Source organism: Streptomyces sp. NPDC017993 (assembly GCF_044328065.1).
GTDB lineage: Bacteria > Actinomycetota > Actinomycetes > Streptomycetales > Streptomycetaceae > Streptomyces.
Window position 1 is genome coordinate 1 of sequence record NZ_JBIRGO010000022.1, and the last position, 50,781, is coordinate 50,781.

54 protein-coding genes and 3 pseudogenes are annotated in these 50,781 nt (G+C 69.8%); 19 read left to right on the plus strand and 38 right to left on the minus strand.

Going from position 1 to position 50,781, the window contains the following annotated elements; all coding sequences use genetic code 11:
- Positions 1 to 102 (minus strand): annotated as a pseudogene (locus tag ACH4FH_RS31385) (IS5/IS1182 family transposase); the annotation flags it as partial.
- A 342-nt stretch (positions 103 to 444) separates the two neighbouring features.
- Here ACH4FH_RS31385 and ACH4FH_RS31390 point away from each other — a divergent pair.
- The gene (locus ACH4FH_RS31390; RefSeq protein WP_398559344.1) at positions 445 to 1,110 is read left to right on the plus strand and encodes a class I SAM-dependent methyltransferase; all 666 of its coding nucleotides are present in this window, start codon (positions 445 to 447) and stop codon (positions 1,108 to 1,110) included.
- A gap of 255 nt (positions 1,111 to 1,365) precedes the next feature.
- Here ACH4FH_RS31390 and ACH4FH_RS31395 read toward each other — a convergent pair whose 3' ends face one another.
- Together ACH4FH_RS31395 and ACH4FH_RS31400 are read right to left on the minus strand one after the other, a co-directional pair.
- Positions 1,366 to 1,776, minus strand: coding sequence for a DUF6463 family protein (locus ACH4FH_RS31395; protein WP_398559345.1), 411 nt, complete (start codon positions 1,774 to 1,776; stop codon positions 1,366 to 1,368).
- Positions 1,777 to 2,038: 262 nt separating this feature from the next.
- Positions 2,039 to 2,260: a hypothetical protein gene (locus ACH4FH_RS31400; RefSeq protein WP_398559346.1), complete on the minus strand. Its 222-nt coding sequence runs from the start codon at positions 2,258 to 2,260 to the stop codon at positions 2,039 to 2,041.
- A gap of 60 nt (positions 2,261 to 2,320) precedes the next feature.
- Here ACH4FH_RS31400 and ACH4FH_RS31405 point away from each other — a divergent pair, with 60 nt between their 5' ends.
- Both ACH4FH_RS31405 and ACH4FH_RS31410 read left to right on the plus strand, forming a co-directional pair.
- A complete protein-coding gene (locus ACH4FH_RS31405) occupies positions 2,321 to 2,917 on the plus strand; it encodes a TetR/AcrR family transcriptional regulator (protein ID WP_398559347.1) in 597 nt (198 codons plus the stop codon).
- 194 nt (positions 2,918 to 3,111) lie between these two features.
- Positions 3,112 to 3,324 carry a hypothetical protein gene (locus ACH4FH_RS31410; RefSeq protein WP_398559348.1) on the plus strand — a complete coding sequence of 71 codons (213 nt, stop codon included), beginning with the start codon at positions 3,112 to 3,114 and terminating at the stop codon, positions 3,322 to 3,324.
- A gap of 31 nt (positions 3,325 to 3,355) precedes the next feature.
- Here the strand turns inward: ACH4FH_RS31410 and ACH4FH_RS31415 are convergent, their stop codons facing one another.
- The 8 genes from ACH4FH_RS31415 to ACH4FH_RS31450 all read right to left on the minus strand — a co-directional run bounded on the left by ACH4FH_RS31415 (position 3,356) and on the right by ACH4FH_RS31450 (position 11,329).
- On the minus strand, positions 3,356 to 4,144 hold the full coding sequence (locus ACH4FH_RS31415) for a class I SAM-dependent methyltransferase (RefSeq protein WP_398559349.1): 789 nt from the start codon (positions 4,142 to 4,144) through the stop codon (positions 3,356 to 3,358).
- A gap of 1,407 nt (positions 4,145 to 5,551) precedes the next feature.
- Positions 5,552 to 6,697 carry a galactonate dehydratase gene (dgoD, locus tag ACH4FH_RS31420; RefSeq protein WP_398559350.1) on the minus strand — a complete coding sequence of 382 codons (1,146 nt, stop codon included), beginning with the start codon at positions 6,695 to 6,697 and terminating at the stop codon, positions 5,552 to 5,554.
- Positions 6,694 to 7,368, minus strand: a complete 675-nt coding sequence (locus tag ACH4FH_RS31425) for a bifunctional 4-hydroxy-2-oxoglutarate aldolase/2-dehydro-3-deoxy-phosphogluconate aldolase (RefSeq protein ID WP_398559351.1) — start codon at positions 7,366 to 7,368, stop codon at positions 6,694 to 6,696. The genes dgoD and ACH4FH_RS31425 overlap by 4 nt, the downstream gene beginning before the upstream one ends.
- Positions 7,365 to 8,108 carry an IclR family transcriptional regulator gene (locus tag ACH4FH_RS31430; RefSeq protein WP_398559352.1) on the minus strand — a complete coding sequence of 248 codons (744 nt, stop codon included), beginning with the start codon at positions 8,106 to 8,108 and terminating at the stop codon, positions 7,365 to 7,367. Before ACH4FH_RS31430 ends, ACH4FH_RS31425 begins: the two co-directional genes overlap by 4 nt.
- Positions 8,105 to 9,031: a sugar kinase gene (locus ACH4FH_RS31435; RefSeq protein WP_398559353.1), complete on the minus strand. Its 927-nt coding sequence runs from the start codon at positions 9,029 to 9,031 to the stop codon at positions 8,105 to 8,107. Before ACH4FH_RS31435 ends, ACH4FH_RS31430 begins: the two co-directional genes overlap by 4 nt.
- Before the next feature lie 6 nt (positions 9,032 to 9,037).
- Positions 9,038 to 10,420, minus strand: coding sequence for an MFS transporter (locus ACH4FH_RS31440; RefSeq protein ID WP_398559354.1), 1,383 nt, complete (start codon positions 10,418 to 10,420; stop codon positions 9,038 to 9,040).
- A 224-nt stretch (positions 10,421 to 10,644) separates the two neighbouring features.
- Positions 10,645 to 11,166, minus strand: coding sequence for a hypothetical protein (locus ACH4FH_RS31445; protein WP_398559355.1), 522 nt, complete (start codon positions 11,164 to 11,166; stop codon positions 10,645 to 10,647).
- A 1-nt stretch (position 11,167) separates the two neighbouring features.
- Positions 11,168 to 11,329 carry a hypothetical protein gene (locus tag ACH4FH_RS31450; protein ID WP_398559356.1) on the minus strand — a complete coding sequence of 54 codons (162 nt, stop codon included), beginning with the start codon at positions 11,327 to 11,329 and terminating at the stop codon, positions 11,168 to 11,170.
- A gap of 131 nt (positions 11,330 to 11,460) precedes the next feature.
- On the opposite strand from ACH4FH_RS31450, the gene ACH4FH_RS31455 reads away from it, so the two are divergent.
- The 3 genes from ACH4FH_RS31455 to ACH4FH_RS31465 are packed head-to-tail and all read left to right on the plus strand — an operon-like array spanning position 11,461 to position 14,482.
- Positions 11,461 to 12,663, plus strand: a complete 1,203-nt coding sequence (locus tag ACH4FH_RS31455) for an acyl-CoA dehydrogenase family protein (RefSeq protein ID WP_398559357.1) — start codon at positions 11,461 to 11,463, stop codon at positions 12,661 to 12,663.
- Positions 12,660 to 13,688, plus strand: coding sequence for a phosphotransferase family protein (locus ACH4FH_RS31460; protein ID WP_398559358.1), 1,029 nt, complete (start codon positions 12,660 to 12,662; stop codon positions 13,686 to 13,688). The genes ACH4FH_RS31455 and ACH4FH_RS31460 overlap by 4 nt, the downstream gene beginning before the upstream one ends.
- Positions 13,689 to 13,723: 35 nt before the next feature.
- Positions 13,724 to 14,482 carry an SDR family NAD(P)-dependent oxidoreductase gene (locus ACH4FH_RS31465; RefSeq protein WP_398559359.1) on the plus strand — a complete coding sequence of 253 codons (759 nt, stop codon included), beginning with the start codon at positions 13,724 to 13,726 and terminating at the stop codon, positions 14,480 to 14,482.
- 48 nt (positions 14,483 to 14,530) lie between these two features.
- Here ACH4FH_RS31465 and ACH4FH_RS31470 read toward each other — a convergent pair whose 3' ends face one another.
- The 16 genes from ACH4FH_RS31470 to ACH4FH_RS31545 all read right to left on the minus strand — a co-directional run bounded on the left by ACH4FH_RS31470 (position 14,531) and on the right by ACH4FH_RS31545 (position 28,647).
- Positions 14,531 to 15,571, minus strand: coding sequence for an MBL fold metallo-hydrolase (locus ACH4FH_RS31470; protein WP_398559360.1), 1,041 nt, complete (start codon positions 15,569 to 15,571; stop codon positions 14,531 to 14,533).
- 79 nt (positions 15,572 to 15,650) lie between these two features.
- Positions 15,651 to 17,159: a class I adenylate-forming enzyme family protein gene (locus ACH4FH_RS31475; RefSeq protein ID WP_398559361.1), complete on the minus strand. Its 1,509-nt coding sequence runs from the start codon at positions 17,157 to 17,159 to the stop codon at positions 15,651 to 15,653.
- Between the two features lie 92 nt (positions 17,160 to 17,251).
- A complete protein-coding gene (locus tag ACH4FH_RS31480; RefSeq protein WP_398559362.1) occupies positions 17,252 to 17,572 on the minus strand; it encodes an EthD family reductase in 321 nt (106 codons plus the stop codon).
- A 19-nt stretch (positions 17,573 to 17,591) separates the two neighbouring features.
- Entirely contained in the window at positions 17,592 to 17,975 is a 384-nt protein-coding gene (locus ACH4FH_RS31485) for a hypothetical protein (RefSeq protein ID WP_398559363.1), read from the minus strand.
- Complete coding sequence (locus ACH4FH_RS31490; protein ID WP_398559364.1) at positions 17,972 to 18,382, minus strand: nuclear transport factor 2 family protein; 411 nt, start codon at positions 18,380 to 18,382, stop codon at positions 17,972 to 17,974. The genes ACH4FH_RS31485 and ACH4FH_RS31490 overlap by 4 nt, the downstream gene beginning before the upstream one ends.
- 227 nt (positions 18,383 to 18,609) lie before the next feature.
- A complete protein-coding gene (locus tag ACH4FH_RS31495) occupies positions 18,610 to 19,230 on the minus strand; it encodes a TetR/AcrR family transcriptional regulator (RefSeq protein ID WP_398559365.1) in 621 nt (206 codons plus the stop codon).
- A gap of 82 nt (positions 19,231 to 19,312) precedes the next feature.
- Positions 19,313 to 20,461 carry an acetyl-CoA C-acetyltransferase gene (locus tag ACH4FH_RS31500; protein WP_398559366.1) on the minus strand — a complete coding sequence of 383 codons (1,149 nt, stop codon included), beginning with the start codon at positions 20,459 to 20,461 and terminating at the stop codon, positions 19,313 to 19,315.
- A gap of 42 nt (positions 20,462 to 20,503) precedes the next feature.
- Positions 20,504 to 21,298 carry an enoyl-CoA hydratase/isomerase family protein gene (locus ACH4FH_RS31505; protein ID WP_398559367.1) on the minus strand — a complete coding sequence of 265 codons (795 nt, stop codon included), beginning with the start codon at positions 21,296 to 21,298 and terminating at the stop codon, positions 20,504 to 20,506.
- A complete protein-coding gene (locus ACH4FH_RS31510; protein ID WP_398559368.1) occupies positions 21,295 to 22,062 on the minus strand; it encodes an SDR family NAD(P)-dependent oxidoreductase in 768 nt (255 codons plus the stop codon). The genes ACH4FH_RS31505 and ACH4FH_RS31510 overlap by 4 nt, the downstream gene beginning before the upstream one ends.
- Positions 22,059 to 22,835 carry an SDR family oxidoreductase gene (locus ACH4FH_RS31515; RefSeq protein WP_398559369.1) on the minus strand — a complete coding sequence of 259 codons (777 nt, stop codon included), beginning with the start codon at positions 22,833 to 22,835 and terminating at the stop codon, positions 22,059 to 22,061. The genes ACH4FH_RS31510 and ACH4FH_RS31515 overlap by 4 nt, the downstream gene beginning before the upstream one ends.
- Positions 22,832 to 24,061, minus strand: coding sequence for an acyl-CoA dehydrogenase family protein (locus ACH4FH_RS31520; protein WP_398559370.1), 1,230 nt, complete (start codon positions 24,059 to 24,061; stop codon positions 22,832 to 22,834). Before ACH4FH_RS31520 ends, ACH4FH_RS31515 begins: the two co-directional genes overlap by 4 nt.
- 70 nt (positions 24,062 to 24,131) lie before the next feature.
- The gene (locus ACH4FH_RS31525; protein ID WP_398559371.1) at positions 24,132 to 25,106 is read right to left on the minus strand and encodes a phosphotransferase family protein; all 975 of its coding nucleotides are present in this window, start codon (positions 25,104 to 25,106) and stop codon (positions 24,132 to 24,134) included.
- Entirely contained in the window at positions 25,103 to 26,305 is a 1,203-nt protein-coding gene (locus ACH4FH_RS31530; RefSeq protein WP_398559372.1) for an acyl-CoA dehydrogenase family protein, read from the minus strand. Before ACH4FH_RS31530 ends, ACH4FH_RS31525 begins: the two co-directional genes overlap by 4 nt.
- 28 nt (positions 26,306 to 26,333) lie before the next feature.
- A complete protein-coding gene (locus ACH4FH_RS31535; protein WP_398559373.1) occupies positions 26,334 to 27,479 on the minus strand; it encodes a thiolase family protein in 1,146 nt (381 codons plus the stop codon).
- Positions 27,476 to 27,853, minus strand: a complete 378-nt coding sequence (locus ACH4FH_RS31540) for a Zn-ribbon domain-containing OB-fold protein (RefSeq protein ID WP_398559374.1) — start codon at positions 27,851 to 27,853, stop codon at positions 27,476 to 27,478. Before ACH4FH_RS31540 ends, ACH4FH_RS31535 begins: the two co-directional genes overlap by 4 nt.
- Before the next feature lie 5 nt (positions 27,854 to 27,858).
- Complete coding sequence (locus ACH4FH_RS31545) at positions 27,859 to 28,647, minus strand: enoyl-CoA hydratase/isomerase family protein (protein WP_398559375.1); 789 nt, start codon at positions 28,645 to 28,647, stop codon at positions 27,859 to 27,861.
- Between the two features lie 355 nt (positions 28,648 to 29,002).
- On the opposite strand from ACH4FH_RS31545, the gene ACH4FH_RS31550 reads away from it, so the two are divergent.
- Positions 29,003 to 29,866, plus strand: coding sequence for a 3-hydroxybutyryl-CoA dehydrogenase (locus ACH4FH_RS31550; RefSeq protein ID WP_398559376.1), 864 nt, complete (start codon positions 29,003 to 29,005; stop codon positions 29,864 to 29,866).
- A gap of 38 nt (positions 29,867 to 29,904) precedes the next feature.
- Here ACH4FH_RS31550 and ACH4FH_RS31555 read toward each other — a convergent pair whose 3' ends face one another.
- The 3 genes from ACH4FH_RS31555 to ACH4FH_RS31565 all read right to left on the minus strand — a co-directional run bounded on the left by ACH4FH_RS31555 (position 29,905) and on the right by ACH4FH_RS31565 (position 33,952).
- Positions 29,905 to 31,857, minus strand: coding sequence for an FAD-dependent oxidoreductase (locus ACH4FH_RS31555; RefSeq protein WP_398559377.1), 1,953 nt, complete (start codon positions 31,855 to 31,857; stop codon positions 29,905 to 29,907).
- A 19-nt stretch (positions 31,858 to 31,876) separates the two neighbouring features.
- Positions 31,877 to 33,022: an acyl-CoA dehydrogenase family protein gene (locus ACH4FH_RS31560; protein ID WP_398559378.1), complete on the minus strand. Its 1,146-nt coding sequence runs from the start codon at positions 33,020 to 33,022 to the stop codon at positions 31,877 to 31,879.
- A gap of 126 nt (positions 33,023 to 33,148) precedes the next feature.
- Positions 33,149 to 33,952 (minus strand): SDR family NAD(P)-dependent oxidoreductase, encoded by an 804-nt coding sequence (locus ACH4FH_RS31565; protein ID WP_398559379.1) that lies wholly within the window; start codon positions 33,950 to 33,952, stop codon positions 33,149 to 33,151.
- Positions 33,953 to 33,998: 46 nt separating this feature from the next.
- On the opposite strand from ACH4FH_RS31565, the gene ACH4FH_RS31570 reads away from it, so the two are divergent.
- On the plus strand, positions 33,999 to 35,078 hold the full coding sequence (locus tag ACH4FH_RS31570; RefSeq protein ID WP_398559380.1) for an NAD(P)-dependent alcohol dehydrogenase: 1,080 nt from the start codon (positions 33,999 to 34,001) through the stop codon (positions 35,076 to 35,078).
- A 135-nt stretch (positions 35,079 to 35,213) separates the two neighbouring features.
- Positions 35,214 to 35,975 (plus strand): SDR family oxidoreductase, encoded by a 762-nt coding sequence (locus ACH4FH_RS31575; RefSeq protein WP_398559381.1) that lies wholly within the window; start codon positions 35,214 to 35,216, stop codon positions 35,973 to 35,975.
- Positions 35,976 to 36,039: 64 nt separating this feature from the next.
- Here the strand turns inward: ACH4FH_RS31575 and ACH4FH_RS31580 are convergent, their stop codons facing one another.
- Positions 36,040 to 37,341, minus strand: a complete 1,302-nt coding sequence (locus ACH4FH_RS31580) for an MFS transporter (RefSeq protein WP_398559382.1) — start codon at positions 37,339 to 37,341, stop codon at positions 36,040 to 36,042.
- 292 nt (positions 37,342 to 37,633) lie between these two features.
- Between ACH4FH_RS31580 and ACH4FH_RS31585 the strand changes: the two genes are divergently transcribed.
- Positions 37,634 to 38,971: an FAD-binding protein gene (locus tag ACH4FH_RS31585; RefSeq protein WP_398559383.1), complete on the plus strand. Its 1,338-nt coding sequence runs from the start codon at positions 37,634 to 37,636 to the stop codon at positions 38,969 to 38,971.
- A 30-nt stretch (positions 38,972 to 39,001) separates the two neighbouring features.
- Here ACH4FH_RS31585 and ACH4FH_RS31590 read toward each other — a convergent pair whose 3' ends face one another.
- The 4 genes and pseudogenes from ACH4FH_RS31590 to ACH4FH_RS31605 form a co-directional block, all read right to left on the minus strand.
- On the minus strand, positions 39,002 to 39,628 hold the full coding sequence (locus ACH4FH_RS31590; RefSeq protein ID WP_398559384.1) for a TetR/AcrR family transcriptional regulator: 627 nt from the start codon (positions 39,626 to 39,628) through the stop codon (positions 39,002 to 39,004).
- Positions 39,629 to 39,838: 210 nt separating this feature from the next.
- Positions 39,839 to 40,423, minus strand: a complete 585-nt coding sequence (locus ACH4FH_RS31595) for a DinB family protein (RefSeq protein ID WP_398559385.1) — start codon at positions 40,421 to 40,423, stop codon at positions 39,839 to 39,841.
- A 350-nt stretch (positions 40,424 to 40,773) separates the two neighbouring features.
- Positions 40,774 to 40,824: pseudogene (locus ACH4FH_RS31600) on the minus strand (hypothetical protein); the annotation flags it as partial.
- A gap of 64 nt (positions 40,825 to 40,888) precedes the next feature.
- Positions 40,889 to 41,050, minus strand: a complete 162-nt coding sequence (locus ACH4FH_RS31605; RefSeq protein ID WP_398559386.1) for a hypothetical protein — start codon at positions 41,048 to 41,050, stop codon at positions 40,889 to 40,891.
- Here ACH4FH_RS31605 and ACH4FH_RS31610 point away from each other — a divergent pair.
- Positions 41,049 to 41,270: a hypothetical protein gene (locus ACH4FH_RS31610; RefSeq protein WP_398559387.1), complete on the plus strand. Its 222-nt coding sequence runs from the start codon at positions 41,049 to 41,051 to the stop codon at positions 41,268 to 41,270. The genes ACH4FH_RS31605 and ACH4FH_RS31610 overlap by 2 nt on opposite strands.
- Positions 41,271 to 41,423: 153 nt before the next feature.
- On the opposite strand, the gene ACH4FH_RS31615 is transcribed toward ACH4FH_RS31610, so the two are convergent.
- On the minus strand, positions 41,424 to 41,981 hold the full coding sequence (locus ACH4FH_RS31615; protein WP_398559388.1) for a winged helix-turn-helix transcriptional regulator: 558 nt from the start codon (positions 41,979 to 41,981) through the stop codon (positions 41,424 to 41,426).
- Between the two features lie 93 nt (positions 41,982 to 42,074).
- On the opposite strand from ACH4FH_RS31615, the gene ACH4FH_RS31620 reads away from it, so the two are divergent.
- From ACH4FH_RS31620 to ACH4FH_RS31630, 3 genes are all read left to right on the plus strand, one after another.
- Entirely contained in the window at positions 42,075 to 42,842 is a 768-nt protein-coding gene (locus ACH4FH_RS31620) for a class I SAM-dependent methyltransferase (protein ID WP_398559389.1), read from the plus strand.
- 341 nt (positions 42,843 to 43,183) lie between these two features.
- Positions 43,184 to 43,639 carry a VOC family protein gene (locus ACH4FH_RS31625; RefSeq protein WP_398559390.1) on the plus strand — a complete coding sequence of 152 codons (456 nt, stop codon included), beginning with the start codon at positions 43,184 to 43,186 and terminating at the stop codon, positions 43,637 to 43,639.
- A gap of 115 nt (positions 43,640 to 43,754) precedes the next feature.
- Positions 43,755 to 44,030: a VOC family protein gene (locus ACH4FH_RS31630; RefSeq protein ID WP_398559391.1), complete on the plus strand. Its 276-nt coding sequence runs from the start codon at positions 43,755 to 43,757 to the stop codon at positions 44,028 to 44,030.
- Positions 44,031 to 44,491: 461 nt separating this feature from the next.
- On the opposite strand, the gene ACH4FH_RS31635 is transcribed toward ACH4FH_RS31630, so the two are convergent.
- Entirely contained in the window at positions 44,492 to 45,160 is a 669-nt protein-coding gene (locus ACH4FH_RS31635) for a GntR family transcriptional regulator (RefSeq protein ID WP_398559392.1), read from the minus strand.
- Positions 45,161 to 45,276: 116 nt separating this feature from the next.
- On the opposite strand from ACH4FH_RS31635, the gene ACH4FH_RS31640 reads away from it, so the two are divergent.
- The 5 genes from ACH4FH_RS31640 to ACH4FH_RS31660 all read left to right on the plus strand — a co-directional run bounded on the left by ACH4FH_RS31640 (position 45,277) and on the right by ACH4FH_RS31660 (position 49,021).
- Positions 45,277 to 45,708, plus strand: a complete 432-nt coding sequence (locus ACH4FH_RS31640) for a VOC family protein (protein WP_398559393.1) — start codon at positions 45,277 to 45,279, stop codon at positions 45,706 to 45,708.
- Positions 45,709 to 45,761: 53 nt separating this feature from the next.
- Positions 45,762 to 46,415, plus strand: coding sequence for an NAD(P)H-binding protein (locus ACH4FH_RS31645; protein WP_398559394.1), 654 nt, complete (start codon positions 45,762 to 45,764; stop codon positions 46,413 to 46,415).
- 46 nt (positions 46,416 to 46,461) lie between these two features.
- Positions 46,462 to 46,863: a RidA family protein gene (locus tag ACH4FH_RS31650; RefSeq protein WP_398559395.1), complete on the plus strand. Its 402-nt coding sequence runs from the start codon at positions 46,462 to 46,464 to the stop codon at positions 46,861 to 46,863.
- 227 nt (positions 46,864 to 47,090) lie between these two features.
- Positions 47,091 to 48,200 carry an NADH:flavin oxidoreductase/NADH oxidase gene (locus ACH4FH_RS31655; RefSeq protein WP_398559396.1) on the plus strand — a complete coding sequence of 370 codons (1,110 nt, stop codon included), beginning with the start codon at positions 47,091 to 47,093 and terminating at the stop codon, positions 48,198 to 48,200.
- A gap of 77 nt (positions 48,201 to 48,277) precedes the next feature.
- Positions 48,278 to 49,021, plus strand: a complete 744-nt coding sequence (locus tag ACH4FH_RS31660) for an SDR family oxidoreductase (protein ID WP_398559397.1) — start codon at positions 48,278 to 48,280, stop codon at positions 49,019 to 49,021.
- A gap of 529 nt (positions 49,022 to 49,550) precedes the next feature.
- On the opposite strand, the pseudogene ACH4FH_RS31665 reads toward ACH4FH_RS31660, so the two are convergent.
- Positions 49,551 to 50,118, minus strand: a pseudogene (locus tag ACH4FH_RS31665) (cytochrome P450).
- Positions 50,119 to 50,781 lie beyond the last annotated feature (663 nt).

A 50,781-nucleotide genomic window follows, 5' to 3' on the forward strand; every position in this document is an offset into this window, starting at 1 on the left:
GACCTGCCGCCGATCCCGCACCGGACGCCCCATCCGAGGCGGGGCCAGCAACGGCTTGATCACAGCCCATGCCTGATCAGACAGTTCATGACGACACACCACGAACGGAGCAACGACTAACCGACTTTGCGGACACGCCCTAGCCCCGGGCCCTGCAGCTGGATGGAGCTGTGAGCACCGCCCAGCCGCCCGCCGGCCTCGACGGGCCCCATCTTCTCGCTGCGTGAGCCACAGAACCGTGCCACCGACGGCAAGACCCCGGTGGCCATCCCGCTCTGGACCACCGCGACAGAAGACCTTCACGACATCTCCCCGACCGCTCACAGTTGTTTTAGCAGTTCAAGGGCACACTGCTCGGCACGATGCCGCCGAGCAGGCCATCCAAGCAGGTGTTATCACTGGCACCTCGACCATTTTGCAAGCACTCGACAGATGGATGGCGGCGTGACTGAAGTAACGCTGTTCCTCCGGGAATATGCGAAGACCCGTCGGGACGTGGGGGCCATCGCCCCGAGCAGCGCCCGGCTGTGCAGGGCCCTCACCCGGTACATGATCCCGAATCCCGGCCGCTCCCGCGCGGTACTCGAGGTAGGGCCCGGTACCGGAGCGGTGACCCGCTACATCACCGGCTCACTCGGCCGGCTGGACACCCTGGATCTGATCGAGGCCAACCCCCGCTTCGCCGCCCTGCTGCGACACACCTACGACGATGACCCGAGACTGCGCATCCACACGGACCTGATCCAGGAACACGAACTCGGCTCCTACGACACCATCGTGTGCGGCCTGCCGTTCGCCAACTTCGACGCCCGCACGACGGAGGAGATTTTCGACCGGCTCCTGCGGTCCCTGCGGCCAGGCGGCACGCTGTCCTTCTTCGGATACATAGGAGGCGACACCATACGCCGGACGCTCGTCGATGGAGCCGACCGCGAGCGCACCCTCGCAGGACTCGGCGTACTGCGTCGCATCCTGCATCGCCACACCTTCCGCACCGAAACGGTACTGGGAAACCTACCGCCGGCCCGCGTCCACCATCTCGCGCCGGTCAACCCACCAGCTCACCCCGAGTCAGCACACGCCTGCGACTGCCGCGAAACGTCTCCCTGAACACTCCCGCCAGCAGCACAGCCAGAGCGGCATAGCCCGACACAGCCCCGAGTACCGCGCCTTCTACCATGCCAGCGGTGCTCGGGGCATGCGTGAGAGCGCCCAGTCCGCCGGCCTCCGCCCAACACGCTCCCAGCTCTCCCGGGACCACACCCGGCAGCGGGGCGGCTCCCCCGGGCTACCGGGGGTGGCGCAACGCCGCGGATGAGCCGGCCATGGGCCCGCCGGGGGGCCAGGAGGCCGCAGTCCAGGTGATCATGAGCACTGCTCACGGTCGGTAATGGGCGCCAGGGGTGTCCGACGGCTCTCCCCCACGCTGTCCCGCCGGGCCGCGATCAGGGCCAGCACCCCGAGCACGATCAGTCCGGGTGCGCCGGAGACGGGATAGAGAATCTGCAACGGCACGCCAATGGCGAGCAGATACCAGCCCAACTGCGCCGGTAGCCTGCCGGTGTCGCGAACGATACGTTGGCTGAGAGTGCCCAGGGCGAGGAGACCGAACCCCGCCAGGAAGAACCACATCTCGTACTCGCGCTGCGGCTTTCCGGGGACGGCGTTCCAGAAGCCGTCGCGGGCCACGTCACCGTAGGTGCTGGAGGCGATGAGAGCGACCGAGAAGTGCACTGCGGTCAGTCCGATTACCAGCTTGGGAATCAACCGGGTCATTGTCAGCTTCCTTGATTCTTAAGGCCCTTGAGTCTTCTGATGTCGTAGCGACGGTCTTGGCGGCGAGGCGCGCGAGTTGCGGCAGCGACGCATGCCGTCAGCCCTCCGAGCGCCAGCCACGGCAGGGAGCGCAGCGCCAGGTCCCAGCGGGGGAAATCGGTCGGCCGGCGAATCAGAGCGGAGGAGACCAGACCGGCCGCGCCGCGCAGCAGCACGCCGACAATGCCCCATACGCGCTGGTGCCCCAACGATGTGGCCGCACCTACGGGGCGAAGTCGGCCTGGGCCGCGATCACATAGGCCGCCGCCCCAAGCGCTGCCGCGACGGCGGTAGTCAACTCCGTTGCGGGCAGGTCGGCTTCAGCGACCCCGCCGACCGTACGGGTGAAGTCGGCGCGGCTGGCCAGCGGCCAGGGAGGGAAGGTCCAGATCCAGTGCAGTGCCCCGACTGCGGCCGTCCCGCCAGCGAGTTTCGTCAGCGCCATGCGGGCCCCCATGAGTTCCGTACACCTCTGTATGGAGTCACCGTACAGTACTGTACGGACATGGCGAGAAGGCACCTCACACCCCAGGACTGGTCGACCGCCGCGCTACGCGCGATGGCGCGCGGCGGAGTCGCCGCAGTGTCGGTCAACGCGCTCGCGGGCGAGTTGGAGGCAACCCGGGGAAGCTTCTACTGGCACTTCAAGGATCGCGATGCGCTGCTGACTGCCGCGCTGGAAATGTGGGAGCGGGACAACACCACTGCCTTGATCTCAGAGTTGGGCGACACTACCGACCCCCGACAGCGGCTGACGGCCCTGTTCACCACTGCGCTGGGACAGGAAAACATCAGCGGCCTGGAGCCCGCGATCGTCGCCCACGCCGATCATCCCGCCGTCGCCCCGGTCCTCCACCGGGTCACCGAGCGGCGGATCACCTACCTGACCGACCTCTACACCGACCTGGGCCTGGCCCCCTCCCCAGCCCGGCGTCAGGCAGTCGCCGCGTACGCCGCCTATCTCGGATGGATCGAACTGCGCCGTTCCGCCCGCGACATCGTGCCCGAAGTCGCCGCCACCGGCACCACCGCCACCGCCGCGCTTGAGCACCTCATCACTGAGCTGGCCCGATCCGGCAAGCACCAGACGGCGTCGGGGTAGAGGCACCACCGCCCCGATCGCCCCGCCCCGGCATGTCGAGGGTGACCGGCAGCTCCGGGGCGGGGGCGTCCTCCGTGGTGACGGTGTGGTTGGGCAGGAGGTCGGCGACGGCAGTGCGGATGGCGCCGCGGCTGACCTCGTGGTCACGGGCGAGGGCGGCGATGGAGCGGCCCTCCAGGTACGCGGTGCGGACGGTGTCGGTCTTGTCGGCGGGGGACGACCGGGCGTCGCCCGCCCTTCTTGCCCATGGCCTCGGCGGCCCGGAGCCCGTCGTAGGTCAGCTCTCGTTGGAAGTCGCGTTGGACTTCCTCGGCCGCTACGCCCGCACCCGCCCGCCGGCGGCCGGGCTGCGCCCGATGCGTGACCCCAGCACCGACAAGGAAGCGGCCGACGACGAGGACAGCTGACCGCTCCCCAGCGGTCAGGTCGTTCTGGTTGCTACTCGGCCTGCAGGACGAAGAACAGGAAGCACAGGAAGCGCGGCTTGGCCGCGATGACTTCGGGAAACAGCTCGCGGGCGGCGGGATCAGGATCCGGCTCGCTGATGACCGTGATCCGGAAACCGGCCCCGATGAAAGCCTCGATCATCGCGTGCAGCGGCCTGTGCCATCTGCTCACCAGGGCGGTCTGGCCGCCCATGGTCCACTCTTGGGTCCAGTTGGTGGTGTCGAAATAGTTGTACTCGCCCTCGCGACCGGCCTCGCGGTGTATGAGGTTGATGGCAAAGGGATGGTCGACAGACGCGATCAGCCGACCGCCGGGCCTGAGTATGCGTCGCAGCTCGGCCAGCGCCGGCCCCCAGTCCTCCAGGTAGTGCAGCACCAGGGACGCCACTACATCGTCGAACGTGTCATCAGCGTAAGGAAGCTGGCCGCCCAGGTCCGCCACCAGCAGGTCCGCACCGTCGCCGAGTCGCCGGCGGGCCAGCTCCAGCATCCCGGCACTCGCGTCGAAGCCACTCACGATGGCGCCACGGTCGCGCAGCGCCGCGAACAGGGGACCGGAGCCGCAACCGGCGTCGAGGATCCGCCGGCCGGCCACGTCTCCGACGAGGGCCAGCATCGCGGGCCGCTCGTAGTAGGCATTGTTGAGGTTGGTCTCATTCTCGGCCGTGTACGCCTCGGCGAAGCTGTTGTAGTCGTTGACCTTTGGCGGATCCACAGTCACCGCGGACGGCGAGGCCAGCCCGGTGGTACCCGCGTGGTCGTGGTGCTCGTTCGAGATCATGGTGCGGGAGACGTGTGCTGCATAAGTTCGGTTCCTGGGCTGCGGCCAACTGCCGCGCAGCGTCGTCGTACGGGTCGATCTCGTCTACCCCGAGTCCTCTCCCTGCCCTGTCCGCCCGGCGAAGCGCACCCCGTTGGCGGAGGCGACTAGCCGCCGCAGGCCCGTGCATCAGCGGACTTCCGCACCCGCGACATAGCCCCGGCCCGCCCGCGGCGGTCAGCAGTAAGGGGGCTGGTTGGTCAGGGACGCTGCCACTCGCATCCACACGCCGAACAGCCGATAGAGGTCGGGCATTGTGCCCTGCGCCTGGACGGTCCGGCTGTCTGCCGACGTGACGCCTGGAATTCCCAGGTGCGTCGAGGCAATTGAAGCCGACTGCCAGCGGACCGTGAGGTGGAGGGGGCCGCTGCGACGGCTGGAGTCTTCGGCGGTACGGAAAGACGGCTGACCTATCGGGAGTGGGGCAACCTCGTAGGGGCCGTGGATGCTCGGTGGCCGTAGATCGCCTGGCCATCGGACGCCCGCTTCATGGCATGCCTCACCTCTTCGCTGGTCTGGGTCCGAACCTGCGGTTCCCATGAGCGAATGTGAGCGATGAGGTCTCGCTGATGCCCTGGCCGACGAGGGACCGCCGCCAGCACATCAGGCGGGACCTCGCCCTACTGTCTCGACAACGCCGCGGTCAGCGCCTTGATATGTCCACTGTCGAGCGAGCGGCCACGCAAGGGCTCGCCGGAAAGCCGGGACATCACCGCTGTGGGTTCCCGCGCCGCAAGGTGGCCGGTGAGCTTCGGTCTCCGAGGCGCTCGCTGACGGGCGGGCTTCCCTGCCGCAGGCGGCTCGGTGCCGGGGCGAGAGTCATCGCCGCCGGGTCCCCACTGCCAGCGTCGTTGATCACCGGCGACGCCGCGGTAGTGCCGGCTAGCAGCCCGAAGTGATGGCCGCCCGAGTGGTCGCCTGGTGGACATCTGCCGGCGCGGCCGATGGCGCCGACAGCGCGTAGCCGCTCCCTCAGGATCGTCCCACCGCGCTGACAGAGCAGGGCGACGGGGGTGAGGGCCTGAACGGGGCTGCCTCGGTGGACTCCGTGATCGTGCGTGTTCATCGGCACGCGGCCGGGGCCCCGGGAAGAGAGGCCCCGGCAGGCGAACCGAAGAGCTACGCCATCGGCAGCTTCCCCTGGCCGGCCGACAGGGTGTTTTCCTCACGCGCTATCCGTGAGCAGCTGGGCAAGTGCGGCGTCCAGGCGGTGCTTTCGTACCGGCGGACCAGTGCGACCGTCGGCTTCGGCGAGGCCGCCTGGGCGGCAGGCCTCCCTCCTTCGACGGCAGACGTACAGGCAACGCGACCCAGTCGGCCGTTGCAAGCAGGCCGTCAGGCGCTACGCATGCTTTCGTCGCGTTGCTCCTACCACTCGGCAAGGGAGCCGTCGGCCTGGCGCCATACCGGGTTGCGCCACCGCTGGCCTGCCTTGGCAGCCTCGCGTACGGCGGCTTCGTCGATCTCGATGCCCAGGCCGGGGCCGGTCGGTCGGGCGATGTGGCTGTTGGTGAAGTCGAAGACGCTGGTGTCGACGAGATAGTCCAGCAGGTCGTTGTCAGCGTTGTAGTGGATGCCGAGGCTCGTCTCCTGAATGAGGGCGTTGGGAGTGGCGAAGTCGATCTGAAGGGAGGCGGCGAAGGCGATCGGCCCGAGCGGGCAGTGCGGGGCGAGGCTGACGCCGTGCGCCTCGGCCATCGCTGCGATTCTGCGGACCTCCGAGATGCCGCCTGCGTGTGACAGGTCGGGCTGGGCGACAGCGATGCCGGAGCCGAGAACCTCGCGGAAGTCCCAGCGCGAGTAGAGTCGTTCGCCGGTGGCGATCGGGACGATGGTCGAGGTGCAGATGCGCTCGAAGTCGGCGGTCAGCTCGGGCACGATCGGCTCTTCGATGAACAGCGGGTGCAGCGGCTCCAGCAGACGACAGGCCTCACGGGCCAGGGCCGGGGAAAGGCGCCCGTGGAAGTCGACGGCGATGTCGGCCTCGTCTCCGATGGCCTCACGAACGGCGGCGACGCGGCCCACCAGCATGTCGAGTTCGGCCTTGGACTCCAAGGCGCGAACTCGGCCGGTGCCGTTCATCTTGACTGCGTCGAAGCCCTGTGCCATGCGCTCTCGGGCGTGCTCGGCGACCCGGCCCGGCTCGTCCCCTGCGATCCAGGAGTAAGTCCGCATGCGGTCGCGCACCGCGCCGCCGAGCAACTCGTGTACTGGCACGCCGAGGGCCTTGCCCTTGATGTCCCACAGTGCTTGGTCGATGCCGGCCACCGCGCTGGACAGGACAGGGCCGCCGCGGTAGAAGCCGCCCTTGGTGAGCACCTGCCAGTGGTCCTCGATTCGGTACGGGTCCTCGCCGATGAGGTAGTCGGAAAGCTCTTCGACGGCGGCCGCGACGGTGGCTGAGCGGCCTTCGACCACCGGTTCGCCCCAGCCGGTGATCCCCTCGTCGGTACGGATGGCCAGGAACAGCCAGCGTGGTGCGACGGAGAACGTCTCCAGTGCTGTGATCTTCATCGTTGTGCCTTTCGGTTGAGGTCCTCTACCAGCTCGGGGAGCCGCTCGAACTGGGCGGGGTCGGCCAGAGCCGAACCCAGCGAGACGGCGGCGGCTCCGGCGTCGAGGAATTCCAGGGTGTTCTGCAGGACCATGCCGCCGGTCGCCACGAAGCGCGCCGTGGGGAACGGGCCGGCCATCGAGGTGATCCACTCGGCCCCGAGGTCGCTGGCGGGGAAGGCTTTGAGCCAGGTCAGGCCGAGCGCCTGGGCCTGCTGGATCTCGGTGGCGGTCGCCACGCCCGGCAGATGCGGCAGGCCCGCGGCGAGCGAAGCCTCCGCGATCTCGCGGGAGAACCCGGGGGCGACGGTGAAGCGTGCCCCGGCCGCCACGGCTTGCTCCACTCGGGCGAGGGTGGTTACCGTGCCGGCGCCCACCACGGCGCCGCGCTCCTCGCCGGCTGCCACCGCCGCCGCCAGCGCCGCTACCGCGGCATCGCTCTGGACGGGCACTTCGACGAGTCTGATGCCGACATCCCAGGCCCGCCGGCTCACCTCCACGGTGGGTTGCGGGCCGAGGCCGCGCAGAATCGCCATGAGGGGAAGTGCGTCGAACGCCTCCTGGAACAGCCGGTCGTGTGCGGCCATGTGGTTCGTCACCACTGGGTCCGTCGTCATGGGGTCCGTCGTCATGGGGTCCAGCCAAGTGCTCGGGAGATGGTGTGGGCGGTGTTCCGGATCGTCGGCAGCAGCTCTTGCAGCCGGGCGAGGTCCACCTGCGCTTTGAGCGCCGTGACGGACAGGGCGGTGCGCACCGCCCCCGTGCCGTCCCGGACCGGGACGGCAACGCAGTTGATGAAGGGCTCGTACTCCCCGTCGTCCGCCGCCCAGCCGCGCTCGCGGATCTCGCGCAGTTGGGCGGCGAAGTCGTCGGCGGTCGTCACCGTCGCCTCGGTGAACCGCTCGTATGAGTAGCCGTCCAGGGCTTGGGCGCGCTCCGCCGCGGACATATAGGCCAGGATCACCTTGCCGACGCCGGAGGTGTGCAGCACGACTGCCTTGCCGATCTGCGAGTACAGCCGTACTCCACCCTGCGGGTCGACCTTGTCGACGTAGAAGACGCGGCCGTCCTCGACGGTGGCGATGTGCACGGTAAGGCGGAGCTTGCGGCCCAGCTCCAGCAGGTGCGAGTGGGCGATGGTCCGCAGGTCGAACTGTTCGAGTGCGGACTGCGCCAGGCCGGCCAGCCGGTAGCCGACGGCGAAAGAGCCGTCTTCCCGCTTTCGGGCGAGGCCGCCTTGGCACAGGTCCTGCAACAGGCGCAGCGCCGTGGTCCGGTGGACGCCCAGGCTCGCGGCGACCTCTGTCGGATGGTGGGGCCTTTCGCTGATCAACTCCAGGACGCAGATGGCGCGTTCCACGGTCTGGCTCATCGGGCGACCTCCGCCGTACGCAGGGCGCTGGCGTCCGCGTGGTCCCCGACCACGCCCAGCGCGAAGGCGGCCAGCCTGTGGCCGAGCCGCAGTCGGTCGGCGGGCCTGGCCCCGCGCAGCCAGGCCGAGAGATAACCGGCCGCGAAGGCGTCCCCCGCACCGACGGGTTCGACCACCTCGGCCGGGATTGCGGGGACGAAGACGGCCGGGCCGCCCCCGGGCGGGAAGTGCGTGGCGCCGACGTCCGCGTTTTTCACCACGAGACGTACCCCGGGCCCGACCAGCTCCCGAACCTGCTCCGCGGTCTCGGTTCCCCAGACGTGTTGTGCCTCGTCGAGGCCGACGAAGACGACGTCTGCCTGGCGTGCCAGGGCGAGTAGCGGCCCGGCGGCTTGCTGCGTACTCCACAAGGCGGCGCGGTAGTTGACGTCGAACGAGCAGCGGGTCCCGGCCGCACGTGCGCGTGCGAACAAGGCTGTCGACGTCGCGGCACAGCCCTCCGACAGGGCGGGTGTCACCCCCGACAGGTGCACCAAGCGCGCCGTGGACAGTGGGAGGTTGTCGAGATGGGCAGGGGTCATCTTGGAGGCGGCCGAGCCGGTCCGGTAGTAGTGCACCCATGTGCCCTCGGGACTGGGGTCCTTGAAGTACACACCGGTCGGCGCCGAGCGGTCCCGCTCGACGTGGCCGACATCGACGCCTGAGCGCGCGATCGCGGCCAGCACCTGCTCCCCCAACGGATCGGCGCCCACTCGGCTCGCCCACGCGGTGCGGTGGCCGAGGTCGGTGAGGTACTGCGCGACCGTCGACTCGGCTCCGGCGACCCGGATGGCCGCACCGCGTGCGGTGGCGAGACGCTCCCCCGGCGCGGGGGCCACCAGGACCATCGCCTCACCGAGGCACAGCACTTCGAGTTCAGACACTCTTTCTCACACCTCTGTGTACTTGATGTTGGCCGGTGCGCGGCCGTCTCCTGTGCCGCCCCTGAGCTCCTTGCGGCGCAGGGCGCGGGGCGCGGTCTCCGGCAGCAGCAACACCGACACGGCGGTGACGATCCCCGACAGGGCCATGTATCCGGCGAGCAGCCATGGACTTCCGCCGCCGGCATGTACCAGCAGGGTGGCGATGAACGGCGCGGTGCCGGAGAAGAGGACGGCGGTGGTTTCGCGGGCCAGGACCAGGCCGGTGTAGCGGACTTCGGTCGGCAAGAGCTCGGAGAAGAACGAACCCGCCGGGCCGAAGATCATCGAATTGAGCACGACGGCGAACCCGAGGGTCACGGCCATCACGATCAGTGGCATTGACTTCGTGCCCACCAAGAGCCAGAACGGTCCGGCGAACGCGGCGATGGCCAGACCGCCGGCGATCATCAGCGGGCGTCGTCCGATCCGGTCGCACAGCCAGCCGCCGAGCGGCACGCCGAATATGGAGACGGCGGAAGCCACGGTGATGGCGATGACAGCCACGTTGTCAGGAAGTCCGAGCTGTTGGGTGGTGTAGGCGGGCAGGTAGCCCTGGATCGAGTACGAGGCGACGGCGGTGGCACAGCCGGCACCGATCATGAGCAGAATCCGCCGGCCGTGGTGGCGGACTGCTTTCACCAAAGGGGCCTTCTCCTTCTTGCCCTCGGCCACGGCGTCCTTGAAGCTCTCGCTCTCCTCGGAGATGTACCGCAGGACGATGCCGCCGATCACCACGAGCACCGAGGCAAGGTAGGGCAGCCGCCATCCCCAGCTGAGGAACTGCTCCTGCGGCAGCGAGGAGACGACTGCCATGGATCCGGACGCGCACACCACGCCCAGGAACTCGCCGGCGCCGGGCAGCGACGCGTACAGGCCGCGATTGCCCGGCTTGGCGCTCTCGGTGGTCCACACATAGGCGCCACCGAGTTCGGCGCCGACACCAAGTCCCTGCAGGATTCGACAGGCGACAAGCAGCGCCGGGGCCCACATGCCTATCTGTTCGTAGGTCGGCAGCACGCCGATGGCCAGAGTGCCGAAGCCCATCATCAGCAGCGTCACCATCAGCACCGGTTTGCGTCCCCAGCGGTCACCGAAGTGAGCCAGGATCAGCCCGCCGACGGGACGTGCGGCGAAACCGACGGCGAAGGTGGCGAACGAGGCGAGAGTGGCGACGAACTCGGACTCACCCGAGAAATAGATCTTGTTGAACACCAGCGCTGCGGAGGTGCTGAACAGGAAGAAGTCGTACCACTCCAGAACAGATCCGACCACGGCGGCCATAGCGTTGCGGCGCCGTGTTCTGCGCTGGGGATCGTGGCCGACCGTCTCGGCCACAGGGCTGTCGGGCATACGTGCTCCTTTGCACACCAGGTGTCCCGCCAAAGCGTTTCGGCGCAGTTAACCTGGTGCTGAGCGATACGCACACTGGTTGTGCATATGTTGCACGACTCGGGCCAAGGCGCCCCTACCTTGTCCAGGTCCGCCACGGATACGCCCCGGCGCCCGGCGGCGCGGTGGCCGCGACCGGGCGGGTCGGCCGCACCGGAGAGCGCTCGGCAGCTACAACGGTCAGCTCACTCTGCTTTGGAGGGCCTTGCGTCAACCCATGGCAAGAGCCCGGAGGCAGTTGCGATCGAATGGGCGGCTGGTGCACTGCAACTACCCACAGCGCCGATCGGAGGTCCCCCGTGAGGTGCGGGTGACCGGGCGGCGGGGACCGTGAGGACGACCTGACCATGGGCGGCAACCACGCCTCGGCCGCTGAGATCCTCGTCCTGCACCGGATCGAGAAGGGGAGTAGGTCGGGCCCGTTTCGCGCCGGACTGGACGATGCGGGCCTGGACATGGCCGTTGGCCACCCACCCGGACGACTCCGCGAAAGCGAGCATCGCGTCGAGCCCGGCCGACCACTCGCTCGTGCGGGGCCCGGAGGCACGAATCCAGTCGCTGCGCACGAAGGCCACGCCGTCGGCGAGGTAGCCGAACTGTCCGGCTCGCTCGGCGAGTGTCCCGAGGTCCACGGCCAGAACCCTGAAATGGGTCAGGTCGTCCGGCTCGGCGAGCCGGACGTCGGAGCCCCGGGCGTCGACGTACATGTCAGCTGTCCGCCAGGGACCTGAAGGCGCTGGCATGGAAGACCACCGGGGGAACCACAGAGGGCCGCGAGAGCCGGGCGATCCCGAGCAGCGCGATGACGTGGTCGCCGGCGGAGATCTCCCGGACAATCCGGCACTCCAGCCGGAGCTTCGCTCCGATCACGAATACGGAGCCCGACCCAGAGGCTATCGGCCATTAGCCAGATTCAACCCTCGGCCTTCATGCAGCCCTTGACATACATGACCACGCCCATTGTGATGGCTAATGCCTAGTAGCCGACGTCAGGAGTGCCCGTGTCCATTGGGTTCGAGGTCGATGAGTGGGTCGCCGACGTTGCCCGGCGAACCGCCGAGTTCGTACGAGGCGTGGTGCTGCCTGAAGAGCAGGCGAGCGACGGGGACGTCCATGCCGGGCCGGAGCCGCTGCGGCGTCGGCTGCAGGATGCCGCCAAGGCGGCGGGAGTGTTCGCCCCGCACGTCGGCGAGGAGTGGGGTGGGCTCGGGCTGGATCTGTGCGGGCAGGCGGTCGTGTTCGAGGCGGCGGGGTATTCGCTGCTCGGGCCGCTCGCCCTCAACTGTGCGGCGCCTGACGAGGGCAATATGCACCTGCTCGAAGTGGTGGCCACGACTGAGCAGAAGGAGCGGTATCTGCGTCCACTGGCCGCTGGTGAGGTGCGCTCATGCTTCGCGATGACGGAGCCCGCGCCGGGCGCCGGATCCGACCCCCGGGCGCTCGCCACCACCGCGACCCAGACGGACGCCGGATGGCGGATCGACGGCCGCAAGTGGTTCATCAGCGGCGCGGACGGCGCCGCCTTCGCCCTCTGCATGGCCCGTACCAGCGGGACTCCCGGAGACCCGGGCGGTGCCACGATGTTCCTCGTCGATGCCGACACCCCGGGCATGAAGATCGTTCGGAACATCGACACGCTCGACCAGGGCCTGTTCGGCGGGCACAGCGAGATCGTCTTCGACGGGTGCGAGGTCCCCGACAGCGCGGTGCTGGGCAAGGTGGACGAGGGCTTCGGGTACGCGCAGGTGCGTCTCGGGCCCGCCCGTATGACCCACTGCATGCGCTGGCTCGGAGTCGCGCGACGGGCGCAGGACATCGCCCTGGAGCGCGCGGCGGACCGTTCGGCCTTCGGCAAACCGCTGGCGGAACTGGGCATGGTGCAGCAACTGCTCGCCGACAGCGAGATCGACATCGAGACCAGTCGGGCGGTGCTCTGGCGGGCCTGCTGGGAACTGGATCAGGGCCGCTCGGCCGCCCAGCACACCTCGATCGCCAAGACCTACGTCTCCGAGGCGGTGAACCGGGTGGTCGACCGTGCCGTGCAGGTGTGCGGCGCACTCGGCATCTCGGGGGATGCGCCGCTGTCCCGGCTGTACCGGGAGGTGCGGCCATTCCGCATCTACGACGGACCGTCCGAAACCCACCGCTGGGCCATCGCCAAGAGAGCGGTGCGCACGGCACGCGAGCGGAGGTCCGCGCCGTGACCGCACCGGAGACAGCCGTGGTCGGCATCGACGGACCCGCGCTGCAACGCTACTTCGACCGCCATGTGCCGGACTGCGCGGGGCCGTTGAGGGTGGAGCTGCTGCACGGCGGACGCTCCAATCTCACCTACGAGGTGACCGACGGGACACACCGCTGGGTGCTGCGCCGACCGCCCCTGGGCCTGCTTACCCCGACGGCACACGACATGGACCGCGAGTACCGCGTCGTCGCCGCCCTCAACGGCACCGGGGTGCCGGTGGCACGAGCCGTCCTGTCGTGCACCGACCCGACGGTCATCGGGGCACCCTTCTGCGTCGTCGACTTCGTGGAGGGGACGGTACTGCGCGACGGCGAGGAGGCCGCACTGCTGCCGCCCGGCCACGCCCGGCGCAGCGCCGAGGCGCTGGTGGACGCGCTGGTGGCACTGCACGCGGTCGACGCCGCTGACGTCGGGCTCGGCGACTTCGGCCGCCCCGACGGCTACCTGGAGCGCCAGGTGCGACGGTGGCGCAGCCAGTGGGACAAGGTCGCCACACGCCCCCTCCCCGACCTCGACACCCTGCACGGCCGGCTCGCCCGCAGCCTGCCCCACAGCGCGGCCCCGGCGATCGTGCACGGCGACTACCGCCTGGACAACACCCTCCTGGCGCCTGGCGATACGGGCCGGATCGCCGCCGTCATCGACTGGGAGATGGCCACGCTGGGCGATCCGCTCGCCGACCTCGGACTGCTGCTCGTGTACTGGGACCCGGCCTGTGAATCGGTGCTCGGCACGCGCCACGTCCCGACGGCCAACCCCGGGTTCCCCACGGGCCGCGAGCTCGCCAAGCGCTACGCCGCGCGATCCGGCCGGGACCTCGGCGCCCTGGCGTTCTACCAGGCGCTGGGCTGCTTCAAGCTCGCCGTCATCGCCGAGGGCATCCACGCCCGTTTCCGCGCCGGGCAGACGGTCGGCCCCGGCTTCGAGCGGGTGGGCTCCGCGGTCCCGGCGCTGCTGCGCTCGGGGTTGGAGCTGCTGTCATGACCACTGCCGTGCACACGCTGGACGAAGGAGAGCCTGTGCGAGACCGACTGTCGGGAAGGGTCGCCCTGGTCACCGGCGCGACCGGCGGGATAGGCGACGCCGTAACGCGCCGACTGGTCGCGGAAGGCGCCGCGGTCGCGGTGACGGACGTGGACGCCGGCCGGTGTGAGGCGCTGGCGAAGGAGTTGACGGATGGCGGGGCGCGTGCAATCGGCTTGGCGCTGGACGTCGGCGACGAGGATGCCTGGCGCAGGGCCGTCGAGCGGGTGGTCGCCGAGCTGGGCGGCCTGGCGGTGCTCGTCAACAACGCGGGCATCGCCAGGTCGCGGAACGTGGAGACGGAGACCCGGGAGTCCTGGGACGAGGTCATCTCGGTCACCCAGACCGGCGTCTGGCTGGGCATGAAGTACGGCGGGCCGGCCGTCGAGCACTCCGGTGGCGGCTCGATCGTCAACATCGCGTCGATCTTCGGTACGGTCGGCGGCTTCGGAAGCCAGTTCTCGTATCACGCGGCCAAGGGAGCGGTCCGGTTGATGACGAAGAACGCCGCGCTGCACTGGGCCACCCGCGGTGTACGCGTGAACTCGGTCCACCCCGGCTTCATCGAAACCGCACGCTCCCGCGAACTGTGGCAGGGCACGCCCCGGCACACCGCGATGGTCGAGGGCACTCCCATGGGGCGGCTGGGCCGGCCGGGTGAGGTCGCGGGTTCGGTGGCGTTCCTCGCTTCGGACGACGCGAGCTTCGTCACCGGCTCCGAGCTGTACGTGGACGGAGGCTGGACGGCCCGGTGAGGCAGAGACGGGGGGCGCGGCAGCCTGCCGCGCCCCCCGTCGTGGGTGTCACCGCACGCGCGTGTACTGGTTCACCCCGTCGACGAACGCCACCGCGGCCAGGCCACGGAGTACGAGCACGTCCAGGTGTGCGGCCGTCTCGTTGACCGCGAGCATCTGGTTGAAGGCGCTGAGTTCGCCGAACGGCACCTCCCGGCGCGTCCAGCCGAGCTTGCGGGCCACCGCGTGGGCGTCGAGCGTGTGGTCGCCCAAGGCCGACAGGCTGTGGGCCAGCCGGTCGTCGTGGTGGGCGAGCAGCTCGGCGACCCGGGTGTGGGCGCTGTCGGCAACGGGACCGTGCGCGGGCAGCAGGCGGGCGTCGGCGTAGCGGGTCATCAGTCGCAGCGAATCGAGGTAGGCGGCGAGCGGCCGGCCGCCCGGGTCGGCCAGTTCGAAGCCGATGGAGGGGGTGATGTGGGGCAGGACGTGGTCGCCGGAGAACAGCAGTCCGCGTTGCTCGTCCAGGAAGACCACATGCCCCTTGGTGTGTCCTGGGGTCGGGACGACCTGCAGCTCGCTGTCACCGAAGCGGAGCGTCTCCGCCCCGAGCCAGCGGTCGGGGGCTTCCCACACGCTCGCGTCGTACCCGTCGTGGTCCATTGTCTGGATGTGGTCTGCCAGTTCCGTGGCTCCTGCCCGCCGCAACGTCTCCAGCGAGCCGGCTGGTTCGTCGCTGCGGAGCCGGTGCAGCATCTCCAGGCCGGGACGCTCCCCCGCGCCCAGGTAGACGCGGGAGCCCAGCAGCCGACGCAGTTCCACGGCCTGTGTGTAGTGGTCGCGGTGGATGTGGGTGACCAGGATGTGGCTGAGGTCGCCGAGGTCACGGCCGATGGCAGCCATGGCTTCTTCAAGCGCCTTGCGTGCCTCGGGGATTGCCCAGCCACCATCGATCATGACGATGCCACCATCGTCGGTGAGGCCCTCCAGCAGGTAGACGTTGACGGCGTGCAGGCCGTCGTTGGGGAGCGGCAGGGGAACGCGGTGCACCCCGGGTTCTACGGTCTGCACTCCGGCTGCGGCCCAGGGGCCCTGGTCGAACCGCGTGGTCATGTTTCTCCCTTGCTGAGGTACCACTGTGATCGCTCTCCGCGGGATGCGGGGACCCGCCGCCCGTGGAGGTGTTGCCGCATCAGGCGGGGTCGGAGGTGCGGGCACGCATGCGGAAGGCCAGGTCCCGGGCCCCGGCCCGGTCGATCTTGCCGACCCTGGTCTGCGGCAACTCCGCGATGTCGTATACGTACTCCGGCCACTTGGTCTTGGACAGGCCGATGCTCTCCAGGTGCCCGGTCACCTCGGCCAGGTCGATGGGGTCACCGTCCTCGGTGACGACGAGCAGTGCCACGCGTTCGCCGAGCACCTCGTCGGGCACCGCGGCGACGCAGGCCCTGGCCACGCGGGGATGGGCGGCTACCGCGCGCTCGATCTCGGTGATGTCGATGTTGCGGCCGCCGCGGATGATGACGTCCTTCTCGCGGCCCATGATGCTGATGGTGCCGTCCTCGTGGGTCATCAGCAGGTCGCCGGTGGCGAAGTAGCCGTCCTCGGTCAGCGCCGGGGGCTCGACCTGGCCGTCGCGGGCGTAGCCGAGGAAGAGGGAGGGGCCGCGTACCTGTGCCCGGCCGGTCACGCCGGGCCCGGCGGGCAGCCCGTCCGGGGTGAGGGCGCGCACGTCCGTACCGGGGAAGGGGCGGCCGTCCCTGCCGAGCCGGATCTCCTCTGGGTCGTCGGCGCGCGGCGAGGTATGCCCGAGGCACTCGGACATGCCGAAGACGCGGAGGATCTTCGTACCGAGGGACCGTTCGGCACGGCCCAGGGCGCCGCGGTCCATGGGCCCTCCGCCGACGGTGATCGCCCGGACTCCGCCGAGGACACCGGAGCCTGCGGCCTCGGCACCCATCTGCAGCGCCATGGTCGGCACGCACATGGTCCAGCGGACTTCGGCCGCCGCCATCCGCTGCAGCGCGACGGCCGGGTTCCACTTGCCCGCCAGCACGAGCGGTCCGCCCAGGAGCAGGGAGAGGTAAACACCGAAGCAGTAGGCGGCAGTTGACGACAACGGCACGATCGCGGCGACGGCATCGCCGCGTGACAGGCCGTTGACGGAGACGGTGCTGCTACAGGCATAGTGCAGCGCCTCCTCGGACTGTACGACGCCTTTGGGTCGCCCGGTCGACCCCGAAGTGAGGCCGACCAGGACGCCGCCCGACCAGCGGCACACATCACGCCGCCCGGGTGCGGACAGGTACTGCCAGCCGTCGAGCGCCGTACCCGCCGGCCCGGGCAAAACATCGTGCACCGCCCAGTCGTCCATCGCCGAGGGCTCGGCGAGGACGACGTCGGGGCGGACGTCTTCCCAGGCCGCGGTGAACTCGGCGGCCGTGGTGTGGCGGTTGACCACCGCGAGGGTCCCGCCGCTCATGCCCACGGCGAGGGTGGCGACGACGGTGCGCCATGAGTTGTCCGCCTGGACCAGGACGGTGCCACATCCTCCGCCGGCCGCGTCGTCGGCCAGCGTGCCGGCCAGAACGGTCGCCGCGTCGAGCAGCTCCCGGGCCGTGTGTGCTCCGGTTTCCTCGACGACGGCGACGAAGTCGGCCTCGTCTGCCATCCGTTGGAACTCCCGCACTATCTGTCGCATGTGACTTCCTCGCTGCGCTGTGCCGAACTCCGTGTGGTGAAAGCTGCTGTGCGTCCCGTACTGCCGACCGGGCAACCGGCCGGTCCCGGGCTTCAGGCGAGGAACATCTCCGCCTCGTGGCCCATCACCGCGAGACGGCGGCCTTTCATGTCGCCGACCTGTGCCACGGCATCGGCCCATTCGGGGCTTGCCAGGGCCTTCTTCAGGTCCTCCGGGGTGTCGAAGCTGAGCACCGAGAGACCGTCCCAGCCTTCGGAGCGCTCCTCCAGCGCGGCGTCGATCTCGGTGTGCCGCCAGGCACGCAGTCCGGGCAGCCGATAGGTCAGCTCCGCGTGGTCGCCGCGCCACCAGTCGATGAACTGCGCGTGCGTCCACTCCGGAGGCCGGGCTGCCAGCAGGACGAGGTTGTACATGACGATCCTCCGTACGTGGTCAGTGGAAGCGGATCCCGGACGATCGGCCGATCAGCAGACGCTGCAGCCGGCCCTTCTCGTTGACCCGCCCGGTCGCCACGAAGCTCGCCTCGGGCACGCCGGCGCGCCGTACCTCACCCAGGAAGAACTCGTCCTGGCCGACGGTCGCCGCCGACAGCCGGTGGTGGGTACGGGTGCCCTTCTCGCGCTGGTCGAGGTAGCCCACGAGTGCGTCGCGGCCGCCGGCGAAGTCGGTGGCGGCACCGTCGCCGTCGCCGGTGGAGAAGAGGATGGAGAGCGAGAAGTCATCGCTGATCAGGTTGAGGATCGAGGCCGGCTCGTCGCCGTCGAGGATGTCGAACCAGGCGGTCAGGAAGGGCGCGGAGGCCGAGGGATCCGTCATGTCCGGCTCCTGTCGGTGGGTGCCTGCCGGGAAGGGACAGCCGTCTCGTCACCATGGTCCACCCGGTCGACCAGTTCGAACGAGGTGGTGAAGAAGGACTGGTAGCGGGCCAGGAGTCCGGCGGGCGAGATCACCGCGGCCGAGAGAAAGGAGCCGACGTACCGCCCGCCGTCCGTCACCGCTCCGTAGACGGTCTCGACGTCGCCGTCGCGGCTGTAGCGGAGGATCTCGTGCACCCGGTCCACTGCCTGGCGGCCGGCGATATAGGCGGCGAAGTCCCCCTTGGACTGCCCGGTGGCTTCCTTGCCCGGCAGGGCGATGAGGAAGCGGAAGTCGGGTTCGAGCAGGTCCAGCGCCTGCTTCGGATCGTGGCTGTCCATACTGGCGAGATAGGCGCGCAACGCCATGAGTGAGCCCTTTCGACGGGTGGCCGCGAGGCGGGCCACCACAGCCAACTTGAGTTCAGTTCAATTCAAGAAGGATCGTAATCCCGGGGAAATACGCGTGGCAAGAGCTGGACACGGACCACTGCTGCCTCCCTACGGCGCCGCCCGCCCGGGGACAACAAGCGGCCCCCTGACGGACCTTTCGGTCGATCGTCAGGGGGCCGCCGGGCACAGCGCCGGTCGCGGCGTCAGGTGGCGACCATCCGCACGCAGGCGCCCTCGATCAGTTCGCTGATCTCCGATAGCGGCGTCGGCCCCGACGGCCGGTACCAGCCCCACACGCTGACGATGAGGCCGAGCACGCCCGCGCCGAGCAGCTGCGCATCCCGCAGGGGAAACGCCCCCTGGGACATGCCCCGTACGATCAAGTTCGTCCAGTCCCGCTCGACGAGCTGCACCAGCCGACGGGCGGCAACCCGCTCGGCCTCCTCACGCTTGGACTTGCGTGCCCCGGAGAGCAGGTCGATGTGGTTCTGCAGGATGCGCATCTGCAGGACCTCGACATCGGAGACGTCGTACGCCGCACGAACCGCGGCCCGCAGCGCCTCGACCGGGTCCTCCACCTCCGCGGTGGCCTCGATGAACTTGTCGTGGGAGCGCTGCAGCTCCAGCCGCATGATGGTGAGCAGGCAGTGCGTCTTGGACTCGAAGTAGTGGTACAGCGCGGTCTGCCCGATACCGACCCGCTCGGCGACGGTGGACCACTTGGTGGCCTCGAAGCCGGTCTCGCCGAAGCAGTCGACCGCGGCCGTCAGAATGGCCGCGCGCTTGGACCTCGGTCCCGCTTCCGGTTCAACGATCCTCGCCATGGGCCCTCTCTCCTGGCCATTCGTCCACCTTGCCGGTAAGCGAGAGTAATCCCAAGTTGAACTCAGTTGCCAATCGGCTGGGTCATCGGCATTCGACCACGGTCGCGTTCGCCATGCCGCCGCCCTCGCACATCGTCTGCAGACCGTAGCGTCCCCCGGTCCTGCGCAGCTGGTGGACGAGTGTGGTCATGAGCCGGGCACCGGTGGCGCCGAGCGGATGCCCGAGGGCGATGGCGCCGCCGTAGGCGTTGATCCGCTCCTGCGGGGCGCCTGTCTCCCTCTGCCAGGCGAGGACGACGGAGGCGAACGCCTCGTTGATCTCGATCAGATCGATCTCGCCGATCGACAGTCCGGCCTTGGCCAGGGCCTTCTCGGTGGCGGGGATCGGTCCGGTCAGCATGTGGATCGGGTCGGAGCCGACCACGGCCATGGTGTGCACGCGGGCAAGGGGGGTCAGCCCCTGGCGGCGCACCGCTTCCTCGGAGGCGATCAGCAGGGCTGCGGCGCCGTCGGAGATCTGGCTGGAGACGGCGGCGGTCAGCCGGCCGTCCTCGGTGAGGGGCTTCAGGCCGGCCATCTTCTCCGGCGTGGTGTCGGCGCGCGGGCCCTCGTCCACGGTGAGACCGAAGGCCGGGGTGATCTCCTCGTCGAAGGCCCCGTCGGCCTGGGCTGCGAGGGCCCGCTGGTGGCTGGTGAGCGCGAAGGCCTCCATGTCGGTGCGCGAGATCCCCCACTTCTCGGCGATCAGCTCGGCCCCACGGAACTGCGAGACCTCTTGATCCCCGAAGTGCTCGCGCCAGCCATTTCCCGCGAACGGGCTGCCCATTCCCGCCTGTTCACCGACGAGCATCGGGCTGGCGATGGGCACCAGGCTCATGACTTCCACACCCCCGGCGACCACCAGATCGGCGGCGCCGGACCCGACAGCCTGGGCGGCGAAGTGCACCGCCTGTTGGGAGGAACCGCACTGCCGGTCGATGGTGGTGCCGGGGACGTGTTGCGGCAGCCCCGCCGACAGCCACGCGGTACGGGCGATGTTCCCGGTCTGCGCGCCGAGCTGGCTCACGCACCCCAGATACACGTCGTCGACGGCGTCCGCGTCGACGCCGGTGCGGTCGATGAGCGCGCGCAGCACATGTGCGCCGAGGTCGGCGGGGTGCACGCCGCTGAGCGCACCCCGGCGACGGCCGACGGGGGTACGGACGGCTCCGACGATGAATGCTTCCGGCACGGTGGGCTCCAGGGATTCGGGGGTGCGATGCGAGGTATGGGGTCAGGTCAGGGGCGGGACACAAGTGAAGTCAGACGCCCGTTTGCCGAGGAAGGCGGCGACACCCTCGCGCCCCTCGTCGGAGACCGCCGCGGCGGCGAGCGCACCGCCCTCGCGGTCCAGATGCGGCCCCAGGTCATCGGTCAGACCGGATGCCACAAGGCGGCGGGTGGCACCGAACGCGGCCGTGGGCCCGCGGCGCAACATCTCAGCAGTGTGTGCGGCCTCGGTGGCCAGCTGACCGGGGGCGACAACGCGGCTCACCAGGCCGATCGCCGCGGCTTCCGCCGCCGGTATCCGACGGTTGGTCAGCAGCAGCTCCAGGGCGCGCTTCGGTCCGATAAGGCGCGGCAGGAACCAGCTGACGCCGCCGTCCGGCGAGTAGCCGATGGCGGTGTAGGCGGCGGTGAACGAGGCGTCGTCGGCGGCGAGGGTCACATCGGCCGCGGCGGCCAGGCCGATGCCCGCGCCGGCGACGGCCCCCTGGACTGCAGCGACCATGGGTGCGTCGATCGAGGCGAACGTGCGCAGGGCGTCGTGCAGCGCGCCGGTGACCGCGAGGAGATGCTGCTCCAGGGCGTCGCCCGAGAGCGCGGCGAACTCACGCAGGTCGCCGCCGACGCAGAACGACCGCCCCTCTCCGGTGAGCAGCACGGCCCGTACGTCGGCCGCCGCGCAGGTCAGCGCGGCGTCGAGCAATCCGCGCGCCGTCTCCAGGCCGATGGCGTTGCCCGCCTCGCCCCGGCACAGGGTGACGTGGGCCAGGCCGCCGTCGTCGATCTTCGTGTCCACGGTCATCGCGCGGTCCATCCGCCGTCAACGGTCAGGACCTGCCCGGTGCAGTACGAGGAGGCGTCCGAGGCGAGGAAGAGCAGTGCACCGTCGAGTTCCTGGGCGTCGCCGCCTCGGTGCAGCAGCGTGTTGCGCTCGACCCAGCGGCTGGAGCGCTCGTCACCGAAGAGGTCCGCGGTCATCTCGGTGCGGAACCAGCCGGGGGCGAGGGCGTTGACCCGTGCTCCGTCGCGGCCCCACTGCCCGGCCAGCTCTCGGGTCAGACCGATCAGTCCGGCCTTGGAGGCGGAGTAGCTCGCCCCTCCGAGGGGGGCGCCTGTGACCAGGGCGAGGATGGACGAGACGTTGATGATGCTCTTGCCCGCGCCGGGAGCTTCGGCGGCGAGCCGGGCCAGGTGGAACGGCGCGGTCAGGTTCACACCGAGAACGTCGGAGAAGTCCCCCGAGGACTCGTCCTCGGCGCGTGTAGCACCGGACATGGCCGCGTTGTTGACCAGGATGTCGATGCGGCCGGTGACGCTCACCGCCGTTTCGGCCAGCCGCACCCGGTCGGCCTGCTGTGCGACGTCGCAGCCCACCGGGTGGATACGGGCGTCGGAGTCGGCGAGCTCCTTCAGCCGGTCGACGCGCCGGGCGGCGGCGAAGACGGTCGCCCCGGCCTGCGCGAGGACGGTGGCGAAGCGTGCGCCGAGCCCCGAGGAGGCGCCGGTGACGATCGCCGTCCTGCCCTCCAGCGAGAACAGTTCCGATGCGAGTCGTGGCCGGCTCATTCGTCCACCCCGATCGGCAGGGCGGTGGCGCCGCCGTCGAGCACCAGCGTCTGGCCGGTCATCCAGGAGGAGGCGTCGGAGGCCAGGAAGAGCGCGGCGTTCGCCACGTCCTCCACGGTGCCGAGGCGTCGCATCGGCAGCTTGGCGGTGAGGACGGGCTCGCGCACCTCCCATACCGCACGCGCCAGTTCCGTCTTGATCAGTCCAGGGGCGATGGCGTTCACCCGTGCCCGCGGCCCGAGTTCGTAGGCGAGCTGCCGGGTCATGTGCAGCATGGCGGCCTTGGTGGCGTTGTAGTAGCCGATGTGCGGGTCGACGATCAGCCCGCCCACGGAGGCGATGTTGACGACCGCTCCCCCGTGCTCGGCCATCCAGGCGCGCCAGGCGCCGCGGGTCCAGGCGATCATGCCGTACTGGTTGACCCGGACGGTCTTCTCCGCCCGCGGGAGGTCCAGGTCGAGCAGGTCGCCGTGGTACGGGTTGGTGGCCGCGTTGTTGACGAGGATGTCGAGCCGGCCGAAACGGGCCATGGTCTCGTCGACGCAGGTCTGTGCCTGGTCGGGTTCGCCCGCGTTGGCCACGACGGTGTGGAGGTCGCCGTCGCCCTTGGTGCGCAGCAACTCCTCGCGCGCCTCGGCGAGTCCGGCGGCCTTACGGGCGGCGATCACCACATGCGCGCCGGCCGCCCGGTAGGCGGTGGCGATCCCGAGGCCGATGCCGCGGGAGCCGCCGGTGATGACGGCGACCTTGCCCTCCAGGGTGTGGGTGCTCACGCTGCCCCTGCCTTCGTGTCGGTCTTCTTGTAGCGGTCGAGTTCCTGGCGGGCGACCGTCCGCAGATGCACTTCGTCGGGGCCGTCCGCGATGCGCAGCGCCCGGGTGACGGTGAACAGCCGGGCCAGTACGGTGTCGTCGCTGACGCCTGCCGCGCCGTGTGCCTGCACCGCGCGGTCGACGACCTTGTGGGCCACCTCCAGTGCCGCCACCTTGATCGCGGCGACCTCCAGGCGGGCGGCGGCGTTGCCGAGGGTGTCCATCAGCCACGCCGACTTCAGTACGAGGAGGCGCAGTTGCTCGATCTCGATGCGGCTGCGAGCGATCCACTCGCGCACCACGCCCTGGTCGGCGAGCGGCCCGCCGAAGGCGACGCGTTCGGTGACGCGCTCGCACATCAGCTGCAGAGCGCGCTCGGCGAATCCCACGGCGCGCATCGCGTAGTGCATGCGCCCGGGACCGAGCCGCCCCTGGGCGAGTGCGAAGCCCTCCCCTTCTCCGCCGAGCATGTTCTCCACCGGTACGCGGACGTTCTCGAAGCGCACGTCGCCGTGGCCGAGCCGGTCGGTGTAGCCGAACATGGGCAGGTCGCGCAGGACCGTGACGCCCGGGGTATCGCGCGGGACGAGAAGCATGCTCTGCTGCCGGTAGGTGGGCGCGTCCGGGTCGGTCTTGCCCATCAGAATGATCAGCTTGCAGTCGGGGTCGAGGATCCCGGACGTGTACCACTTGCGGCCGTTGACGACGTAACTGTCGCCGTCGCGCGTGATGCGGGTACGGATGTTGCGGGCATCGGAGCTGGCGACCTCGGGCTCGGTCATGGCGAAACAGGAGCGGATCTCCGCGTCCAGGAGGGGGCGCAGCCAGCGCTTCTGCTGCTCCGGGGTGCCGTACAGCGCGAGCAGTTCCATGTTCCCGGTGTCGGGTGCCGAGCAGTTGAACACCTCGGGGCCGATGATGGAGCGGCCCGCCAGCTCGGCGAGCGGCGCGTACTCCAGGTTGGTCAGTCCCGCGCCCCAGTCGCCGTGTGCCATGAACAGGTTCCACAGGCCCTCGGCGCGTGCTTTCTCCTTGAGTTCCGTCATCACCGGCGGCAGCGCGTGCGGGTCGTCCGCTTCGGCGAGTTGCCGGTCATAGAGGGGTTCCGCGGGGAAGACGTGCGCTTCCATGAAGGACCGCATGCGATCCTGCAGTTCCTTCGCGCGGGGCGAGAGTCCGAAATCCACTGTTGCTCCTGTTCGCCGGCTCGGGAACCGTTGTGCTTCCCGTGTGCTGTGGCGGGTGTGGTCGGCGTGGTCAGCCGAGGATGTCGCGCGCCGCGGCGATCATCGCGGCGATGGTGGGCGGCAGTCGCTCCTGGTCCGGGTCGTGGTGCTTGCCCTCGCGATGCCGTCGCAGGTTGTGGCCCATGATCGCGGCCATCTTCATGCGCGCCAGTGCCCGGAACCAGTCCATCGCGGGCGGCGCGGGCCGGCCTTCGAGGTAGGCGCCCAGCAGTTCGGCCTCGGTGGGCAGGCCGGGTACGGCGTGTCCCAGCCGGGGGAAGTTGCGGTGGTCGGCGAAGAGCAGGAACCACCCCAGGTCGATGCGCGGGTCGCCGACGCTCCAGATCTCCCAGTCGACGACGGCCGTCGCGCGTGCGCGGGTGCACAGCACGTTGCCGAGCCGGAAGTCGCCGTGGAGCAGTACCGGCGGGAGCTCGCCGGGCACGTCGTCGCCCAGCCGCGCCAGCAACTCCTCGCCACCGGGGCGCAGCTCTGCCGGAACGGCGTGCATGGTGCGGCTCCACCGCTCCAGCTCACCGGCCGCGGCGAGGGGTTCGGGCGCGTCGAGTCCGGGCGTCCGGAGGTCGGTCGCGTGCAACTGGCGCAGTACGGAGGCGATCGCCAGCATTCGCGCGCGGGCCGTAGCGGGGGGCACCCCGGGCTCGTCGAGCACCGGCTCGACGGCCTCCCCGTCGGCGAAATCCATGGCGAACCAGGCCGGTTGGGCCTCGTCGACAACGGCGACACCCGGTACGAGCACCGGCGTTCCGGCCAGCGCGCCCAGCACTCGCGCCTGACGCAGCACGTCGTTGCGCCCGACGGGCCGCTGCCCCGGAGGCACCGCCTTCACGACGTACGCGGCATCCCCCACGGTGACCGAGTACGTCAGCCCCGAGTGACCGCCCGGCAGAGTCTTCAACTCCCCGACATCGACACCCGGGTGCAGGTGGGCGAGGCGGTCGCGGACCCGTGCGGCCAGCTCCGACACCTCGGTGGCCGTGCTCATCGGACGGGCTCCTTCGGCAGGCCGAGCACCCGCTCGGCGAGGATGGTGTGCTGGATCTCGTCCGTGCCGCCCGCGATGCGGTAGCCGGGCGCGCCGAGCAGGTGCTCCGTCCACGCGTAGGTGCCCCACTCCCCCGTGTCCGCGACGAGCCGCGGGCCCAGCAGTTCGGACACCAGATCGCTGGTGTCCCGCATGGTCCCGGTGGCGTAGAGCTTGCCGACCGAGGCTTCCGCTCCGGGTTCGCGACCGGCGACGAGGGCGGCGGTCACCCGCAGTCCGATGAGCCGCTGGACGAGGGTGCGGAGGTAGAGGTCGGCGGCGCGCTGTTGTTCGCTGTCGGTGAGCGGACGATGCAGGTTCCTGGCCAGGTCCAGCGCCCGGTCGGCGTTGTCCAGGCCGAGGCTGCCGGAGTCGAGCCGTTCGGCGGCCAGCACGCTCAGGGTGACCCGCCAGCCCTCCCCGACCGGCCCGAGACGGTCGGTGTCGGGCACCCGCACGCCGTCGAGGTACACCTCGTTGAAGCTGGCGCCGCCGGTCATCTGCTGGATGGGGCGTACGGTCACGCCCGGCGCGTCCATCCGCACCAGGAAGACCGTGATGCCGGCGTGTTTGGGCACGTCCGGGTCGGTGCGGCAGACCGCAACTCCCCAGGTCGCGACCTGGGCGCCCGAGGTCCAGACCTTGTGCCCGTCCAGGATCCAGTCCGCACCGTCGCGCACCGCCTTCGTGCGCACCGCCGCGAGGTCGGAGCCGGCCTCGGTCTCCGAGAAGAGCTGGCAGGCCAGTTCGTCCGTGCGCAGCATGGGCCGCAGCAGGCGCTGTTTCTGTTCCTCGCTGCCCCAGATGCCGATCGCGGGGGCGACGAGCTGCTGGGTCACCGGGAAGATCTCGCTGCGGTGCGGCACGTCGAAGGCCGCTTCCTCGGAGCGGTAGAGCTGTTCGTAGGACGCCGGCAGGCCGCGACCCCCGTACGTGTCCTGCCAGGCGAGTGCTCCCCACCCCTGGTCGTAGCGGGTGCGTTCCCACTCCTGGATGCGGGCGGTGTGCTCGCGCTCCTCCTGCTCGGTCCGGTTCTCGAACACGGCGACGGAGTCGGAGCCGGTGCCCCACTCCCCGGCGGCGGCGCGCGGCCGGGCGACCGTGGCGAGCCACTGCCAGGCCTGCGCGCGGAAGTCCTCGGGTTCCGGGATGGCGTTCATCTCTCCCCTCTCTCCTCTCCGCCCCCGTTCAGCGGGACAGCACCGTGCAGGCGCTGACGCCGGGGGCGCCGTAGACATGCGTGAAGCCGGTTCTGGGGCGGCCGGGGACCTGGCGTTCGCCGGCGCGGCCGCGCAGTTGCTGGACGACCTCGTAGACCTGGCGCAGCCCCGAGGCGCCGATGGGCTCGCCGTTCGCGATGCAGCCGCCATCGGTGTTGACCGGCAGCGCGCCGTCGATCTCTGTGGCGCCGGCGGCGATCAGCCGCTCCTGCTCGCCGTCCTCGCAGAAGCCGCACTCGGCCATGTGCATGACCTCGGCGCCGCTTTCGGTGTCCTGCAGCTGGCAGACGTCGATGTCGCCGGGGGCCACCCCCGCCGCCTCGAAGGCGGCGGCCGACGCGTCGCGGCTGACGCTCGTCAGACGGCCCCCGGGGACCGACGGACTGAACACCTCGAACGAGCCGAAGCGCCGAGTGCGGACGGCCGCCGCGCGCAGGGTGACCGAGGGGCCGCTCATGGCGCGGGCGGCCTCCGGGGAGCAGAGGACCAGCGCGGCCGCACCCGCTCCCGGTGAGCAGAACATGTAGCGCGTCAGCGGGTCGCTGACCATGTCGGAGTCCAGGATCTCCGCCGCGGACAGCGGCTTGCGGCGCCAGGCTTCGGGGGTGCGGGCCCCGTTGCGGTACGCCTTCTCGGCGACCAGCGCGAGGGTCTTCGGCGTGATCTTGTGGTCGTGCAGATAGCGCTGGGCCTTCATACCGAAGAACTGGGTGGTCACCATCAGCCCGTCGCTGCCGTACTCCTCTGCCAGGCCCCAGTCCTCGGGCCGCGGGTCGAAGGCACCGCGTGGGTGCTTGTCGAACCCGACGGCGAGGACGACGTCCGCCATGCCGGCGCGGATCGCGTTGACGGCGGAGACCAGCGCGCTGCCACCGGTCGCGCAGCCGTTCTTGACGTTCACGAACGGCAGGCCGCTGAGCCCGAGTTGGGTGACCAGGGTGTCGGCGAGCCCGGCGCTGTCACTGCCGCCGAATGCGGCCCGCACTCGGGACCACCCGATCCCGGCGTCCGCCAGCGCGGAGTTCACCGCGTGCACGGCCAGTTGCCGGCCGCTCGCGTCCGGCCGCCCGAAGGGGGTGCGGGCGGCGCCGCAGATGAGTACGTCGGTGGTCATGAGTCCTCCGCACCGGTTGTGGGCCGGGCGCGCGGCACCCCGCCACCGGCGGTCAGCGTGACGGGCATGCCGATGCGGAGCCCGTCGAGGTTGTCGACGTCGATCAGGGCGGCGACCCGTACGCCCTCCGCCAGTTCGACGTAGCCGACCGCGAACGGTGCGAAGCCGCCGGAAGGGACGCGGTAGGGCGGCGACTTGGGGGCGTGCCGCTGCACCGTCCAGGTCCACAGCGTGCCCGTGCCGGACAGGGCCACCGGGTCGGCGGGCCCGCCGCAGCGCGGACACGCGCTGTCGGCGGGGTACGTCGCCACCGAGCAGCCGGCGCAGCGGGCGCCCCGCAGCGCGCCGGCTTGACTCCGCGGGTTCGCGGCCATCGGGGTCAGCGCCCCTGCCACTTCGGCTCGCGCTTCTCCAGGAACGCCGACACACCCTCATTGGCGTCATCGGAGTTGAGCGCCACTCCCACGGCGAGGTGCTCCATGACCATCAGGGACTGGGTGTCGGCGTCCAGACTCCGGTCGATCGTCATCTTGGTCAGCCACATCGTGAACGGGCTCTTGTCGGTGAGGTGGGAGATGAACTCCTCGACCGTTTCGTCCAGCTTCTCGGTCGGCGCATGGTCGTTGATGAGGCCGAACTCGGTCGCCTCCACGCCGGAGAGCAACTTGCCGGTGAGCATCAGCTCCTTGGTCTTGCGGATACCGATCATGCGCGGCACCCGGTAGATCGGGCCGGCCCCGCCGAACAGGGCGCGGCGGATGTGGAAGTCCCCGATCTTGGCGTCGTCCGCGGCGATGGCGAAGTCGCAGGAGATCATGATCTCGAAGCCGCCGGCCGTGACATGGCCTTCCAGGACCGCGACGGACGGCGTCTTCATCGAGTAGAGGCGGTCGCACACCTTCGCGGACTTCACCGCGACGTCGATCGCGCTCGACTTGCCGACGAAGTCCGCCTTCAGGCTGTCGAGGTCGAAGCCCGAGCAGAAGGTGCCGCCGCGCCCGCGGAACACCAGGACCCGCAGCTCGGGGTCCTCGTCGACCTCGGTGATGATCTCGTCGAGCCGGTCCAGGATCGGCACGGTGACGCAGTTCTTCTTCCACGGGCGGTTGAGCCAGACACGGGCGACGTGGCCGTCACGCTCGAACTGGATCTCGTCTTCCACTGCCATCTTCTGCCTCCGCAACCGAAGTGACTTGAACTGAATTCACTACGAGTCTGGGGAGCGCGCGGCGCAGCTGTCAACCCTCGGATCGAAATGGATTCAGCTGATGGGTGACCAACGAAGGCGCGCGCACCTCACACCAACGGCCCCATGAACAGCCAGCAAGACGGTGAATCAAATCGCCGCGCAACACACCTGCCGCTTGATCGAACCAAACTGGATTCAGTCATACTCTTGAGGAACGTACCTGGTTCGGTTCACCATGGCGGAGGGGTACGCACCGGCCACCCGCCCCCGGCCGCATTCAGCGGCCACCCGACCACCCCGGTCACCTCAACTACCTCAGCAGGGAAGGACCTTCATGTCCGGCATCCTCCGCCTCGGCGTGGTCGGTTGCGGCCTCATGGGCTCCGGCGTCGCCGAAACCGCCGCACTGCGTGGCATCAACGTGATCGTCGCCGAGTCGACTCCCGAGCTGGCAGCCGTCGGCCGCGACCGCGTCGTCGCCTCCCTCGACCGCGGTCTGCTGCGCGGCAAGCTCACCGAAACCGACCGCGAGCAGGCACTGGACCGGCTCTCGTTCACCCACGACCTGGACGAGCTGGCCGACCGGCAGTTCGTCGTCGAGGCCGTCGCCGAGCACCGCGACGTCAAGCTGGAGGTCTTCCGCCGGCTGGACAAGGTCCTGGCCGACCCGGAAGCCGTCCTTGCCACCAACACGTCCTCGATTCCCGTCGTCGACCTCGCCACCGCCACCGGCCGGGCCTCCCACGTCGTGGGGCTGCACTTCTTCAACCCCGTACCGGTACAGAAGCTCGTCGAGGTGATCCCCGCCCTCACCACCGGCGCCGACACCGTGGCCCGCACCCTCGACTTCGCCACCGAGGGCCTGGGCAAGACGGCCATCCAGGCGCCCGACCGCTCCGGCTTCGTGGTCAACGCCCTGCTGGTGCCCTACCTGCTCGCGGCGATCCGCATGGTCGAGTCCGGCACGGCGCACGCGGCGGACATCGACAGGGGTATGGAGCTCGGCTGCGCCCACCCGATGGGCCCGCTGAGGCTGCTCGATCTGATCGGCCTGGACACCATCCAAGCCGTGGCCACCTCGATGTACGAGGAGTTCAAGGAGCCGCTGTACGCCGCTCCTCCTCTGCTCCAACGCATGGTCGCCGCAGGCCACTTGGGTCGAAAGAGCGGCCGGGGATTCTACGTCCACGACGCCTGACGCGTGCGGGCCCGCACGGGCGGGACGACAAGCGGTCTTCACCGCTCGTCGTCCCGCCCGACCACGGCCTCCGCCGCCGCGCGTCCCTCCGCGACGGCGTGCGCGATGCGGCGCGGCACGACGCAGTCACCGACCGCGCGGACGGTCTGGTGGGCGGCCGGCCTGACGTCGGGCAGGCGGGGGTGGCGTACGCCGACCGTGACCAGGACATCGGCGGCGAGGTGCGTCTCGTGGCCGTCCAGGATGTGGTGCAACCGCACACCGTCGGCCGCCGTCGAGAGGACGGTGCTCATCGCGATGACGCGCAGGGGAAGCCCGCCGAGCCGGTTCATCAGCTGGGTGCGGTTCTCGGGCGACAGTCCCGTCGCGAAACCGGTGCCGGGGGTGATGACGGTGACCTCACGCGCGCCGGCCGTCAGCGCGCTCTCGGCGGCGCTGATGCCCTGCCACCATCCGAAGCCGTCGTCGAGGACGGCGACCCTGGGCGCGCTCGGTACGACGTCGGCGTGCCGACGCAGGAAGTCGGTACTGGTGAGGGTGGGAAGCTCACCGGTCAGGGGGACGTCCCCCTCCTCGGCGCCGGTGGCGAGCACGAGGTGGGCGTACGCGTCCAGTTCATCTGCCGCGGGGGACGCCCCGAGCAGCACCCGCACGCCGAGATCGGCCAGCCGGCCGCGCTGGAAGTCTACGAACGTCTGCCAGCCGGAGCGGTGCGGGGCGAGGGCCGCCAGGCGCGCCTGACCGCCCGCTTCCGGCGCCCTGTCGAAGACGGTCACCTCGGCACCGGCGCGGGCGAGTGCCATCGCGCACTCCATGCCGGCGGGCCCGGCCCCCAGCACGGCGACGGGCCGACTGCCGGCACCCCGCCGGGTGAGCAACAGCGGGACGGCCGGGCGGGTGGCGGCTCCCGGGGGCCCCAGCTCGGGGTTGACCGAACAGGATCCGGTGGGCTCGAAGGTCCGGCAGCCCTCGTTGCAGCTCGTGCAGGGCCGTACGGCGCGCTCCTCGCCGGCCATCACTTTGCGGGCGAAGTCGGGGTCGGCGATGAACGGTCGCGCCATGCCGACCAGATCGGCTCCCGCACCCAGCGCCCGCTCGATGTCGGCCGCCGATCGGAACCCCTGGCTGACCAGCAGCGGCAGGGCGACCGCGGCGCGGAGCCGGGCCACGGACGCCAGCAGCGGCGGGGGGGCGGTGGCCATGTCGGGGACGTAGGTGTTGCGGACGCCGGTGGTGATGTTGACGTAGGCGAACGGCGACGCGGTGCAAAGGCGTGGGAGCAGCTCGATGAGGTCGTCGAGACCGAGTCCGGAGTCCTCGCCCGGCTCCACCGATACCCGCACGCCGATGGGGAGTTCACCGATCTCGACGCGGATCGCGTCGATGATCTGAGACAGCAGCGCGAGGCGGTCGCCGTATGTGTCGTCGCGGGTGTTGTTTGCGCGGGAGAGGAATTGCGCGAGCAGATAGCCGTGCCCTGCGTGCAGTTCCACGCCGTGAAATCCGGCCTGCACACTGTTCGCCGCCGAGATGCGGAAGGCGTCGACGACGTCGCGTACCTCTTCGGTGCTCAGCGGGCGGGGCGCGGTCGCCTCCCGCGGGGAGCGGACGGCGGCGGCGGAGACCGGCGCGTAATAGGTGCCGGCGCCCAGGGTCTCCCGGCCGAGGTGGACGAGCTGCGCGATGGCCACCGCGCCCCCGTCGGTGATGGCCTCGGCGCGGCGGCGCACGGACTCCTTGATCTCCGGACGCCACGCCTCGGTCAGGTAGCGCCGGGGCAGCGTCGACTCGGGAGCCACGGCGGTGCCGCCGGTGATCACCATGCCGGCGCCGCCCTGGGCCAGGCGCCGCCAGTAGGCCGCATCGGTCTCGGTGGGGGCGCCGTCGGTGACGGCGGCGGTGGCATGGGCGGTGGCGACGAGGCGGTTGGGAAGGGTGAGGCCGCCGAGCACGAACGGGGCGGCCATGGCGAGGTCGGTGCGCTCCGTCATCGCTGCTCTCCTTGCCTGCTCAGGCGGCGGATCGTCCGGTGAGGCCCACGAGCGCGGCGAGTCGGGCGCGGTGCCCGTCCGCTGTACCGAACAGCACCTCACCGCTGCGTGCCCGGCGGACGTACAGATGCGCCGGGTGCTCCCAGGTGAAGCCGATTCCGCCGTGCAGTTGGACGTATTCGGCCGTCGCCAGGCGGAAGGTCTCGGAGCAGACCACGGCGGCGGTAACGGCCGCCACCGGCAACTGCGGCGACGCGACGGCGACGCAGGCGGTCGCGTACGTGGACGCCGAACGCGCCGCCTCAAGCGCGACCAGCAAATCTGCCAGCCGGTGCTTGACGGCCTGGAAGGAACCGATGGGGCGGCCGAACTGGTGCCGCTGGGCGACGAACTCGACCGTGGCCTCCAGTGCGTGGCCGCTGCCCCCGACCTGCTCGGCGGCCAGTGCGGCGCGGCCGATGTCGAGGGTCGCCGAGACGGTGTCCGCGGTGCGCTCCGCGGTGCCCACGACGGTGGCCGGCGCCCCTCGGAACTCCACCAGCGCCTGGCGCCGCGTCTCGTCCAGGACTCGGCGTGGCGTCCGTCGGCAGGTGTCCGCGGCCGGTTCGCAGGCGAACAGCCGGGGCCCGGCCGGGGTATCGGCCCGTACGAGGATGAGGTCGGCGCCGGCCCCGTCGAGCAGGAAGTCCGCCCGTCCGCGCAGTACCCAGCCCGAGACGGTCTGCTCGGCGGTGACACCGGGTGCATCAGCGTCGAAACCGGCGATGGTGGCGGTCAGGGTGCCGTCCGCGATGCGCGGCAGGTAGCGCGCGCAGGCCGCCGGGTCATCGCAGGCCAGCAGAGCGTGCGCGGCGAGGGCCACCGTGGGCAGCAGCGGCGCGCAGTACAGCGCCCGCCCGGATTCCTCCAGGGCGACCGCCAGCTCGGCGAAGGTGAAGCCCGACCCGCCGTACTCCTCGGGAACGGCCAGCCCGTGAACCCCGATCTCGCCCGCGAGCCGCGCCCAGAGCGCTGGGTCGTATCCCCGCGGGGTGGCCTGCTGCTTGCGGACGTCCTCGGGCCCGCTCACCTCGCGGTAGAAGTCCCGCAGGACGGTGCGCAGCTGCTGCTGCTCATCGGTTGCGGACAGCAGCTGGGGGGCGATCTCGGGGTGACGAGGGTGCATGGGGTCTCCATCGTGCTCGGACGGTGGCGAGCGGCATCGCATGAGATGCATCAGAATTGAACTCAATTCACCTTAAGGAGGGGATCCGGGACCGGCAAGCCCCCGGAACCGGATTCCCTACGCCCGTCAGGCGGTGAAGCGCCCGCCGTTGGCCAGCAGCACCGCGCCGACCAGGTTCGCCGCCGCGTCGCTCGCCAGGTAGAGAGCGATGTCGGCGATCTCCTCGGCCGTCGCGTACGGACGCACCCGTGGGTCGGCGAATCCGGCGCGCAGCACTTCCGGCGTGCGGGCCGCCATCCCCGTCTCGGTGGGGCCCGGGGCCACCACGTTCACGCGGATCCCGGAGGCGATGACCTCCTTGGCCACGGCCTGGCTCAGTGCGTGCACACCCGCCTTGGAGGCGGCGTAGTGCGGATAGCCGACGGGGGTGTCGAAAGCCGACGAGGAGCCGATGACCACGATCGCGCCCGCCCCGGCCGGCTGCATGGCCCGCACCGCGGCACGCAGCACATGGAAGGTGCCGTCCAGATTGACCGCCATGACGCGCCGCCAGGATGCGTCGTCGAGGGACCCGGTCACCGCCGCCGGCCGCCGCTCGACCAGGGCTTCCGCGATCCGCTGTTTGGCCTCCGGGTCGTCCACGCCGGCCGCGTGCACCAGGACGTCGATCCGCCCGTGCCGGCGCAGCACCTCCTGGACGGCGTCATCCACCGCGGTCGCGTCCCGCACGTCGACGTGGACCGCTTTCGCGGTGGGCAGCTCCTCGGCGACGGCCGCGGCGCCGTCGACGTTCACATCCGCCAGGACGACGGCCCGCGCCCCTTCCGCGGCCAACTGCCGGGCCACGGCCGCGCCCATGCCGGAGCCGGCACCCGTCACCATCGCGACCTTGCCCGCGAACCGCCCCGCCCGATCATCTCCATGCACCACGGCAATCCCACTCTCCATATATTGAACTGACTTCACCTCTGTTACCGTGACGACCGTCGGGCTGACAAGACCTGGGACGGTGACGATGCGGGCACTGCGGCTGACCACATGGGGCGAACCACCGACGCCGACGCGGATCGAGCGGCCCGTCCCCCACGGCGACGAGGTGCTGGTGCGGACGGAAGCCGTCGGGCTCTGCCACTCCGATCTGCATGTCGTCGACAAAGGCGCCGGGACCCTCCCCTATCGCCTCCCCTTCACCCTCGGCCACGAGGTCGCAGGACAGGTCGCCGTGCTCGGCCCCGAAGCCGACGGAGTGACGGTCGGCGAACGCGTGGTGCTGTACGGACCGTGGGGCTGCGGCACCTGCGACCGCTGCGCCGCGGGCATGGACAACTACTGCGACCGGCGCCACACCCTCACGTGGCACGGGGCCGGGCTGGGCCGGGACGGAGGCATGGCCGAGTACGTGCTCGTCCCGTCCGCCCGGTACCTGGTGCCGATCGGCGACCTGCCCGCCGATCAGGCGGCGCCGCTCACCGACGCGGGCCTGACGTCGTATCACGCCGTCGCCGGCCTGCGATCCGTGCTCGGAAAGGGGGCCACCACCGTCGTCATCGGCGTCGGCGGGCTCGGCCACCTGGCCGTCCAGATCCTCCGCGCGACCACGCCGAGCCGGGTACTGGCGGTCGACATCCGCGAGGAGGCGCTGACTCTCGCATACCGCTGCGGCGCACACTTCGGGGCCTTGCTGCGGGCGGACACCGGCCATGAACTGAGGGCGCAGAGCGGCGGCGTAGGACCGGACGCCGTGCTGGATTTCGCGGGCACCACGGAATCCCTGGAACTCGCGGCGAGCGTCCTGCGCCCCGGCGGTGCCCTCACGCTGGTCGGCAGTGGCGGTGGGCACCTGACGGTCCGCAAACCGGGCGCGCTGCCGCAGGGCTTCCGGCTCTCGCTGCCGTTCTGGGGGACGCGGCCCGAGCTCGCCGAGGTCATCGCGCTGGCGCGCTCCGGGGCGATCCGCGTCGAGACGGAGCAGTTCCCGCTGTCCACCGCCCTGGATGTCTTCGAGCGGCTCCGGCAGGGCCGGGTGCGGGGGCGGGCCGTACTCGTACCCGACTGAAGCGCCGCCCCCCGGCGGCACTTCACGATGCCCCGCCCCGGCCCGCACGGCGTTCCGCACCACTTCGACGCATGACCTCTGACCTCTGACCTCTGACCTCTGACCTGATCAAAGCCTGCAGAAGGGAACCGCGAAATGCGCTTCGACGGAAAGGTCGCCATCGTCACCGGCGGGGCGAGGGGCATGGGCGCCTCGCACGTACGCGGGCTGGTCGCGGAAGGCGCCCGCGTCGCCATCTGCGACCTGCTGGACGACGAGGGAAAGGCCCTCGCCGAGGAACTCCCGCAGACCCGGTACTGCCACCTCGACGTCACCAGCGAGGAGTCCTGGCAGTCCGCCGTCCGCGCGACGGAGGACGCCTTCGGCCCGGTGGACGTTCTGGTCAACAACGCGGGGATCATTCACTTCGGCGGCGTCGAGGCCCAGACCCCCGATCAGTTCCGCCGGATCCTCGACGTCAATCTGGTGGGCGCCTTCCTCGGCATGCACACCGTCCTACCCGGCATGCGCAGCCGCAGCCACGGAGCCGTCGTCAACATCTCCTCGGCGGCAGGGCTCACCGGCTTCGCCGACGGCATCGGCTACGTAGCCAGCAAGTGGGGCGTGCGGGGCCTGACCAAGGCGGCGGCGCTCGACATGGCAGGCACCGGGGTCCGCATCAACTCCGTACACCCGGGCGTCATCCGGACCCCCATGGGCGAGAGCGCCTCTTCCGACCTCTTCACCGATCAGCCCCTACCGCGCGTCGGGGAGCCCGAGGAGGTCACCCGCATGGTGCTCTTCCTCGCCAGTGCGGACGCCTCCTACACCACCGGCGGCGAATTCCTCATCGACGGCGGCCAGACCATAGGCCGGACCGGGCACGCCGCCAAGTCACCCGCCGGCACCGGCATCTGACAAAGAGGATTCGGCCCGGTGAGCGCCGGCCCCGTGGCCAACGGTCACCGGGCCGGCGGTTCGGCTACACGTCCTTGCGGACGGTGAGGAGCGCACCGACCCCGATCACGGAGACCGCCATCACGAAGAACGCCGGGGAGAGCAGATTCCCGGTCCGGTGAACCAAGTAGGCCGCGATATACGGAGCCGTCCCGCCGGCGAGGACGGTGCCAACGTTGTAACCGATGGCCATGCCCGTGTAGCGGACACGGCGCTCGAACAGCCGCGGCCACAGACTGGCCGCCGGGACCTGCACGAACGCGCTGCTCACCATGAACAGGACATAGGCCGCACCCGCCAGGGCCAGGCTGTGCCGGCCCATCAGCAGCATCGCCGGGTAAGCGGTCACCAGGAATCCCAGCATGCCGAAGAGCAGGACGCGACGGCAGCCGAAACGGGAAGCGAGCCATCCCGCCGGGAGCATCAGCAGCACGGTGACGCCCACGACCCCCGCAGTCAGCCAGAACACCTGGGTCGGGTCGTACCCCAGGTCGGTGGTCAGGTAGATGCCGATGTACGTCAGCCCGAAGAAGATGGCGCCGCCTTGCGCCATCGCCAGGGCCATGGACTGCAGGAGCGCCGCGCGGTGGGTCGACAAGGCCTCGCGGATCGGCGCCGTGGGGATGTCGGCGCGTCGGGCGGCCGCCTCGAATTCGGGGGTGTCCTCGATCCGCAGCCGGGCCCACAAGCAGAACAAGGTGAGCGGCACCGCCATCAGGAAGGGCAGCCGCCAGCCCCAGGAGGACAGCTGGTCCGCGGTGGTGAGCGCGGAGATCGCCCCCGCGGTGGCCGCGGCGAGCATGAATCCAAGGTTGGACCCGATGGGCGTGAAGGCACCGAGGAAGGCTCGGCGCCGAGGCGGCGCAGACTCGTAGATGTAGGCGTACGCGCCGACCGACTCGCCGCCGGAGGAAATACCCTGCACCACCCGGGTGAGGAAGAGCAGCACCGCGGCCATCACACCGATCTGGTGATAGGTCGGTAGCAGCCCCGTGACGCTGCTCGCGATCCCCATGCACAGCACCGAGGAGACCAGCGCCGTACGGCGGCCGAGCCTGTCGCCGAGCCGCCCGAAGAAGATGCCGCCGATCGGCCGCGCCAGGAGGCCGGTGGCGAACACCGCCAGCGCCGCGAGCACCGAGGCCGCCGGATCGTCGCTCGGAAAGAACTGCGGAGCGATGGCCACGGCCAGATAGCCGTAAATGCTGAAGTCGTAATACTCGATCAAGGTGCCGAGGCTTCCGGCGAGCATCGCTCGACGCACGGAGCGCGGATCCGGCTCTGCCGGCTCCGCCCCCGATGCGGCGGACTGCTGAGTAGCGCTCACGGCCGACTCCCCTTCCTGTGGCACGGTCCCGTTCCCTGCCGGTGCCGGGGAGCGTACAGAACTGAACTCAGTACAGCTAGGTCTATCGCTCACCCGTTGAAGGGCGCGGCCCGCAAGGTGCAGTTGACCAGGAAACCCCTACCTGAATTGACCCTAACGGCGCGCAGCGCCATCGCCCCCTGCCGCCTCACCCCGAACCCAGCACTTGACGAACTGAACTGGATTTAGTTTAGATCGACCGGGTTGGACAGTCCGCACGGGCGGTCGTGCCGTCGAAACGAAGGAGAACCCGGTGCGCACGGAAGACGTGGACCTGTTGATCATCGGCGCCGGCATGGCCGGTCTGACCGCCGCCGCCCGCGCCGCACGCAACGGCCTGACCGTGACCACCACCGAGATAGGTGCCGAGGTCGGCGGCTCCGCGCTTTTCGCCGGCTACGCATGGACCGCCCCGAGCCACGACGCCATGGACCGGCACAACCCGCGAGGGGACCGCGCTCTCAAGCGCGCACTCGTGGACCGGTTCGCCGACGGCACCTCCTGGATCCGATCCCTCGGAGTGGAGGTCAAGGACTCCCAACGCGTCCTCAGCTTCGGCCGAGGGCATCAGTTCGACACCCACCACTACCTCGACACCTGCCGTCGCATTCTCCAAGGCAGTGGCGAACTGCTGCTCAAGACCGATACCGAACGACTGCTGATCGAGGACGGCGTCGTGACCGGCGCGGAGGTGAAGTCGACCGACGGTATGCGCAGGCAGGTGCGCGCGCGCTCCACGCTCCTCGCGACCGGCGGATTTCAGGGCGACCCGGCACTGCGAACAGCCCACGTCCACCCCCACGCCGACCGCATGGAGCTACGCTCCAACCCCCACAGCCAGGGCGGCGGCTACCGTCTCGCCTCCCAGGCCAGCGCCGCCACCGGCCACAACGACGCCGGCTTCTACGGCCACCTCATCCCCAGCGGCATTCCCTTCGCCGACCCCGCGGACTTCGTCGACATGTCGCTGTACTACAGCGAGCACGCCCTCCTGTTCAATCTGCACAATGAACGGTTCGTCGACGAGACGCTCGGCGACCATCTCACCGCCATGGCGTTGCTTGAGCAGCCCGAAGGCCGCGGCCTGCTCATCGCCGATGCCCGGGTGTTCCGCGACTGGATCGTCGGCTCGTACGTCGAAGGCGCCGTCGCCGTCGACAAGTTCGCTCTGGCGAGCAAGCGAGGCGGCCGCGTCGGGCTCGCCGAGGACCTGGAGGAACTGGCCTACCTGCCCGCGGAATGGGGCTACCGGGGCAACGACATCCGCGACGCGGTCACCCGGCTCAACGAGTGCGCCTCAGCAGGGCTGAACCCGCTGCCCAGCCGGGAGCTGGACCCCCTCCCGCTGATCGAACCGCCCTACTACGTCATGGAGACCGTGCCGGCCATCACCTTTCCGTTCCACGGCGTGCGCATCGACGACCGGGCCCGCGTGCTGCGCGAGGACGGCAAACCACTCGGCGGGCTCCTCGCCGCCGGGTCGGACACCGGAGGGCTGTGGCACCGCGCCTACGCAGGAGGTCTCGCCTCGGCGCTGGTGTTCGGACTCACCGCCGCGGACACCGCTGCCGCGTTGGCCCGCTCCACCTGAACGCCTACGCTTCGACCGCGCCACCGACCGTCATCTCACCCCTGCCAAACGCAAGGCGAAATCGCCGTACTGATAAACCACCTGGTCCTCGGTCAGGTCAGCGTCCTCGCGGTACCACACGGCCACGCCCATCCCCAGATCCAGGATCGCGTACGAGGTCAGCTTCACCGTGGGCACCCGGAACCGGCCGGCCTCCACCCCCTCGGTGAGCAGGTCCCGGAACGCCTGCTCGTAGGCGGCCCGCAGCGTCAGGACCTCCGCACGGTGGGGTTCCTCCAGGCTGCGGATCTCCCGCGTCCCGACGAATGCCTCCTGGCGGTGCCGGGCGTGGTAGCGGACGTGGGCCTCCGTGGCCCGGCGCAGGCGTTCCACCTGATCCTCGCAGCCGGTTACTGCCGCGCGGTGGGTCCGCAGCAGGTCTTCCATCGTGCCCGTCATGATCCGAGCGAGCAGCTCCTGTTTGGAGCCCACGTGCTTGTACAGGCTCGGCCCCCGCACCCCCACCGATGCGCCGATGTCGGCCATCGTGGTGGCGGCGTAGCCACGCTCGGCGAACAGGGCCAGGGCCGCACCCCGGATCTCCGCCGCACGCGGTCCCGCGGGCCTCCCCGCCGCCGGGCGGCCCCGGGCAGCCGACTGGCCGCCACGCTCCGACATCACGCTTCCCCTGTCCACTCCGACGGCTGCCGCCTCTTTCGCACGCGGAAGTCGTCTCCGCTCGCGCACGGTAACGCATCCGATGACGCGACCATCCGGGGAGGTCGAGAGCCCGGGCCGGGAGTCTGCCGTCGCGACTGCCCAGCAGTTGCGGTGCGCGGGCACCCGAATTCGCGCCAGGACCCGCTCGGGAGCCACGTGAGACGACCTCTAAGCCTTGATGGGTGCGGCCGACCTGGCGGCCTGCTCGATCTTCGCGCAGTGGGCTGCGCGGGCTTCCTCGTCGATCTGCTTCTCGTGTTCGGCGCGCAACCCGGTCCGGCCGTCGAGGCCCTCGCGCAGGATATCGGCGTGCCCGGCATGCCGGATGGACTCGCTGAGGACATGGACCATGATGGCGAACAGGTTCGTGTTGGGATAAGGCTCCGGCCACCACGGCACGTGGCCGGGGGCGTCGAGGGGAAGCTCGTTGATCGTCGCGTCCGAGTGTTCCCACGTGCGCCGGTAGAACCCGATGATCTGATCGCGGGTCTCGTCCTCGGTCGCCCACAGATCGCTGCCGTTGGAGTCCTGCCACCGGGGCAGCGGTTCCGGGGAAGGGCGGTCGAAGACCTCGCCGAAGTACCTGGCCTCGACGGTGGCCACGTGTTTGACCAGGCCGAGGAGGTTGGTCCCGGTCACTGTCAAAGGCCGGCGGGCATCGTATTCGGACAAGCCGTCGAGTTTCCAGAGCAGCGCCTTGCGGTCCCGCCGCAGTCTCCCGTGCAGGTTGTCTTTCGCGAATCCATCGATCATGCGGCATGAGCCTGCCATGGGCTGCTCGTGGTCTCAAGATCCCGTACGTGCTCCGCAACGACTGCCAGAGCCGGGGCCTGGCCATGGCCCGCGCCCTGACCTGCTACCAGTAGCTTGCGAAACTTGCCACGTGAGACAACCTCTAAATCCCGGCGGAACGACCGAAGCGACGCCCCCCCGAGATCCCCCTCATCTTCCCTCCGGGTTGGGCTCGGATTCCCGTCTGTGAGGGGACAAAAGAGGCCGCTGCCGGTAACCCGTGACGAGCACGACACATACCCGTTGGCTACCCAACTCCGGCCGGTCACCTCGTGATTGATCATCGCGACGAGAACGTAGTTGGTGTTGGAGTACTGCCAGTCAGTGCCCGGGGGGGGAGTCGGGGGTTTCCGCATCGCCATTCCCACCAACTTCTTTCTGGGGTGTAGCTGCGGAACCGCTCGGCCCTATAGCCATCTGCGCTGTTCAGCGCGGGTATCCGGACATCAGGGATGGCGCTGGTGTGCTGCAGCAGCTGCTCACGGAGATCCGGCCACCGTCGTTTCCGTTGCCCTGGACCACGTCAGGCAGCCACTGCTCGACGGTGCCATCCAGGGACAGATACCCCTCGCGGACGAATTGCAGCATGACCGCGGCGGTGAACGTCTTGGTAGCGCTGCCAATCCGGACCCCCTACCGTTTCCACGGCATCGGCCTCCTGGTGCCCATCTCGGCCGTGCCGGCGCGCGCGGTCATCTGTGCCCGGGGACGTCACCTCGGCGAACACACCGACGGCCCCGGTGTCGCGGATCGCGTCCACTTGCTGCTGGAGCGGATCGGTCCGCTGCGGCTCCGCCGACGCCGTTAACCCGGGCGACGTGGCAACGAGGAGCATGGCCAGGCTGCTCAAGACTGCCCTCATAGCGGTGCCGGGGGTTGCTGAGGCTCTACTCCGCTCGGCTCCGAAGGGGAGAGACAGGAGACGCCCGGGTGAGCAAGTCCCGGGCCGACAGCAACGAGATCATGAACGAGCGGATGGGGCGGAATACGGAGTGGTAGTCGGGTCCGCAGCCGCCTCCTCCCCCCGCCCCGCGATCAGTGGGGCGAGCAGCCGCGTGCCCGGTCCCATCCGCCCCCCGGGGCCGGGCAGTTGTGTGGTGTCGGCCACGGTGAGCGGCTCTTGGCAGGCATCGCAGGTCACGACCGGCGTGGCCAGGTGTCCGCAGGTTTCGTGGCGGATCCGGGCTGGCGGCCCCGCGGGCTCCGCGTACCACTTGTCGCCCCAGGCCATCAGCGTCAGCAGGACGGGGTAGAGCTCCCGGCCCTTCTCTGTGGGCACGTACTCCTCGCGTGGTGGGCTGGCCTGGTATTGCTCGCGTGTCAGCACGCCTTCCTCGACCAGCCGGGCCAGTCGCGAGGCGAGGACCTTGCGCGACAGGCCGAGGTCCTGCGCCAGTTCGTCGAAGCGGCGGATGCCGACGACGACGTCGCGCATGATCAGGGCTGTCCAGGCATCGCCGAACAGGTCGGTGGCGCGGGCGATCGAGCATGCGACGTCGGAGAGGGAGGTACGGGTCACGGTCGCATCATATCGGCGACGAGTTCCCCCAGGGAACTAGCTGATGCTAGGTTCACTCAGGGAACCCGATCCGGAAAGTGGATGGAGACTGCCATGACCACCGCGCCGCGCATCGCACTCGACTCGGCCGGGCCAACGGCCGTCGACGGCCGCCAGATTCGGGCCCTGACCTTTCAGTCCGTACGGCTGGAGTACCTGCGGCACGTGCTCCGGGAGCTGAGCCTCGCCACGGCCGCCAGCCGGGCGCTCGCCGTCGGCAGCGGGCGCGGCCTTCTGGCCCGGGGCCTCGCCCAACTCGGGTTCGAGGTCGTTGCCGCCGACCCGTCGCCCGCCGCGACGGCCCTCGCCCAGGACGCGGACGACAGCCTTGGCCTCACCTACCTGACGACACCCGCGGAGGAACTCGACCTGCCGGACGGCTCCTTCGACCTCGTGTACTGCGCCGACACCCTCGAGATCACCGAACGGCCGGACGCGGTCCTCGCGGAGGCGGCGCGTGTGCTGCGTCCCGGCGGGGCCTTCGTCTACGACACGGTGAACCGCACTCCCATCTCCCGCCTCATCTACCTCGGCGCCTTCCAGTCATTCCCGGGCACACGGATCATGCCCCGCGGCCGCTACGCCGCACATCGGCTGCGCCGCCCGTCGGAGCTCACCGAGGCCCTCGACCGGGCGGGGCTGTCCGCGAAGGACCTCTCGGCGTTCAAGCCGCGCGACGTGCGCAGTCTGGTGCGCGCGACGCGCGGGCGCAGGCGCGGCACGCTCACAGACGAGCAGCTGCCGGAGCTGGTCGACATGGTGCTGGAGCCGGAGGACAGCCCGCTGGTGACGTTCCTGGGGTACGCGGTCAACCAGGCATGAGGTGGTGCCGGCAGGCCCTTCGGAACCGGATCCGCGTTCCAGCGGCAAGAGTTGCCGATTACGATGTCGCTGTGAGGGACGTGCCGGATGCCCTGCAGACACAGCCGATCCGCCACCGGTTTCGGCCCCGGCGACCGCTCGGGCCAGGGCGGCAGCAGTCGCTCGATCAGCGCCCATAGGTCATCGTCCACGATCCGCGGCCGAGTCGTCACACCTTCCCGAACGGACGGATCGTCACAACGTCCCGCCCAACCAAGGCACTTCAACAAGATCCTGTGCCGAGCTCTCAGCTTGACCTCTATCTGCTGGGTCTTTGAGATGGCATGGCCGATCATGGGTGGATGACAGCCTTCTATCATGTGTGTTTTGCGGTTCCGGACCTCGAACGAGCGATGCAGGACTTCCGGCGTTCGGCCGGGGTCGAGTGGAACGAGCCTGCATCCGACAGGCTTGGCGAGTGGGACTACCGCATCGTCTTCACCACTGGTGGGCCGCCTTTCATCGAGCTCATCGAGGGGGCCGCCGGCAGTCCTTGGGACGCGGCGGAAGGAGCCAGGTTCGATCACCTCGGTTTCTGGTCCAGCGATGTACAGGAAGGCTCCCGGCGCCTGGAGCGGGAGGGTATACCCGTGGACTTTTCCGGCTGCCCGCACGGTCGACCGTTCGTCTACCACCACATGGACAGCGTCGGCGCCCGCATCGAACTCGTCGATGTCAGTCGCCAGGCCGGGTTCCTGAGCAAGTGGCATCCGGGCGGTGAGCCCATGCCCGCCATCGACGAATCCTCCAGAGGGTGAATCTGCGTCGCGCGGTGCGGCTCGAACTGGGCCCCGCACCCAAACTCTTGGACGAGTAATCAGCGTCGTCGCTGATCGTCTGCGATGTCTGATGGGCAGCGTCTAGGGTGCGGGGATGCGTGCAAGACTGGACGAGATCGTTTTCGATTGCGGCGATCCTCAGGAGCTGGCCCGGTTCTGGGCCTCGCTGTTGGGTGGGGAGCCTGTGCGGCGGGACGCGGACTGGAGCTACGTGGACCCGCCCGAGATGCCACGTCTGGCCTTTCAAGGGGTCTCTGAGCCGAAAGCCACGAAGAACCGCCTTCATCTGGACCTGCTGGCGGGGGATATCGCCACGGCGACGGCCGAGGCGATATCCAGCTGGGCGCGGTGGCCGTCGGTGAGCTGGTGACGAATCCCTACGGGCAGTTCCAGATCCTCAACGATCCTGAAGGCAATGAATTCTGCTTCGTCAGCGGCCGCTGACGCCGGCGGGGCGATGCGTAGCCGGTGCCGTGGCCGCCGACACCGACCACCAGGAGCAACCGATACCCAAATCCCCCACGCCTTCGGCAGCCGGAACTTGCCTCCCAAGCACGCGACTTCCGACTTCGGATGGTACTCATCGACCGCGAGGTGGAGACCGCGCTCGACACCACACGTGACCGCTACGGACGGATCATCGGCGGGGGCTGCTGGGGTGTTCGAGCCGGACTTTCACTGCTGGACTGCTGGCGCTTGAGGGATCCACCCGAGCCGGTGCCTTCGAACAAGACACGCACGGGCTTGGATCCGATGATTCCTGCTGGCAGTGCCGCGAGGGGGAGTGCAGCGTCACCCCAGGGGTCTCGTGTAGACGGCTGTCACGTCCTCTCAGTTCGGGTCGGCGTTCCCAGTCACCACGTCGACGGCGTGGCGACGGTGTGCGGCGAAGAGGTGGAGCGCGGTTTCGGTGTCGCGGGAGCGCAGTGCGGTCACGAGCCCGTGGTGTTCGCGCGGGATGCAGCCGATGTACCCGTCGGTGCTGAGGTTGATCCGCGTCAGCAAGAATAGGTGGACCTGGCACCGGATACCGTCCCAGGCTTCGGCGAGGCGCTGGTGGTTGGCGGCGGCGAAGACGGCGTCGTGGAAGGCGATATCCAGTCGCACCATCTCGTGGGCGTCCGTCACGTGCTTCATGACCTCGGCTGCCTTGGCGAGGGACGCCAGGTCCTCGTCCGAGTCGCGCGTGATCACTTGGCGGACAGCCAGGTCTTCCAGTGCGCCACGCAGGCTGTCGAGCTCCGCGACATCCTCAGGAGACAGTGTCGTCACTGTCGTCCCGCGGTGCCACGCGCAGTGGACCAGTCCCTCGCGCTCCAGTACGCGCAGCGCTTCACGTACCGGTCCGCGACTGACGTCCATCGTGGCGGACAGTTCCACCTCGCGCAGCTGGGCGCCGGGGGCGTAGGCCCCGCTGAAGATGGCCTCCCGGATCCGGTCTGCAACCTCGTCCGACAGGCCGCGACGGCGGGCCGGGGACACCTTGCCCTGATCACTCATGCCTGACTTGCACCTCCTCAGTCTACGTCCTAATGTTAACATTCAATCGTTGTCGCAATGTCAACATTAGGACAACTAGTAGATCCCGCCGGACCCATTCTCGGAAAGGCAGTGCCGTGACTGTTCTCGACTCCCCGATCCCCCGGTTCCACCTGGCCGTGCCGGTCGACGACCTGTCCGCCGCGCGCCGCTTCTACGGCGACGTACTGGGTCTGGAGGAGGGCCGCAGCGCGGACACGTGGTTGGACTGGAATCTGCACGGCCACCAGTTCGTCACGCATCTGGCACCGGAGCGCGCGCAGCGCATACACAACCCGGTCGACGGTCACGACGTCCCGGTGCCGCACTTCGGGCTGATCCTGACGATCCCCGCCTTCCAGGAGCTCGCCGAGCGCCTGCGCGCGGCGGGCGTCGGGTTCGTCATCGAGCCCTACGTGCGCTTCGCGGGCCAAAAGGGCGAGCAGCACACGATGTTCCTCCTCGACCCGGCCGGCAACGCGCTGGAGTTCAAAGCGTTCGCCGACGACTCCCAGGTCTTCGCTTCCTGACCGGCGGACACCGCACCCTTCCCTATTCACCACTCGAAAGACGGGACGAACTCATGAAGGTGTTCCAGATCGGCGCTGCCGGAGGAGTCGGCCGCCGCCTCACCCAACTCCTCGCCGCACGCGGGGGCTCGGTGACCGGCATGCACCGCGGGCCCGCTCAGGGCGAGACCGTGCGAGAGGCCGGCGGGACACCGGTGATCGGTGATCTCATCACCGACGCGGTCGACGACCTCGCACAGAAGTTGCACGGCCATGACGCCGTGGTCTTCTCTGCCGGCGCGCACGGGACCGGCATGGACAAGACGACCCTCATCGACGGCAAGGGCCTTCAGAAGGCCGTCGACGCGGCCGCGCTCGCCGGGGTGTCGCGGTTCGTCCTGGTCTCGGTGTTCCCCGACGCGCTGCGCGGCGGCGAGGGCGGTGAGGGCTTCGAGCAGTACATCAAGGTCAAGAAGAGTGCCGACGTGTACCTGACGCGCACCGATCTCGACTGGCTGATCGTCCGCCCCGGAACCCTCCTGGACACCCCCGGCAGCGGCCGGGTCACCGCGGGCCCCGCCGTCGAGTACGGCGACGTGCACCGCGACGACGTCGCCGCGTTCATCGACGCCGCCCTCCACGAGCCCGCCCTGACCCGCGTGATCGTCGAGCTCACCTCCGGCGACGCCCCCGTCGCCGACGCCGCAGCGCAGCTCGCGTCCGGCTGACCTCCTACCCCAGTCGGCAGCCGCACCACCAGCAAGGAGTAGCACCATGACCGCCATCGATTCCTACAGCCACGACATCTCCGGTGAGGAGGAGTTCGGTTTCGCCCAGGCCATCAAGGTCGGCGAGACGATCTACGTCTCCGGGCAGCTCTCGCACGACGACGAGGGCAACTTCCTCTACCCGGGCGACTTCGACGCTCAGCTGAAGCAGTCCTACGCCAACTTCGAGAAGGTGCTCGCCCACTACGGCGCCACACGTAACCAGGTCGTCTCCGAGACCCAGTTCATCGTGGACCTGCCGAAGTACAACATGGCGATGGCCGCAGCGAACCTGGCCTACTTCGGGGACCACCGCCCCACCAGCTCCACCATCGGCGTCGCCTCGCTGTTCTTCCCGGGCCAGCTCATCGAGGTCAACTTCGTCCTCGACACCCGCCTGCCGGCCTGATCATGAGCCCGGCACGGGCCGGGTGACGCCGGCCGGGCGGACCGTCGCCGGCCAGCCCTGTCGCGCGCGAGGACATCACCGCCGTACTGCTCGCCCTGCTCGACGACCCGCCCCTCGACGGCCACACCATCGAAGTCATCGGCGGCGACATCCCGATCGCTTACGCCGCGGCTTCCCTCAGCGCCGGCCTTCCTACGGCCTGCCCTTCCCACCCGAAAGAGAAAACCGTGAGTGTGCTGTTCACCCCCCTCACCCTGCGATCCCTTGAGATACCCAACCGGGTCTGGATGTCCCCGATGTGCATGTACTCCGCCGCCCCCGAGGGCCCGGGGACCGGTGCGCCGACCGACTTCCACCTCGCCCACCTGGCCTCCCGTGCCGCGGGCGGCGCAGGTCTGGTCATGGCCGAGGCCACCGGTGTCCGGCCCGACGGGCGCATCAGCCCCTGGGACCTGGGCCTGTGGAATGACCACCAGCAGGAGGCATTCACCCGCATCACCGAGGCCATCAAGGTGCACGGTGCCGTCCCGGCCATCCAGCTCGCCCACGCCGGCCGCAAGGCATCGGTGGACAAGCCCTGGCTGTCCGACCGGTACCTGCCCGAGTCCGAGGGCGGCTGGCAGCCCGTCGCCCCCAGCGCGATCGCCTACGACGGACTCGCTGTCCCGCACGAGCTGACCGTGGCGGAGATCCAGCAGCTCGTACGCGACTTCGCCGACTCCGCGCGGCGCGCGCTGGCCGCCGGGTTCCAGGTGGCCGAGGTGCACGGCGCCCACGGCTACCTGATCAACTCTTTCCTCTCCCCGGCGTCCAATCTCCGTACCGACGCCTACGGCGGCAGCTTCGAGAACCGGCTCCGCTTCGCCCTGGAGGTCGTCGACGCCGTCCGCGCGGTGTGGCCCGAGGACCTGCCGGTGTTCTTCCGCACCTCGGCCACCGACTGGCTGACCGAGAATCCCGAGGACGAGCGCGAGGGCTGGACAGGGGACGACACCGTCCGCCTCGCCAAGGAACTCCAAGCCCGCGGCGTCGATCTGCTCGACGTGTCCACCGGCGGCATGGTCCGCGACGCCAAGATCGTCGCCGGACCGAACTACCAGGTCCCCTTCGCCACCCAGGCCCGCCAGGCCACCGGCATCCCCACGGCAGCCGTCGGCATCATCACCGAGCCGCAGCAGGCGGAGGAGATCCTCACCAGCGGTCAGGCCGACGCCGTCTTCCTCGGCCGCGAACTGCTCCGCAACCCCTACTGGGCCCAGCAGGCCGCGCTCGAACTCGACGCCGAGCCCCGCTGGCCCGACCAGTACGCATACGTCGTCAAGCGCCGCAAGCGCTGACCTCCCCACCCCTAAAACCTCTGCCGCACTGCCCTCACCAGGAAATGCGCGCTGCACCACCGCACTGGAAGCTCCCCATGAACCACCTTCAGGACAAGGTCGTCGTCATCACCGGCGCCTCCTCCGGCATCGGCGCCGTCAGCGCCAAGGCCCTCGCCGCCCGCGGCGCCAAGATCGTCGCCGCCGCCCGCGGCCAGGAAGACCTCGACCAGCTGGTCGCCGACATCGAGAAGGCCGGCGGCACCGCCACCGCCCGGCTCACCGACGTCGCCGACACCGCGGACATGCAGGCGCTGGCCGACTTTACCGTCGCCACCTACGGGCGCATCGACGTCCTGGTCAACAACGCCGGCCTCATGCTCTTCTCGTACTGGAAAGACCTCGCGCTCGACGACTGGAACCGGATGCTCGACGTGAACATCCGCGGCTACCTCAACGGCGTCCACGCCGTCCTGCCCGTGATGCTTCGCCAGAAGTCCGGCCACATCCTGAACATGGACTCGGTGGCCGGCCACCAGGTCGGCGACGGCGCCGGTGTCTACAGCTCGACAAAGTTCTTCGTGCAGGCCATGACCGAATCCATGCGCAAGGAACTCGCCGTTCGCGAGGGCGTCAAGGTGTCCACGATCAGCCCCGGCGTCATCGACACCGGCTGGGCCGACAAGGTCACCGACCCCACCGGGCGCAAGGCCGCCCAAGAGCTCAACACCATTGCCATCGGCCCCGAGTCCATCGCCGACGCCGTCGTCTACGCACTCGACCAGCCCGCCGACGTCACCGTCAACGACCTGGTCATCTCCCCCACCCGCCAGAACTGGTAGCACCCCGGGCCCCGAACAAGGACCCTTGCGTCCCGCACCTCCCACGCGTGCTCGTACGCGGTCTTCGGCCGCTCGTGTACCACTTCCCGACCGAGGCGACCTCGATGCCGAGCCGCTTGGCCAGGTAGTCCACCACATAGCACCTGAACCGGACGCGTTGGCCGTCTCGAACTGCCGCCACGGTGACGCTGTCGCGGAACGGCAACTCCTGCCCCGCCCGGCACACTTCCCCTCTGGCCTGGGCCTCTGAGGTACTCAAACAGACAGTTAGGACCGTGACCTCGAGGTCTGTCGGGCGCGTGCGGGCAGGGGCAGGACGGCGGCGCCCTGGCGCAGGGCGTCGTTGCCGAGCGCAAACAGCAATCTAAGGCTGGCCAAGTCGTTCCGCCCGAATTACTGGCCCGTCAGGGCGAGCCGGGCCGCACGGTCGCTGGCTCGGCAGTCAACTCGTTCCGGCAGCACCCCTGGGGCTGCCGAGGTAGCGGTGGACGAGCTAGACGGCCATCGCACCCTCACCGACAGCCGAACGCTACTGGCTGTCAGTCTCAGACGTCGGTTTCCCTATCGGGGTGGACGAGCGCTGGTTCAGCCGCATGGAGAGCTTGTGAGGTGCGCGGACTGCTTGGCCGACGGGGCGGATGGTCTGGCCCAGGAGGGGGCGGAGCTGCCAGCGGGCTGCGACTGTGGCGAGGGCGAGCGTGGCCTGGGTTCGGACGAAGGTGTCGGCGATGCACTTGCGCGGGCCAGCTCCGAAGGGCACGAAGGTGCCTGGCGCGGTGTCGATGGCGTTCCAGCGTTCCGGGGCGAAGCGGTCGGGAACGGGGTAGGCGTCCGGACGTCGGTGGAGTTGGTAGGGGCTGAAGACGATGGTGGTGCCGGCCGGTAGTGGGTGTCCGCCGAGTTCCGTATCGGTGGCGGTGGTCCGGGTGAGCAGCAGAGACCGGTGGGTACAGGCGCAGGGTTTCGGTGACGATGCGGCCGGTCAGATCGAGGGAGTCCAGGTCTGTGAGCTGGACGGGACGGCCGCCGAGTACGGCGTCGACCTCGTCGTGCAGTCGTGTCTGGATGTCGGGGTGGGCGCCTGCTTCGGACCTCAGCCCCTTCGCCTACCTGGACGTGGTCAGCAGCGACGGGGTAAAGAACCTTGCCCGGCTGCCTGGGACAGCCGGGCAAGCGGGCACAGCACGTGCAGCGGGGCCCGGCGGGGAGAGTCATCCGGGCCCTTCTTGGACGCAGCGCACCGTGTCCTTCGCCGGCGCGGTAAGTCGGTGCTCCGCCTGGGCCAGGACACCGCCTCGGCGAGCGCCGGACAGCGGTGTCACCCCTTGATGACGCACGTGGTCAACCGCCCGACGCGCTCGCGTCTCGTGAACGCGGTTGTCCTGCGCCAAACCGCTGCTTGTCGCCCGCACGTGTACAGGCTGTCGCGGAATGACCCTCAGCTCTGAAACTCGGGGAATCAGCCGGCTACCCAGGTTATCGGGCAGCGTCATGATTCTGGTTTCCGAGCCATCGCACCGATCGGTCCGGCGTCCGCGAGATTTCCCCTCCGAATCGATGCTTTCGCCTCGCAGCGATACGGTGATTGTGGCCGGTGTCCCTGGGGATCGCCCTCTCTGCCGATCAGGCACCTATGCGAGAGCCCGGTCCCTGCCGTCCGATTCTCAGGAGGCATGATGACCAACCCCGAGCAGCTTCCGAACCAGCAAGAAGGTCCCGCGGACGGTGGTGCAGCCGGCGCACCCGGCGCCCACGACGGA

Excerpts from the sequence above, each read along its gene's own strand:
- ACH4FH_RS31645 (WP_398559394.1), top strand. The coding sequence starts at position 45,762 with ATGAAGGTGTTCCAGATCGGCGCTGCCGGAGGAGTCGGCCGCCGCCTC.
- ACH4FH_RS31635 (WP_398559392.1), bottom strand. The coding sequence starts at position 45,160 with ATGAGTGATCAGGGCAAGGTGTCCCCGGCCCGCCGTCGCGGCCTGTCG.
- ACH4FH_RS31400 (WP_398559346.1), bottom strand. The coding sequence starts at position 2,260 with ATGGCGCTGACGAAACTCGCTGGCGGGACGGCCGCAGTCGGGGCACTG.
- ACH4FH_RS31605 (WP_398559386.1), bottom strand. The coding sequence starts at position 41,050 with ATGCTGCAATTCGTCCGCGAGGGGTATCTGTCCCTGGATGGCACCGTC.
- ACH4FH_RS31590 (WP_398559384.1), bottom strand. The coding sequence starts at position 39,628 with ATGTCGGAGCGTGGCGGCCAGTCGGCTGCCCGGGGCCGCCCGGCGGCG.
- ACH4FH_RS31610 (WP_398559387.1), top strand. The coding sequence starts at position 41,049 with ATGACCGCGGCGGTGAACGTCTTGGTAGCGCTGCCAATCCGGACCCCC.
- ACH4FH_RS31490 (WP_398559364.1), bottom strand. The coding sequence starts at position 18,382 with ATGGCGTTGCGCGCCTATCTCGCCAGTATGGACAGCCACGATCCGAAG.
- ACH4FH_RS31470 (WP_398559360.1), bottom strand. The coding sequence starts at position 15,571 with ATGACCACGCGGTTCGACCAGGGCCCCTGGGCCGCAGCCGGAGTGCAG.
- ACH4FH_RS31650 (WP_398559395.1), top strand. The coding sequence starts at position 46,462 with ATGACCGCCATCGATTCCTACAGCCACGACATCTCCGGTGAGGAGGAG.
- ACH4FH_RS31495 (WP_398559365.1), bottom strand. The coding sequence starts at position 19,230 with ATGGCGAGGATCGTTGAACCGGAAGCGGGACCGAGGTCCAAGCGCGCG.
- ACH4FH_RS31395 (WP_398559345.1), bottom strand. The coding sequence starts at position 1,776 with ATGACCCGGTTGATTCCCAAGCTGGTAATCGGACTGACCGCAGTGCAC.
- ACH4FH_RS31445 (WP_398559355.1), bottom strand. The coding sequence starts at position 11,166 with ATGTACGTCGACGCCCGGGGCTCCGACGTCCGGCTCGCCGAGCCGGAC.
- ACH4FH_RS31505 (WP_398559367.1), bottom strand. The coding sequence starts at position 21,298 with ATGACCGTGGACACGAAGATCGACGACGGCGGCCTGGCCCACGTCACC.
- ACH4FH_RS31510 (WP_398559368.1), bottom strand. The coding sequence starts at position 22,062 with ATGAGCCGGCCACGACTCGCATCGGAACTGTTCTCGCTGGAGGGCAGG.
- ACH4FH_RS31425 (WP_398559351.1), bottom strand. The coding sequence starts at position 7,368 with ATGACGACGGACCCCATGACGACGGACCCAGTGGTGACGAACCACATG.
- ACH4FH_RS31525 (WP_398559371.1), bottom strand. The coding sequence starts at position 25,106 with ATGAGCACGGCCACCGAGGTGTCGGAGCTGGCCGCACGGGTCCGCGAC.
- ACH4FH_RS31620 (WP_398559389.1), top strand. The coding sequence starts at position 42,075 with ATGACCACCGCGCCGCGCATCGCACTCGACTCGGCCGGGCCAACGGCC.
- ACH4FH_RS31430 (WP_398559352.1), bottom strand. The coding sequence starts at position 8,108 with ATGAGCCAGACCGTGGAACGCGCCATCTGCGTCCTGGAGTTGATCAGC.
- ACH4FH_RS31530 (WP_398559372.1), bottom strand. The coding sequence starts at position 26,305 with ATGAACGCCATCCCGGAACCCGAGGACTTCCGCGCGCAGGCCTGGCAG.
- ACH4FH_RS31405 (WP_398559347.1), top strand. The coding sequence starts at position 2,321 with ATGGCGAGAAGGCACCTCACACCCCAGGACTGGTCGACCGCCGCGCTA.
- ACH4FH_RS31660 (WP_398559397.1), top strand. The coding sequence starts at position 48,278 with ATGAACCACCTTCAGGACAAGGTCGTCGTCATCACCGGCGCCTCCTCC.
- ACH4FH_RS31555 (WP_398559377.1), bottom strand. The coding sequence starts at position 31,857 with ATGACGGAGCGCACCGACCTCGCCATGGCCGCCCCGTTCGTGCTCGGC.
- ACH4FH_RS31550 (WP_398559376.1), top strand. The coding sequence starts at position 29,003 with ATGTCCGGCATCCTCCGCCTCGGCGTGGTCGGTTGCGGCCTCATGGGC.
- ACH4FH_RS31480 (WP_398559362.1), bottom strand. The coding sequence starts at position 17,572 with ATGTACAACCTCGTCCTGCTGGCAGCCCGGCCTCCGGAGTGGACGCAC.
- ACH4FH_RS31475 (WP_398559361.1), bottom strand. The coding sequence starts at position 17,159 with ATGCGACAGATAGTGCGGGAGTTCCAACGGATGGCAGACGAGGCCGAC.
- ACH4FH_RS31595 (WP_398559385.1), bottom strand. The coding sequence starts at position 40,423 with ATGATCGATGGATTCGCGAAAGACAACCTGCACGGGAGACTGCGGCGG.
- ACH4FH_RS31630 (WP_398559391.1), top strand. The coding sequence starts at position 43,755 with ATGCGTGCAAGACTGGACGAGATCGTTTTCGATTGCGGCGATCCTCAG.
- ACH4FH_RS31540 (WP_398559374.1), bottom strand. The coding sequence starts at position 27,853 with ATGGCCGCGAACCCGCGGAGTCAAGCCGGCGCGCTGCGGGGCGCCCGC.
- ACH4FH_RS31625 (WP_398559390.1), top strand. The coding sequence starts at position 43,184 with ATGACAGCCTTCTATCATGTGTGTTTTGCGGTTCCGGACCTCGAACGA.
- ACH4FH_RS31485 (WP_398559363.1), bottom strand. The coding sequence starts at position 17,975 with ATGACGGATCCCTCGGCCTCCGCGCCCTTCCTGACCGCCTGGTTCGAC.
- ACH4FH_RS31535 (WP_398559373.1), bottom strand. The coding sequence starts at position 27,479 with ATGACCACCGACGTACTCATCTGCGGCGCCGCCCGCACCCCCTTCGGG.
- ACH4FH_RS31560 (WP_398559378.1), bottom strand. The coding sequence starts at position 33,022 with ATGCACCCTCGTCACCCCGAGATCGCCCCCCAGCTGCTGTCCGCAACC.
- ACH4FH_RS31545 (WP_398559375.1), bottom strand. The coding sequence starts at position 28,647 with ATGGCAGTGGAAGACGAGATCCAGTTCGAGCGTGACGGCCACGTCGCC.
- ACH4FH_RS31440 (WP_398559354.1), bottom strand. The coding sequence starts at position 10,420 with ATGCCCGACAGCCCTGTGGCCGAGACGGTCGGCCACGATCCCCAGCGC.
- ACH4FH_RS31575 (WP_398559381.1), top strand. The coding sequence starts at position 35,214 with ATGCGCTTCGACGGAAAGGTCGCCATCGTCACCGGCGGGGCGAGGGGC.
- ACH4FH_RS31415 (WP_398559349.1), bottom strand. The coding sequence starts at position 4,144 with ATGATCTCGAACGAGCACCACGACCACGCGGGTACCACCGGGCTGGCC.
- dgoD (WP_398559350.1), bottom strand. The coding sequence starts at position 6,697 with ATGAAGATCACAGCACTGGAGACGTTCTCCGTCGCACCACGCTGGCTG.